This window comes from Micromonospora sp. NPDC049230 (genome assembly GCF_040647875.1).
Taxonomy (GTDB): Bacteria; Actinomycetota; Actinomycetes; order Mycobacteriales; family Micromonosporaceae; genus Micromonospora.
The window spans coordinates 1-55,976 of the sequence record NZ_JBEZCZ010000041.1; the positions used below are offsets into that span (position 1 = coordinate 1).

At 71.9% G+C, this 55,976-nt stretch carries 61 protein-coding genes (1 of these 61 running past the window's edge); 23 read left to right on the plus strand and 38 right to left on the minus strand.

Annotation, left to right across the window (positions count from 1 at the left end; translation table 11 throughout):
* Positions 1-106: 106 nt before the first annotated feature.
* The 9 genes from AB0A95_RS27520 to AB0A95_RS27560 all read right to left on the minus strand — a co-directional run bounded on the left by AB0A95_RS27520 (position 107) and on the right by AB0A95_RS27560 (position 9,029).
* Positions 107-964, minus strand: a complete 858-nt coding sequence (locus AB0A95_RS27520) for a lysophospholipid acyltransferase family protein (protein WP_357558694.1) — start codon at positions 962-964, stop codon at positions 107-109.
* A gap of 247 nt (positions 965-1,211) precedes the next feature.
* Complete coding sequence (locus AB0A95_RS27525) at positions 1,212-2,288, minus strand: NAD-dependent epimerase/dehydratase family protein (protein ID WP_357558637.1); 1,077 nt, start codon at positions 2,286-2,288, stop codon at positions 1,212-1,214.
* A gap of 115 nt (positions 2,289-2,403) precedes the next feature.
* Positions 2,404-2,505 (minus strand): AURKAIP1/COX24 domain-containing protein, encoded by a 102-nt coding sequence (locus AB0A95_RS27530; RefSeq protein WP_007465623.1) that lies wholly within the window; start codon positions 2,503-2,505, stop codon positions 2,404-2,406.
* Between the two features lie 215 nt (positions 2,506-2,720).
* Positions 2,721-2,930, minus strand: coding sequence for a helix-turn-helix domain-containing protein (locus tag AB0A95_RS27535; RefSeq protein ID WP_110563213.1), 210 nt, complete (start codon positions 2,928-2,930; stop codon positions 2,721-2,723).
* Positions 2,931-3,160: 230 nt separating this feature from the next.
* A complete protein-coding gene (locus tag AB0A95_RS27540) occupies positions 3,161-4,345 on the minus strand; it encodes an ABC transporter permease (protein WP_357558638.1) in 1,185 nt (394 codons plus the stop codon).
* Positions 4,342-5,283, minus strand: coding sequence for an ABC transporter ATP-binding protein (locus AB0A95_RS27545; protein WP_357558639.1), 942 nt, complete (start codon positions 5,281-5,283; stop codon positions 4,342-4,344). Before AB0A95_RS27545 ends, AB0A95_RS27540 begins: the two co-directional genes overlap by 4 nt.
* Positions 5,280-6,671 carry an efflux RND transporter periplasmic adaptor subunit gene (locus tag AB0A95_RS27550; protein ID WP_357558640.1) on the minus strand — a complete coding sequence of 464 codons (1,392 nt, stop codon included), beginning with the start codon at positions 6,669-6,671 and terminating at the stop codon, positions 5,280-5,282. The genes AB0A95_RS27545 and AB0A95_RS27550 overlap by 4 nt, the downstream gene beginning before the upstream one ends.
* Before the next feature lie 42 nt (positions 6,672-6,713).
* Complete coding sequence (locus AB0A95_RS27555; protein WP_357558641.1) at positions 6,714-8,006, minus strand: hypothetical protein; 1,293 nt, start codon at positions 8,004-8,006, stop codon at positions 6,714-6,716.
* A 102-nt stretch (positions 8,007-8,108) separates the two neighbouring features.
* Positions 8,109-9,029, minus strand: a complete 921-nt coding sequence (locus AB0A95_RS27560) for a proline dehydrogenase family protein (protein ID WP_357558642.1) — start codon at positions 9,027-9,029, stop codon at positions 8,109-8,111.
* A 107-nt stretch (positions 9,030-9,136) separates the two neighbouring features.
* On the opposite strand from AB0A95_RS27560, the gene AB0A95_RS27565 reads away from it, so the two are divergent.
* The 3 genes from AB0A95_RS27565 to AB0A95_RS27575 are packed head-to-tail and all read left to right on the plus strand — an operon-like array spanning position 9,137 to position 11,183.
* Positions 9,137-9,409, plus strand: a complete 273-nt coding sequence (locus AB0A95_RS27565; protein WP_357068307.1) for a hypothetical protein — start codon at positions 9,137-9,139, stop codon at positions 9,407-9,409.
* Between the two features lies 1 nt (position 9,410).
* Positions 9,411-10,577 carry a glutathionylspermidine synthase family protein gene (locus AB0A95_RS27570; RefSeq protein ID WP_357558643.1) on the plus strand — a complete coding sequence of 389 codons (1,167 nt, stop codon included), beginning with the start codon at positions 9,411-9,413 and terminating at the stop codon, positions 10,575-10,577.
* 18 nt (positions 10,578-10,595) lie between these two features.
* Positions 10,596-11,183, plus strand: coding sequence for a CGNR zinc finger domain-containing protein (locus tag AB0A95_RS27575; RefSeq protein ID WP_357558644.1), 588 nt, complete (start codon positions 10,596-10,598; stop codon positions 11,181-11,183).
* A gap of 33 nt (positions 11,184-11,216) precedes the next feature.
* On the opposite strand, the gene AB0A95_RS27580 is transcribed toward AB0A95_RS27575, so the two are convergent.
* Together AB0A95_RS27580 and AB0A95_RS27585 are read right to left on the minus strand one after the other, a co-directional pair.
* Positions 11,217-12,023 (minus strand): sugar phosphate isomerase/epimerase, encoded by an 807-nt coding sequence (locus tag AB0A95_RS27580; RefSeq protein WP_357558645.1) that lies wholly within the window; start codon positions 12,021-12,023, stop codon positions 11,217-11,219.
* Between the two features lie 75 nt (positions 12,024-12,098).
* Positions 12,099-13,043, minus strand: a complete 945-nt coding sequence (locus AB0A95_RS27585; RefSeq protein WP_357558646.1) for a Ppx/GppA phosphatase family protein — start codon at positions 13,041-13,043, stop codon at positions 12,099-12,101.
* Between the two features lie 80 nt (positions 13,044-13,123).
* Here AB0A95_RS27585 and AB0A95_RS27590 point away from each other — a divergent pair, with 80 nt between their 5' ends.
* Complete coding sequence (locus tag AB0A95_RS27590) at positions 13,124-13,921, plus strand: hypothetical protein (RefSeq protein WP_357558695.1); 798 nt, start codon at positions 13,124-13,126, stop codon at positions 13,919-13,921.
* A 199-nt stretch (positions 13,922-14,120) separates the two neighbouring features.
* On the opposite strand, the gene AB0A95_RS27595 is transcribed toward AB0A95_RS27590, so the two are convergent.
* Together AB0A95_RS27595 and AB0A95_RS27600 are read right to left on the minus strand one after the other, a co-directional pair.
* The gene (locus AB0A95_RS27595) at positions 14,121-14,804 is read right to left on the minus strand and encodes a response regulator transcription factor (RefSeq protein WP_039906992.1); all 684 of its coding nucleotides are present in this window, start codon (positions 14,802-14,804) and stop codon (positions 14,121-14,123) included.
* Positions 14,805-14,826: 22 nt separating this feature from the next.
* A complete protein-coding gene (locus AB0A95_RS27600; RefSeq protein WP_357558647.1) occupies positions 14,827-16,110 on the minus strand; it encodes an ATP-binding protein in 1,284 nt (427 codons plus the stop codon).
* Positions 16,111-16,314: 204 nt separating this feature from the next.
* Between AB0A95_RS27600 and phoU the strand changes: the two genes are divergently transcribed.
* Entirely contained in the window at positions 16,315-16,968 is a 654-nt protein-coding gene (gene phoU, locus AB0A95_RS27605; protein WP_357558648.1) for a phosphate signaling complex protein PhoU, read from the plus strand.
* Between the two features lie 52 nt (positions 16,969-17,020).
* Here the strand turns inward: phoU and AB0A95_RS27610 are convergent, their stop codons facing one another.
* Positions 17,021-17,788, minus strand: a complete 768-nt coding sequence (locus AB0A95_RS27610) for a phosphoglyceromutase (protein ID WP_357558649.1) — start codon at positions 17,786-17,788, stop codon at positions 17,021-17,023.
* 152 nt (positions 17,789-17,940) lie between these two features.
* On the opposite strand from AB0A95_RS27610, the gene AB0A95_RS27615 reads away from it, so the two are divergent.
* Positions 17,941-19,215: an MFS transporter gene (locus AB0A95_RS27615; protein WP_357558650.1), complete on the plus strand. Its 1,275-nt coding sequence runs from the start codon at positions 17,941-17,943 to the stop codon at positions 19,213-19,215.
* A 75-nt stretch (positions 19,216-19,290) separates the two neighbouring features.
* Complete coding sequence (locus AB0A95_RS27620) at positions 19,291-20,559, plus strand: MFS transporter (protein WP_357558651.1); 1,269 nt, start codon at positions 19,291-19,293, stop codon at positions 20,557-20,559.
* 372 nt (positions 20,560-20,931) lie between these two features.
* Here the strand turns inward: AB0A95_RS27620 and AB0A95_RS27625 are convergent, their stop codons facing one another.
* The 3 genes from AB0A95_RS27625 to mshA all read right to left on the minus strand — a co-directional run bounded on the left by AB0A95_RS27625 (position 20,932) and on the right by mshA (position 24,592).
* The gene (locus tag AB0A95_RS27625) at positions 20,932-21,888 is read right to left on the minus strand and encodes a hypothetical protein (RefSeq protein ID WP_357558696.1); all 957 of its coding nucleotides are present in this window, start codon (positions 21,886-21,888) and stop codon (positions 20,932-20,934) included.
* 626 nt (positions 21,889-22,514) lie between these two features.
* On the minus strand, positions 22,515-23,030 hold the full coding sequence (locus AB0A95_RS27630; protein ID WP_357558652.1) for a YbjN domain-containing protein: 516 nt from the start codon (positions 23,028-23,030) through the stop codon (positions 22,515-22,517).
* Positions 23,031-23,227: 197 nt separating this feature from the next.
* Positions 23,228-24,592, minus strand: a complete 1,365-nt coding sequence (gene mshA, locus AB0A95_RS27635) for a D-inositol-3-phosphate glycosyltransferase (protein ID WP_357558653.1) — start codon at positions 24,590-24,592, stop codon at positions 23,228-23,230.
* 203 nt (positions 24,593-24,795) lie between these two features.
* Here mshA and AB0A95_RS27640 point away from each other — a divergent pair, with 203 nt between their 5' ends.
* Complete coding sequence (locus AB0A95_RS27640) at positions 24,796-25,563, plus strand: SDR family oxidoreductase (protein WP_357558654.1); 768 nt, start codon at positions 24,796-24,798, stop codon at positions 25,561-25,563.
* Positions 25,564-25,692: 129 nt separating this feature from the next.
* The gene (locus AB0A95_RS27645) at positions 25,693-26,490 is read left to right on the plus strand and encodes a class I SAM-dependent methyltransferase (protein WP_357558655.1); all 798 of its coding nucleotides are present in this window, start codon (positions 25,693-25,695) and stop codon (positions 26,488-26,490) included.
* Between the two features lie 153 nt (positions 26,491-26,643).
* Here AB0A95_RS27645 and AB0A95_RS27650 read toward each other — a convergent pair whose 3' ends face one another.
* Entirely contained in the window at positions 26,644-27,726 is a 1,083-nt protein-coding gene (locus AB0A95_RS27650) for a UDP-N-acetylmuramate dehydrogenase (RefSeq protein ID WP_357558656.1), read from the minus strand.
* Between the two features lie 69 nt (positions 27,727-27,795).
* Between AB0A95_RS27650 and AB0A95_RS27655 the strand changes: the two genes are divergently transcribed.
* From AB0A95_RS27655 to AB0A95_RS27670, 4 genes are all read left to right on the plus strand, one after another.
* Complete coding sequence (locus tag AB0A95_RS27655; protein ID WP_357558657.1) at positions 27,796-28,554, plus strand: maleylpyruvate isomerase family mycothiol-dependent enzyme; 759 nt, start codon at positions 27,796-27,798, stop codon at positions 28,552-28,554.
* Positions 28,555-28,826: 272 nt separating this feature from the next.
* Positions 28,827-29,834 (plus strand): LacI family DNA-binding transcriptional regulator, encoded by a 1,008-nt coding sequence (locus AB0A95_RS27660; protein ID WP_357558658.1) that lies wholly within the window; start codon positions 28,827-28,829, stop codon positions 29,832-29,834.
* A gap of 204 nt (positions 29,835-30,038) precedes the next feature.
* Positions 30,039-30,452, plus strand: a complete 414-nt coding sequence (locus tag AB0A95_RS27665) for a RidA family protein (RefSeq protein WP_357558659.1) — start codon at positions 30,039-30,041, stop codon at positions 30,450-30,452.
* Position 30,453: 1 nt separating this feature from the next.
* Entirely contained in the window at positions 30,454-31,350 is an 897-nt protein-coding gene (locus AB0A95_RS27670; protein WP_357558660.1) for a GNAT family N-acetyltransferase, read from the plus strand.
* Positions 31,351-31,380: 30 nt separating this feature from the next.
* Here AB0A95_RS27670 and AB0A95_RS27675 read toward each other — a convergent pair whose 3' ends face one another.
* Both AB0A95_RS27675 and AB0A95_RS27680 read right to left on the minus strand, forming a co-directional pair.
* Entirely contained in the window at positions 31,381-31,896 is a 516-nt protein-coding gene (locus AB0A95_RS27675) for an O-acetyl-ADP-ribose deacetylase (RefSeq protein WP_357558661.1), read from the minus strand.
* A 1-nt stretch (position 31,897) separates the two neighbouring features.
* On the minus strand, positions 31,898-32,689 hold the full coding sequence (locus tag AB0A95_RS27680; protein ID WP_357558662.1) for an EI24 domain-containing protein: 792 nt from the start codon (positions 32,687-32,689) through the stop codon (positions 31,898-31,900).
* 63 nt (positions 32,690-32,752) lie between these two features.
* On the opposite strand from AB0A95_RS27680, the gene AB0A95_RS27685 reads away from it, so the two are divergent.
* Positions 32,753-33,721, plus strand: coding sequence for a WYL domain-containing protein (locus AB0A95_RS27685; RefSeq protein WP_357558663.1), 969 nt, complete (start codon positions 32,753-32,755; stop codon positions 33,719-33,721).
* On the opposite strand, the gene AB0A95_RS27690 is transcribed toward AB0A95_RS27685, so the two are convergent.
* The 6 genes from AB0A95_RS27690 to AB0A95_RS27715 all read right to left on the minus strand — a co-directional run bounded on the left by AB0A95_RS27690 (position 33,712) and on the right by AB0A95_RS27715 (position 38,076).
* Positions 33,712-34,626, minus strand: a complete 915-nt coding sequence (locus tag AB0A95_RS27690; protein WP_357558664.1) for an SDR family oxidoreductase — start codon at positions 34,624-34,626, stop codon at positions 33,712-33,714. The genes AB0A95_RS27685 and AB0A95_RS27690 overlap by 10 nt on opposite strands.
* A 46-nt stretch (positions 34,627-34,672) precedes the next feature.
* Positions 34,673-35,410: an alanyl-tRNA editing protein gene (locus tag AB0A95_RS27695; protein WP_357558665.1), complete on the minus strand. Its 738-nt coding sequence runs from the start codon at positions 35,408-35,410 to the stop codon at positions 34,673-34,675.
* Between the two features lie 11 nt (positions 35,411-35,421).
* Positions 35,422-36,309, minus strand: coding sequence for an alpha/beta hydrolase (locus tag AB0A95_RS27700; RefSeq protein ID WP_357558666.1), 888 nt, complete (start codon positions 36,307-36,309; stop codon positions 35,422-35,424).
* Positions 36,306-36,620 (minus strand): DUF2516 family protein, encoded by a 315-nt coding sequence (locus tag AB0A95_RS27705; protein ID WP_357068255.1) that lies wholly within the window; start codon positions 36,618-36,620, stop codon positions 36,306-36,308. The genes AB0A95_RS27700 and AB0A95_RS27705 overlap by 4 nt, the downstream gene beginning before the upstream one ends.
* Positions 36,621-36,691: 71 nt before the next feature.
* Positions 36,692-37,480 carry a hypothetical protein gene (locus AB0A95_RS27710; protein WP_357558667.1) on the minus strand — a complete coding sequence of 263 codons (789 nt, stop codon included), beginning with the start codon at positions 37,478-37,480 and terminating at the stop codon, positions 36,692-36,694.
* Entirely contained in the window at positions 37,477-38,076 is a 600-nt protein-coding gene (locus AB0A95_RS27715) for a helix-turn-helix transcriptional regulator (protein ID WP_357558668.1), read from the minus strand. Before AB0A95_RS27715 ends, AB0A95_RS27710 begins: the two co-directional genes overlap by 4 nt.
* Before the next feature lie 111 nt (positions 38,077-38,187).
* Between AB0A95_RS27715 and AB0A95_RS27720 the strand changes: the two genes are divergently transcribed.
* The gene (locus AB0A95_RS27720) at positions 38,188-38,985 is read left to right on the plus strand and encodes an alpha/beta hydrolase (protein ID WP_357558669.1); all 798 of its coding nucleotides are present in this window, start codon (positions 38,188-38,190) and stop codon (positions 38,983-38,985) included.
* 37 nt (positions 38,986-39,022) lie between these two features.
* On the opposite strand, the gene AB0A95_RS27725 is transcribed toward AB0A95_RS27720, so the two are convergent.
* The 4 genes from AB0A95_RS27725 to AB0A95_RS27740 all read right to left on the minus strand — a co-directional run bounded on the left by AB0A95_RS27725 (position 39,023) and on the right by AB0A95_RS27740 (position 42,465).
* Positions 39,023-39,982, minus strand: a complete 960-nt coding sequence (locus tag AB0A95_RS27725) for an asparaginase (protein WP_357558670.1) — start codon at positions 39,980-39,982, stop codon at positions 39,023-39,025.
* Between the two features lie 94 nt (positions 39,983-40,076).
* A complete protein-coding gene (locus tag AB0A95_RS27730; protein ID WP_357558671.1) occupies positions 40,077-40,904 on the minus strand; it encodes a 3-keto-5-aminohexanoate cleavage protein in 828 nt (275 codons plus the stop codon).
* Between the two features lie 23 nt (positions 40,905-40,927).
* Entirely contained in the window at positions 40,928-42,040 is a 1,113-nt protein-coding gene (locus AB0A95_RS27735; RefSeq protein ID WP_357558672.1) for a folate-binding protein, read from the minus strand.
* Positions 42,037-42,465 carry a Fur family transcriptional regulator gene (locus AB0A95_RS27740; protein WP_357558673.1) on the minus strand — a complete coding sequence of 143 codons (429 nt, stop codon included), beginning with the start codon at positions 42,463-42,465 and terminating at the stop codon, positions 42,037-42,039. Before AB0A95_RS27740 ends, AB0A95_RS27735 begins: the two co-directional genes overlap by 4 nt.
* Positions 42,466-42,534: 69 nt before the next feature.
* On the opposite strand from AB0A95_RS27740, the gene AB0A95_RS27745 reads away from it, so the two are divergent.
* Positions 42,535-43,413 (plus strand): aminotransferase class IV, encoded by an 879-nt coding sequence (locus tag AB0A95_RS27745; RefSeq protein WP_357558674.1) that lies wholly within the window; start codon positions 42,535-42,537, stop codon positions 43,411-43,413.
* 61 nt (positions 43,414-43,474) lie between these two features.
* On the opposite strand, the gene AB0A95_RS27750 is transcribed toward AB0A95_RS27745, so the two are convergent.
* Positions 43,475-44,065, minus strand: coding sequence for an FABP family protein (locus AB0A95_RS27750; protein ID WP_357558697.1), 591 nt, complete (start codon positions 44,063-44,065; stop codon positions 43,475-43,477).
* Positions 44,066-44,070: 5 nt separating this feature from the next.
* A complete protein-coding gene (gene mtfM, locus AB0A95_RS27755) occupies positions 44,071-44,175 on the minus strand; it encodes a small membrane protein MtfM (RefSeq protein ID WP_030327764.1) in 105 nt (34 codons plus the stop codon).
* A gap of 12 nt (positions 44,176-44,187) precedes the next feature.
* On the opposite strand from mtfM, the gene AB0A95_RS27760 reads away from it, so the two are divergent.
* The 3 genes from AB0A95_RS27760 to AB0A95_RS27770 all read left to right on the plus strand — a co-directional run bounded on the left by AB0A95_RS27760 (position 44,188) and on the right by AB0A95_RS27770 (position 47,072).
* Positions 44,188-44,562, plus strand: coding sequence for a DsrE family protein (locus tag AB0A95_RS27760; RefSeq protein WP_357558675.1), 375 nt, complete (start codon positions 44,188-44,190; stop codon positions 44,560-44,562).
* 78 nt (positions 44,563-44,640) lie between these two features.
* A complete protein-coding gene (locus AB0A95_RS27765; protein WP_357558676.1) occupies positions 44,641-45,021 on the plus strand; it encodes an SCP2 sterol-binding domain-containing protein in 381 nt (126 codons plus the stop codon).
* Positions 45,018-47,072 (plus strand): glycogen debranching N-terminal domain-containing protein, encoded by a 2,055-nt coding sequence (locus tag AB0A95_RS27770; RefSeq protein WP_357558677.1) that lies wholly within the window; start codon positions 45,018-45,020, stop codon positions 47,070-47,072. The genes AB0A95_RS27765 and AB0A95_RS27770 overlap by 4 nt, the downstream gene beginning before the upstream one ends.
* 19 nt (positions 47,073-47,091) lie before the next feature.
* Here the strand turns inward: AB0A95_RS27770 and AB0A95_RS27775 are convergent, their stop codons facing one another.
* From AB0A95_RS27775 to AB0A95_RS27800, 6 genes are all read right to left on the minus strand, one after another.
* Positions 47,092-47,955, minus strand: a complete 864-nt coding sequence (locus AB0A95_RS27775; RefSeq protein WP_357558678.1) for a hypothetical protein — start codon at positions 47,953-47,955, stop codon at positions 47,092-47,094.
* Positions 47,956-48,144: 189 nt separating this feature from the next.
* Positions 48,145-48,465 (minus strand): DUF1416 domain-containing protein, encoded by a 321-nt coding sequence (locus AB0A95_RS27780; RefSeq protein WP_355027592.1) that lies wholly within the window; start codon positions 48,463-48,465, stop codon positions 48,145-48,147.
* 2 nt (positions 48,466-48,467) lie between these two features.
* Entirely contained in the window at positions 48,468-49,316 is an 849-nt protein-coding gene (locus AB0A95_RS27785; protein ID WP_357558679.1) for a sulfurtransferase, read from the minus strand.
* 204 nt (positions 49,317-49,520) lie between these two features.
* On the minus strand, positions 49,521-49,598 hold the full coding sequence (locus tag AB0A95_RS27790; RefSeq protein ID WP_310503780.1) for an Ms5788A family Cys-rich leader peptide: 78 nt from the start codon (positions 49,596-49,598) through the stop codon (positions 49,521-49,523).
* A 92-nt stretch (positions 49,599-49,690) separates the two neighbouring features.
* Positions 49,691-50,479, minus strand: coding sequence for a DUF2993 domain-containing protein (locus AB0A95_RS27795; RefSeq protein WP_357558680.1), 789 nt, complete (start codon positions 50,477-50,479; stop codon positions 49,691-49,693).
* 104 nt (positions 50,480-50,583) lie between these two features.
* Positions 50,584-51,642 (minus strand): hypothetical protein, encoded by a 1,059-nt coding sequence (locus AB0A95_RS27800; RefSeq protein WP_357558681.1) that lies wholly within the window; start codon positions 51,640-51,642, stop codon positions 50,584-50,586.
* 242 nt (positions 51,643-51,884) lie between these two features.
* Between AB0A95_RS27800 and AB0A95_RS27805 the strand changes: the two genes are divergently transcribed.
* The 4 genes from AB0A95_RS27805 to pstS form a co-directional block, all read left to right on the plus strand.
* Positions 51,885-52,604, plus strand: a complete 720-nt coding sequence (locus AB0A95_RS27805; protein ID WP_179781168.1) for a response regulator transcription factor — start codon at positions 51,885-51,887, stop codon at positions 52,602-52,604.
* Positions 52,605-52,758: 154 nt separating this feature from the next.
* Positions 52,759-53,622 (plus strand): polysaccharide deacetylase family protein, encoded by an 864-nt coding sequence (locus AB0A95_RS27810; protein ID WP_357558682.1) that lies wholly within the window; start codon positions 52,759-52,761, stop codon positions 53,620-53,622.
* A 58-nt stretch (positions 53,623-53,680) separates the two neighbouring features.
* Positions 53,681-54,607 (plus strand): mycothiol synthase, encoded by a 927-nt coding sequence (gene mshD / locus AB0A95_RS27815; RefSeq protein ID WP_357558683.1) that lies wholly within the window; start codon positions 53,681-53,683, stop codon positions 54,605-54,607.
* A 289-nt stretch (positions 54,608-54,896) separates the two neighbouring features.
* Positions 54,897-55,976, plus strand: the 5' portion of a protein-coding gene (pstS, locus tag AB0A95_RS27820) for a phosphate ABC transporter substrate-binding protein PstS (RefSeq protein ID WP_357558684.1). Its footprint extends 21 nt past the window's final position; 1,080 of the gene's 1,101 nt are visible here — the first part of the coding sequence; it begins with the start codon at positions 54,897-54,899; its stop codon lies beyond the right edge, outside the window.

Consider the following 55,976-nt stretch of genomic DNA (forward strand, 5'->3'; position numbering starts at 1 on the left):
GGCCTTCCTACATCACTACAATCACCACCGACCCCACACCGCCACTGGCGGCCTACCACCGATCACCAGGTTGACCAACGTCCCTGGACAGCACACCTAGGACGCGTTATGGGCCGAACGGGTCGGGCCGCCGCTCCAGCAGCGTGTGCACTGTCTGCTGGATCGTCTCCCGCACCTGGTCGGCGAGGTTGAAGACCACGAGCGGGTCGTCCGCCGAGTCGGTCAGGTGCGTGGTGGGGATCGGCGGACAGAACTCGATGAGCCACTTGCTGGGCAGCGGCACCATCCCCAGCGGCCCGAGCCACGGGAAGGTCGGGGTGACCGGGAAGTAGGGCAACTTGAGCAGTCGCGCCAGCGGCTTGATGTCGGCGAGCATCGGGTAGATCTCCTCGCCGCCGACAATCGCGACCGGCACGATCGGGGTGCCGGTGCGCAGCGCCGCCGACACGAAGCCACCCCGCCCGAACCGTTGCAGCTTGTACCTGTCGGCGTAGAGCTTGCCGATGCCCTTGAACCCCTCGGGGAACACCCCGACCAGGTCGCCGCCGCCGAGCAGCCGCTCGGCGTCCGGGTTGCAGGCCACAGTGCCGCCGGTCTTACGGGCGATCTCGGACACCACAGGCATCCGGAAGACCAGGTCGGCGCCGAGCAACCGAAGATACCGGTGGGCGGGGTGCTTGTCGTGCAGCGCCGCCGAGAGGATCAACGCGTCCAGCGCCACAGTCCCCGAGTGGTTGCCGACCACCAGGGCCGGCCCGTCGACTGGCACATGTTCGAGGCCGCTGACCTCGGTGCGGAACCAGTCCCGGTAGAGCAGCCGCAGCAGGGGGTGGAAGACCGCGTCGGTCAACTCCGAGTCGAACCCGAACTCGTCGACCTCGTAGTCGCCGGAGAGACGCCGACGCAGAAAGGCCAGGCCGTTCGCGACCTTGCGGTCCCAGTGGTCCCCCGGTCGGTCCGGCACCGCCGGCCCGGTGCCACCCGGCGTGCCGACCCGGCCGCCCGGGGCCGCGTCGGCGGGCTCGTCGGTGGCCGCGGTGTCGACCTCGTCGGCCGGCGTCGGCGTCGGCGCGACCTGGGCAGCCGGTCGGTGTCCGTTACGCCGCGCCGGCTCCACGTCCACCACCGGCGGCTGCTGCGGTACGTCGAAACGCCCGACCCCCTGCGGGTCGCGCCCCTCCCCCGGCCCGGTCACAATTCCCCCGACCCGGTCATGACGACCGCTCCCGGACCACGGACCGGACCTGCCGGATGCCGTCCAGGACGAGTTGCTCGGCGGCGGCCAACTGCGCCCGCGTGACCACCACCCCACCGTGGTGGGCGCGAATGAAGTCGTCGAACGCCGCGGCGGTGGAGCGGGGCGTGAAACCGTACTCCTGCTCCAGCCGGCTGGTGTCGACCACCCGGCCGTGCACGAAGAGGTCGACCTGGTCCAGGCCGTAGCGGCCGAAGCCCATCGTGCGGGCCAACGCGGCGGCCCCGGAGAGACCAGGCTCCAACACCGGCACGGCGACCCGACCGGCCCTCCGGATCGCCTGGGACAGCGACAGCACCCCCGGACCGGCGACGTTGTAGGTGCCGGGGTGGTCCTCCACGATCGACAGGTGCAGCACCTCCAACGCGTCGTCGAAGTGCAGGAACTGTAGACGAGGGTCGCGGCCGAAGACGGTCGGCACGAACGGCTGCGCGAAGTAGCGGGTCAGCGTGGTGTCGGCGGTCGACCCGATGAACGGGGCGAAGCGCAGCACCGTCGCTGTGACGTCGGACCGGCGGCGGCGGAAGCCACGGACGTACCCCTCAAGGTCGAGGATGTCGCGGCCGAAACCGCCACGCGGCACCTCGCGGGGCTCGGTCTCCTCGGTGAAGACCGCCGGGTCCCGGAACGACACCCCGTACGCGGCGGTCGACGAGCGGACCACCAGCTTGCGCAGCCGGGGTGCCCGTTGGCAGGCAGCGAGCATCTGCATGCTGCCGATGACGTTCTGGTCCTTCATCGCGGACCGGCCGCCGTGCTGCGGATCGGGGGAACTGACCAGGGCGAGGTGCACTACGGCATCGACGTCCAGGTCGGCGAGGAGGTCACCGAGCGAACCGGTGTCGACGCGGAGGCGTTCGACCCGGTCCAGGAGATCGGTGAACTCGGTGCCGGAGTCCGGGGCGTCGACACCGATGACCCGTTCGATCCGCGGGTCGGCGGCCAGTCGGGCCGCCACGTGGGCACCCAGGTAACGACCCACTCCGGTGACGAGGACGACCCCCGGAGCACCTGAGGTGCCACCGGGGGTCATCTGACGCACCTACCCCGGCAGGAAGGACCGAGCCGGGACGACCACGGCCTGATCACCTGAGCCTCCGGGGGTCGACAGTTTGGCAAGTGACACCGGGCTCAGCGCCCGGCGGCGATCACTTGCCGAGACGGCGACGCTGGACGCGGGTCTTGCGCAGCAGCTTGCGGTGCTTCTTCTTAGCCATGCGCTTACGGCGCTTCTTGACCACCGAGCCCATACGACAGCCTTTCGATACAACGTGCGGGGCGGACCGGATGACACCACGCAGGTGGCGACGGCGACCGCTTGCGGACAACGGACCGGACCAGTCTGGGCGGCAGGACACCCCGGTGGGGTCTCGGTCGGGGTCCAGGGTAGCCGCAGGGCCTCAGCCGGACCAACGCGCCCCCGTCGATGCCGGTTAGGGCGGCACCGGGAGGGCGGAGCGGTGGCTCAGGCGGTCTCTTGGAAAGCGCCCCGGAGATATTCGTGCACCGCATGCTCGGGCACCCGGAATGACCGGCCGACCCGGACGGCGGTGAGCTCACCGCTGTGCACCAGGCGATAGACAGTCATCTTCGACACCCGCATCACCGTCGCCACCTCCGCGACGGTCAGGAACCTGACCTCCGACAGCCGCCCGTCGGACTGTGACCCGGCCATGGCTCACCAACCCATCCCATGCCCGGCGCGTGCCAACCCGACGGATGCTCCGGGTCGGGCGGCGACGCGCGTGTTACCAGTACGGTAGCGGGGCGGCTGTGACCGGCGCGATCCCTTCGTACAACTGATCATGTTTATCCTCGCCGTTCACCCGATTCACGCTCCCGAAATCGCCCCGCCCGTGCCCGCCGTCCGGATCGGCACCGACGCCCGGCTGCCCCCGACGCTGCTTACTCGGCGCGGAGCGCGACCACCGGGTCGAGTCGGCCGGCGCGCTGCGCGGGGACGACTCCGAAGACGATGCCCACCACCGCGGACACCCCGAAGGCGAGCGCCAACGACCACCAGGTGATCGCGGCGGGGATCGGCGACAGCGCGTCGATCAGCAGGGCGGTGCCCACGCCCAGCGCCATCCCGGCCAGCCCACCGATCGTGGTGAGCAGCACCGCCTCCAACAGGAACTGCACGCCGATGTCGCGCGGGCGGGCTCCGACGGCCTTGCGCAGCCCGATCTCCCGGGTCCTCTCGCGAACGCTGACCAGCATGATGTTGGAGACGCCGACCCCGCCGACGAGCAGGGAGATGCCGGCGATGGCCGCCAGCACACCGGTGAGGACGCCGAGGATGTCGCCGAGAACGCCGAGGATCTGCTGCTGGGTGACCGCGCTGAACTCGGTGTCCGGGTGCCGGCGGTTGAGCTCGGCGACGATCCGCTCGCCCAGCTCGTCGATCCGTTCCCGGTCCGGGGCCTTCACGGCGATGCCGTCCACCCGCTGGGTGCCCCAGAGCCGCTGCGCGGCGGTCACCGGTACGTGCACCTCGTCGTCCCGGTCGACGCCGAGGCTCTGCCCGAGGGGCGCGAAGATGCCGATCACCCGGAACCGCACCCCGGCCAGCGTCACCTGCTGGCCGAGCGGGTCCCGGTCGGGGAAGAGCGTGCTGGCCACCGAGTCACCGAGCACCGCCACCCGTCGGCTGGTGTCCACGTCGGTGCCGCTGAGGTAGCGGCCGCGGGCCAACGACCGTGTGAACACCGTCGGGGTGGTCTCCAGCACCCCCTGGACCGTGGTGAAGTCGGAGCGGGCGCCGGCTCGCGCCGTCGCTCCGGAGGCGACGGTGACCGCCACCAGGTCGGGGTCGCCGACCACCCGGCTGACGGCGTCGACGTCCTTGAGGGTCAGCGGCGACACCACCGGCGCGTTGCCCACCTCGATCCGGCCGGGGACGACAAGCAGCAGGTTGGAGCCGAGGCCCTCGACCTGCTGTTCGACCTTCTGCTTGGTGCCGGTGCCGATGGCCACCAGCAGGACCACCGAGGCGACCCCGATGATCACCCCGAGCATTGTCAGCGCGCTGCGCAGCCGGTTGGCCCGCAGGGCGTCCAGCGCGACCCGCCACGCCTCGGCGACCCTCACGCCGCGCCTCCCGGCCGCTCGACCTCGACCGCACCGGAAGCGGCATCGCGCGGAACAGCATCGCGCGGAACAGCCTCACCCGGGGCCACGTCGCGCGGAAGGCGCCCGGTGGCTCCGGCGGCGCCACCGGAGCCACCGGACGGGTGCCCCGGGCCGCTTCCGGACGCGGACCGGGGCTCCGCGCTGGGAGCGGAGACAAGTGTCGCAGGTCGACCGGGATCGACGGACAGCGGTCGATCATGAGGGGTGGCGCTGTCCGCGACGACCACCCCGTCGCGCATCGTGATCCGGCGTTGAGCTCGGGCCGCCACCTCCTGGTCGTGGGTGACCATCACCAGCGCCACCCCGGACTCCACGTTCAACTGCTCCAACAGCTCCAACACCGCCGCGCCGGTAACGCTGTCCAGGTTGCCGGTTGGTTCGTCGGCCAGCAGCACCGTCGGCTCGGTGACCAGCGCGCGGGCGATCGCCACCCGTTGCTGCTCACCGCCGGACATCTGGTTGGGCCGGTGGTCCAGGCGGTGCCCGAGGCCGACGCGGCCGAGCATCGCCGCCGCCCGCGCCCGACGCTGGCGTGCCGGCACACCCCGGTAGACAAGCGGCAGGGCCACGTTCTCCACTGCCGAGGTACGCGGCAACAGGTGGAACGCCTGGAAGACGAAGCCGATCGTCTCGTTGCGCAGGGCGGCCATGTCCGGCGGGGCGAGGGTGTTGACGTCCCGTCCGCCGATCACCAACCGGCCACCGGTCGGCCGGTCCAACCCACCGAGGAGGTGCATGAGTGTCGACTTGCCCGAGCCGGACGGGCCGACCAGGGCCACGTAGTCCCCCGGTTGCACGACAAGCGACACCCCGCGCAACGCCTCGACGGACACCCCGTCGAGTTGGTACGTCCGGGAGACCTCCACCGCCTCGATCGCCGGCGGGGCGCCGGTCACCGCACCTCCTGGCCGTCGCGCACCTGGTCGGTGCCGCGCACCACGATCCGGTCGCCGGGCTGCACGCCGTTGAGGATCTGCACCAGGTCCGACCCCTGGACGCCCACGGTGACCGCCGCCCGGTCGGCCCTGCCGTCGCGGACCACCCAGACCGCGTCGCGGCCGTCGGCGGAGAACACCGCCGAGGCGGGTACGGTCACCGCGTCGGCGGCCTCGCGTACCCGTAGGTGCACTATCGCGTTCATGCCCGGCCGGGGGCTCGGTGCCGGCTCGTCCTCGGCCAACTTCCCGGCGCCGAGCGCGAGGCGCACCCGGTAGCTCACCCCGCCCTGGGCGGAGTTGGTGGGCAGCACGTCCACCGAGCGGACCGTCGCCTCGTAGCTGGCGCCGCTGACGGCGTCCAACTCGACGGTGGCGGTCACGCCGGCCCGCACCAGCAGCACATCTGTCTCGTCCACCTCGGCGAGCAGGCCCAACTGCCCGGTGTCCACCACGGTCAGCACCGGTGTGCCGGCGGTGACCTGGGCGCCGACCGTGACCGCGTCGTCCACCCCGGCGGGCGGCCCGCCCTGGCCGGGCGTCAGCACTGACGGGTCGATGCCGGCCGCCTGGGCGCCACCGGCCTGCTCCAACAGCCCGGCGAGGCCGCCGGTCGAGCCGCCGCCGGCCCGGGTGCCACCCGGCTGCACGACACCGGCGATCGGGGCGCGCAGGGTCAGCGCGTCGACCGCCGCCTTCGCCAGGTCGTACGCCTGCTGGGCCTGGAGCCGTTGCGCCGCGGACAGCGCGCCGACGGCGGAGCTCAGCCCGTTGATCCCCCGCTGCACCGCGCGGACGGCCTGGTCGGCGCTGCGCGCGGCGGCGGAGTACTGCCGCTGCGCGGAGGTCACCTGGGTCAGCAGAGCGTCCCGCAACTGCGGGTCGGCGATCTTCTCGGCGGCCTTGCGGCCGGCGTCGAACGCCTCGTCGGCAGCCTTGTCGGTACCGCGTCGACTGCTGGTCAGGTCACCAGTGGAGACACCCCGACCGGCGCGCTTCGCGGCGGTCAGCGCCTCCTTCGCCTGACGCAGCCGCTGCTGGGCCGAGGGCGAGTCGACCACGGCGAGGATCTGACCACGTCTGACCCGCTGCCCAGGCTGGACACGCAGGCTGGCCAGAGTGCCGTCGGCGGGAGCGGTGAGCGTGGCGGCGGCCCGGGCGGTCACCGTCGCCGGGGCGTCGATCACCTCGCTGACCTGGTTGCGGGCAGCCGAGGCGAGCGCCAGGTCGGGGTCTTCGTCGCCGCAGGACGCGGCGGTGGTGGTGATCAGAACGGCGACGGCGGTCAGGGCGACGAGCAGGCGAGGCCGGATGGTGCGGCCCGGCCGAGGTGACTGAGGGCGGTGCACCCATCGATGGTACGGCGGGCCGCCACGCCGTCCGCGGACCCGTCAGGCGGCGGCGGCGCGCACGTACGCGACGCACTCGTCGTGCAGCGTCGACCACTTCTCGCCGAACGCCTCCTCGGCGGCCGCCTCAAGGGTCTTGCGCTCGTGCACCACGGCCTTGAAGAAGGTGAGTAGCCGCTGTGGCCCGTACCTGTCGACGAGGTGCCGGACGGCCAGGTAGCCGACGCCGTAGCTGCCGCCGACCTGCTCGGCGGAGGCGTCGTCGGCCGGGTTCACACCGGACAACTGACCGTCCCACTTGGCCTTGACCAGTTTGCGCACCTCGGCGAGCCCCTCGTACCTGTCGACCGCCTGGCCGCCGGTGCCGGCGAACTCGGCCAGCCCTTCCACCAGCCACCAGGTGGTCTTGCCCGGGTAGCCGCGCTCGGGCAGTGAGGCCGCGTGGGTCAGCTCGTGCCGGAGGAGATCGTCGGTGCCGCTGCTGGGAAGCCCGTCGGCGTTGAGCACCACCTCGTGGTGGCCGCCCCCCACTGTCACCGCGTAACCGCCGGTCCACTCCGGTCGGTCGCCGCCGTACCAGTGCTTCCACTCGGCGCGGCCGGCGTAGAAGATCCGGTAGCGGTCCGGTGGCGACGACCCGGCGACCACGTATCCGTCGGCGACCTTGGCCGCCGCCTCGGCCTGGGCGAGCAGGCCGGGCAGTTTGCCGCGCAGCGGCCGGGTGGTGGCGACGATGGTTCGCGCGCCGACGGACACGACCAGGTCACTGACCTCCCACGGTCGGGTGCCGGTCTCCACCGACTTGGACTCCTCCATGGCGATCAGCCGGGGCTGGTCGCCGTTCTCCCGCCAGCGGGTGCCGATCAGCACCGGGCTCGGGCGGCAGTTCGGTGCGACGAAGCAGTACTGGAAGCGCACCAGGAGCCGCCACTCCCCCGGCTTGCCGACGATCGGCGCGGGCAGGCCACTCGGCTCGGCCCGCCAGACTGTCACCTTGAGCCCGCGTAGCGCGGCGAAGCGTCGGCGCAGATCGGTGTGCGCGGCGGGCTCGGCGACGGCGAGGAAACCAGCACTGTCGCCGCCGAGCAGCGCCGTGGACTGCCGGTCGAGCTGGGCGGTCATCCGGTCGGCCAGCTCTCGGGCCATTGCGGTGGCCGGATCGTCGGCCGTCGAGGCACCGGCCCGACTGATGGTGGACCGGGCGCCGTTCTCCCGGATCACGCCGGCGACGAGCAACGCCGGCAGGCCGCAGCCCAGCAGCAGGAGGACCACCACGAGCACCGTCCACAGCGGCCAGAGCCGCCGTGGTGCCGGCTGCCGCACCCCGTCAGTCACCCGCCGAAGGGTACGACCATCCGGTGGATGGGACGAGGCCGCCCCCGGGCCGGCGGTGCCCCCGGAAAGGTCGCCGCCGGCCCGTCGGCCGAGCCGGAGAGGCTACTTCTTGGAGATCAGGGCGCGGCCGAAGAAGACCAGGTTGGCCGGGCGCTCGGCGAGCCGGCGCATCAGGTAGCCGTACCACTCGTCGCCGTACGGGACGTAGGTGCGCACTGTGTAACCCTCGGCGGCCAGGCGGGCCTGCTCCTCCGGGCGGATGCCGTAGAGCATCTGGAACTCGAAGCGCTCCGGCCCCCGGTCGAACCAGCGGGCCCGGTCCTCGCCGATCGCGATCATCCGGGGGTCGTGGGTGGCCAGCATCGGGTAGCCGTCGCCGGACATCAGGATGTTCATGCAGCGCACGTACGACTTGTCCACCTCGCGGGCCGACTGGTACGCCACCGACTCCGGCTCCTTGTACGCGCCCTTGCACAGCCGCACCCGCGACCCGGCCGAGGACAGCTCCCGGCAGTCCGACTCGGTCCGGCGCAGGTACGCCTGGAGCACCGCGCCGGTCGACGGGAAGTCCTTGCGCAGCTTGCCCAGCACCTCGAGCGTCGAGTCGGTGGTGGTGTGGTCCTCCATGTCCAGGGTGACAGTGGCGCCCGCCGCGTCGGCCGCCGTGCAGATCGCCCGCGCGTTGTCGTACGCCAACTGCTCGTCGAACATCTGCCCGAGGGCGGAGAGCTTCACGCTCACCTCGGCGGCCGGGGTGAGCCCGGCGGCACCGAGCATCTTCAGCAGCCTCAGGTATTCGTCGCGGGTGGCGACGGCCTGTTCGGGGGTGACGGTGTCCTCACCGAGGTGGTCGAGGGTGACCGCGAGACCGTCGTCGACGAGCCCGCGGGTCGCGCGCAACGCGTCGTCGGTGGTGGCGCCGGCGACGAACCGGCGAACGACGTCCCGGGTGTACGGGGCGGTCGCGACGAGCCGCTCGACCTGGGTTGACCGGGAGGCGGCGAGGATGACGGAACGGAGCATGAACCGAGCGTATCGCCCCTGCCAGGGGGCCCGCCGAGGGGCGGGGAGGCCCGCCTCCCGGCGGGGGCGGGGCGGCGGCGGTGGCGCCCATCGGCTACAACGATGCCGTGGACCCACGCCCCCGCCGCCGGCTACGGTCGGCCTCCGTGCAGCTCGGCGCGCTCACCGCTCTCGCGCTCGCCCTCTCCGGCTGCAACATGACCTCGGACGACGACGATGACGACGACTGTGCCCTCGGGCCGGTCGGCGGCGGCGACACCGTCGCGCTGGCGATGCGGGTCCCCGACCCGGCCGCCGGCCGCGCCGCCCCGGAGCCGACCACTGCCGCGCTGCCCGACCGCGGCGGGTTCGGCACCCACCTCGCCTCCTGCGGCGGCTGAGGTGCGCCGCGAGACGGTCGAGCCCCGACCCGACTGGGACACCACCATCCGGGAGCAGGGGCTCGTCTACGTCGACACCGAGCTGCCCGACGGCGAGATCATGTCGTACTGGGACGAGACCGGGGCGTACGCCTTCGACCTCGACGAGGTGTTGCGGCTGGAGGAGGCCACCGAGGAGCTGCACCGGATGTCGGTGGCCGCCGCCGAGCACGTGGTGGCACAGCGCCGCTACGCCGAGTTCGGCATCCCGGACTGGGCGGCCGAGGCGGTGGCCCGGTCGCTGCGGGAGACGCCACCCACCCTCTACGGGCGCTTCGACCTGGCGTACGACGGCTCGTGGCCGCCGAAGATGCTGGAGTACAACGCGGACACCCCGACCGCCCTGGTCGAGGCGAGCATCATCCAGTGGTACTGGCTGGAGCAGACCCGGCCCGAGCTGGACCAGTGGAACAGCCTGCACGAGCGGCTGGTCGGCGCCTGGGCCAAGATCGCGGCCGGGCTGCACGACCCACTTGTGCACGTGCTCTGGTCGAACGAGGAGGAGTCCGGCGAGGACCACATGACCGCCGGTTACCTGGCCGAGACCGCCCGACAGGCCGGCCTGGACGTCGCGTTGCAGCCCATCCAGAAGATCGGCTGGGACGGCCGGCGCTTCCTCGACGCCGTCGACCGCCCGGTGACCACCTGTTTCAAGCTTTACCCGTGGGAGTGGATGTTGGCCGAGCCGTACGGGCCGCCGGCCCTGGCCCCGGGCACCCCGACCACCTGGATCGAGCCGGCCTGGAAGCTGCTGCTGTCCAACAAGGCGCTGCTCGCCGTCCTGTGGGAGCTGTACCCCGACCACGAGTACCTGCTCCCGGCGTACCTCGACTCGCCCCGCGGCATGACGGAGTACGTGGCCAAGCCGCTGCTCGGCCGGGAGGGCGGTTCGGTACGCATCGTCACCGCCGAGCAGGAGATCACCAACCCGGGGATCTACGGCGACGAGGGCTGGTGCTACCAGGAGTTCCGGGCGTTGCCGCAGTTCGCCGGCAACCGGATGGTGCTGGGGAGCTGGATCGTCGACGGCGAGTCAGCCGGCGTGGGAGTGCGGGAGAGCGCCAGTCTGATCACCGACGGTTACGCGCGTTTCCTGCCGCACTACATCGACGCGCCGCGCACCCCGTGAGTCGTCTACCGTTGGGGTGTGAACTTCGACGCGTACGCCCGGACCGGCGTTGACCTGGTCAACGCCCGCCTGGACGACCTCGACGACCTGCGGGCCCTCTTCCCCGACGACAACGCCTGGATGCGCGACGAGGTCGCGGACCGGGACATCGCGATCTTCCGGCGGGCCCAGAAACGGTTGCGCGACGTCTTCGAGTACGGCACCTCCGGGCGCGACGGCCAGGCGGTCACCGAGCTGAACGCGCTGCTGGAGGCGTTTCCGGTGCAGCCGCGCATCTCCGGGCACGACTCCAGCGACTGGCACATGCACGTGACCAGCCGGGGTGCCTCGGTCAGCGCCGAATACCTGGCCGGCGCGGTCTGGGGGCTGTCGGTCTGGCTCTGCGAGTACGGCAGTGCCCGGTTCGGGGTCTGCGCCGACGAGCGGTGCGGCAACGTCTACCTGGACACGTCGTCCAACTGCTGCCGGCGGTTCTGCTCGGAGCGCTGTGCCACCCGCTCGCACGTGGCGGCACACCGGGCCCGCAAGCGGGCGGCCGTCGGTGAGCAGGTGACTGTCGCCGCGCAGCCGACCGCGGTTGCCGACTCGCTCTCGCCGGTGAGCTGACCCCGGCCACCGCCCCGTCGCGGGGCGGACGGGTCAGGCGTCGACCGGGGACGGCGCGGTCAGGTGCTGACGGGCAAACTCCAGCGCGGCGCGCAGGTCGGCCTCGCGCACCGCGCGGCTCTTCGCGCCCCGGGTGGCGACCTCCACCGCCACCGCCCCGGTGAAGCCACGCCCAGCCAGCGAGGAGAGCAGCTCCCCGCAGGGCTGGGTGCCGCGCCCGGGCACCAGGTGCTCGTCGCGGCCCTCGCCGGTGCCGTCACCGAGGTGCACGTGCGCCAGCCCGGCGCCCATCCGGTCGGCCATCTCCAGCGGGTCGCTGTGCGAGGCCGCGCAGTGCGACAGATCCAGGGTGTACGACGGGTAGCCGGTGTCGGTGGGATCCCACCCCGGCACGTACGGGACGAACTGTCGACCCGCCATCCGCACCGGGTACATGTTCTCCACGGCGAACCGCAGCCCGCTGAACCGGTCCGCGACAGTGGCCAGCCCCTCGGCGAAGTTGCGCGCGTAGTCGCGTTGCCAGCTGAACGGCGGGTGCACGACGACGGTCGGCGCCTCCAGCGTCTCGGCCAGCTCGGCGGCCCTGCGCAGCCGCTCCCACGGGTCCGGGCTCCACACCCGCTGGGTCACCAGCAGGCAGGGCGCGTGCACGGACAGCACCGGCACCCCGTAGTGCGCCGACAGCCCACGCAGCGCGCCCGCGTCCTGGCTGACCACGTCGGTCCAGACCATCACCTCGACCCCGTCGTAGCCGAGCGCCGCGGCCAGTTGGAACGCCGCCGCGGTCGGCTCGGGAAAGACCGACGAGCTGGACAGGAGCACGGGAACGCGGGAAGTCACGTCAGCCAGCGTAGCCCGGCAGCGCCGGCGCCATCGTGACGAGTGCCAGCAAACAGGCCGAAACCGGCCGCACGGTCAGATCGGTTCGAGTTGATCGAGTCGGCGGAGGATGACGCCCTCGCGCAGCGCCCACGGGCAGATGTCCAGTGAGCCCAGATCCAGCCGGCGCATCGCCGCCTCGGCGACCACGGCGCCGGCCAGCAACTGGTGTGCCCGGCCGGCGCTGACCCCCTCCAACTCCATCAACTGGGCCGGCGGGATGTGCCGGATGAACCCGATGACCTGCCGCAGACCCGCCCGAGTCAGGCTGCGCCGTGCCCAGAGCCCGGCACCGGAGGGCGCGGCGCCGGCCAGTCGGGCCAGGGTGCGGAACGTCTTCGAGGTGGCGACCGCCCGATCCCAACCCACCTCGGTCATCTGGTCGACGATCTTGTCCAGCCGCCCGTCCACGTACTCCCGGAGCTTCTCGATGGTTTCCGCCGACGGCGGGGCCGCGCTGCCCGGGTCGACCCGCAGCCTTTCCCGGGTCAGCCGACCGGCCCCGAGCGGCAGCGAGACCGCGACGTCCGGGTCCTCGTCGATGCCGGCGGCGATCTCCAGCGAGCCACCGCCGATGTCCAGCACCAGCAGCCGCCCCGCCGACCAGCCGAACCACCGCCGCACCGCCAGGAACGTCGACCGCGCCTCGTCCGCCCCGGAGAGCACCACCAGCTGTACGCCGGTCTCGTCCCGGACCCGGGCCAGCACCTCGGCCGCGTTTGTGGCATCACGCACCGCGGACGTGGCGAACGCGATCAGGTCGTCGGCCGCCAGGCCGGTGGCCGCCGCCTTGGCCATGCCCACGGCCTTGACCAGGCCGTCCGCACCTGCCTCGGTCAACGCGCCGTCGGGGCCGATCTGCTCGGCCAGCCGGAGCACCACCTTCTCGGAGTGCGCCGGCCACGGGTGCGCGCCGTGGTGCGCGTCCACCACCAGGAGGTGCACGGTGTTGGATCCGACGTCGAGGACACCCAGTCGCATGATGAGAACCATAGGTGCAACACGTTTGCGCGGCTCGCCGGCCTGCGGACGTCACCGCGCGTACGCTGGGCCGGGTGACGATGGAGCTCCGTGTGCTGGTGGACGACCCGGGCGATCCGCGCAGTCGCGAGGTGCCACTGGACTTTCCCCGGGAGTGGATCGAGTTCACCGATCCGGCCGACGAGACACACCTGATCCGCGCCGACCTGACCTGGCTGCTGTCCCGCTGGACCTGCATCTTCGGTAAGGGTTGCCACGGCATCATCGCCGGCCGCGCTGCCGACGGTTGTTGCTCGCACGGGGCGTTCTTCACCGACTCGGACGACGAGAAGCGGGTTCGCAACGCCGTCAAGCGGCTCACCCCATCGACGTGGCAGCACTTCCAGCGCGGCTTCAAGAACTGGACCGCCGAGGACACCATCGACGGCAAGAACCCGGCCCGCCGCACCGCCACCCAGGGCCCCGACGGTCCGTGCGTGTTCCTCAACGACGCCGACTTCGCCGGCGGGGGCGGCTGCGCTCTGCACGCCCAGGCATTGCGCGACGGGGTGCACCCGCTGGAATACAAGCCGGACGTCTGCTGGCAGTTGCCGATCCGCCGCGATCAGGACTGGGTCAAGCGTCCGGACAACTCCAAGGTGCTGGTCTCCACCCTGTCCGAGTTCGATCGGCGTGGTTGGGGTGCCGGCGGGCACGACCTCGACTGGTGGTGCACCTCCTCGACGGACGCGCACGTCGGCACCGAGCCGATGTACCTGTCGTACGCCCCGGAGCTGAGCGCGCTGATCGGCGCTGCCGCCTACGAGCGGCTGGCCGAGCTGTGCGCGGCCCGCACGAAGCAGGGCATGGTCGCCCCACACCCCGCCGACGAGCTGTGACGCTCCCACCCGGCGACGACCCGGCACGGCGGGACGCCACCGACTTCGGCGGCCTCGCGGACGAGATCATCGGACGCCACGCCGCACTACTCGCTCGCCTGAAGGGCGACGCCACGACTGTTGCGAACGAGACGCCGGGGGCCAGCGGGCAGCCCGAAGGGGGCCCACGTCGAACGCGGACCCCCTTCGGGTACGCCGATCACGGCTCGAACTTGTAGCCCAGGCCCCGGACGGTGACGATGAAGCGCGGCGCGGACGGCTCCGGCTCGATCTTGGAACGCAGCCGCTTGACGTGCACGTCCAACGTCTTGGTGTCACCGACGTAGTCGGCGCCCCAGACCCGGTCGATGAGCTGGCCGCGGGTGAGCACCCGGCCGGCGTTACGGAGCAGCAGTTCCAGCAGCTCGAACTCCTTCAGCGGCAGCTGCACGGCCCCGCCCTCGACGGTCACCACGTGCCGTTCGATGTCCATCCGCACCGGGCCGGCGGCCAGCGTCGGAGCGCCCGCCTCGGCCACCTCCGGGCTCTGCCGGCGCAGCACCGCCCGGATCCGGGCGACCAGCTCCCGCGGCGAGTACGGCTTGGTGACGTAGTCGTCGGCGCCGATCTCCAGCCCGACCACCTTGTCGATCTCGCTGTCCCGGGCGGTGACCATGATGATCGGTACGGCCGACCGCTGCCGCAGCTGGCGGCAGACCTCGGTCCCCGACATCTCGGGCAACATCAGGTCGAGCAGCACGATGTCGGCGCCGGTCCGGTCGAACTCGGTGAGGGCATCGGTGCCGGTCGCAGCGACCGAAACCTCGAAGCCCTCCTTACGGAGCATGTACGACAAGGCGTCGGAGAACGACTCCTCGTCCTCGACCACCAGAACGCGGCTCAACGGGGATTTCCTTTCATTGCTGTCAGACCTGCCGTAGCCCAGCCGGACCGGACTCGATCCCAACCGGCGGCAGTGTCGCCAGCAGGTCGTCCGGTGGGCTGGCGGGCAGCCGGAGGGTGAACGTCGATCCACCACCAAGAGTGCTCGACACCTCGACCCGTCCGCCATGGTTGCTCGCTATGTGTTTCACGATCGCCAGGCCGAGCCCGGTGCCGCCGGTGGCCCGTGAACGGGCCTGGTCGGCCCGGTAGAACCGCTCGAAGATCCGCTCCACGTCGGTGGGGGCGATGCCGATGCCCTGGTCGGCGACGGCGACCTCGACGTGCTCGTCGTCACCTCGCAGGGTGACCCGCACCGCGGTGTCCTCGCCCGAGTAGTTGATGGCGTTCTCCACCAGGTTCGCCACCGCCGTGGCGAGTTGGGAGTCGCTGCCGTACGCGGTGAGGCCCCGTTGGCCGTCCACTGTCACCTCGACACCCCGGGCGGAAGCAGTGGTGCGGGTCCGGTCGATCACCTCGGCGATCACCCAGTCCAGCGCGACGGGCTCGGGCGGTGGTTGTGGTTCGGCGCCCTGCAACCGGGTCAACTCCAGCAACTCCTGCACCAGCCGACCCAGCCGGGTCGACTCGTGCTGGATCCGCTCGGCGAACCGGCGCGCGGCCACCAGGTCCTCGGAGAGATCGGGCGCCGCCGCGTCGGCCGGCTCGGTCGCGTCCAGCAACGCCTCGGCGAGCAGTTGAAGCGCCCCGATCGGGGTCTTCAGCTCGTGGCTCACGTTGGCCACGAAGTCGCGTCGCACCCGGGTCAACCGGTGCGACTCGGTCACGTCGACCGCCTCCACCGCGATGAACCCGTTGCCCAGACCCATCGCCCGCAGGTGCACGCCGAGCGGGTTCTCCCCCGCGCTGTCGCGACCCCGGGGCAGGTCCAGCTCGATCTCGCGCCGCACCCCGGTGCGTCGCACCTGTCCGGCAAGGGTACGGATCAGCGGGTGCGCGGCGATCGAGCCGGGGGTGCTGCCGGTACGCAGAAGCCCCATCGCACGGGCGGCCGGGTTGATCAGCACCGGCACGTCGTCGTTGTCCAGTACCACGACACCGGCCCGGAGCGAGTCGATCGTCCGGCGGCCGAGCCCGGCCTGCTGCTCGTCGGCTATCGCGGGCCTCCCCCTGCTCCAGCGGGGGCTCGCGCCGCCCGTCGACGTGGAGCGACCGTCCCGCGCGGGCAGGAACCGGGGCAGCAGCAGACCGGCGGCCAACCCGGCCACCAACGCCACGGCCACCACGACCGCCACCGCCCACTCCACCCGGCGATCGTAGGGGCATTGTTAACCTGGCTACCACACAGAACGGGACGAACCACCCGCACTTCCAGAAGTGTTCACCCCCACGTCTGGCGTCGTTCACCGTGGTTCATCCGCGGTCCGCCCGCGCCCCATACCGTTGGCGTCGCACCTGCTCAACCCCCTGCGCCGGCACCCGTCGGCGGCGACCGACCACAGGACGTGATGATGCGCGACGAGTTCCGGGCCGACCTCCAGATCGTCAGCCAACTGCTGGTGGATATGGCGGAGGGCGTCCGCGCCGCTATGCGCCAGGCCACCCGGGCCCTGCTCACCGCCGACCGGCAGGCCGCCGAGACGGTCATCGAGCGGGACGCCGAGATCGACGACCTCTACCGACACGTCGAGGAGCGGGTCTGTGACCTGCTCGCCCGACAGGCGCCGGTCGCCTCCGACCTCCGGGCGATGATCACCGCGCTGCACGTGGCGGCCGATCTGGAGCGGATGGGCGACCTCGCCGAGCACGTGGCGAAGACCGCGTTGCGCCGGCACCCCTCCCCCGCCGTGCCAGCCGAGTTGCGGACGGTGTTCACCGAGATGTCCGAGATCGCCGACCGGATGGCCGTGAAGATCGGCTCGGTGCTGGCGAAGCCCGACGCCGACCTGGCCGGCGAGCTGGACCGTGACGACGACGCCATGGACGAGCTGCACAAGAACCTGTTCGCCGTGCTGCTCGGCGACGACTGGCCGTACGGGGTGGAGACGGCGATCGACGCCACCCTGCTGGGCCGCTTCTACGAGCGCTTCGCCGACCACGCGGTCAACGCCGGCGAGCACGTGATCTACCTGATCACCGGGCAGAGCACCACCTCGGCGACCTGATTCCCCGGCACGACGAAGGCCCCCGGGAATCCCGGGGGCCTTCGTCATCGGCTCAGCGGCCCTGGTTGGCGACCGCGGCGGCAGCTTCCTTCGCCGCCGTCGGGTCGAGGTAGGTGCCGCCCAGGGTGAGCGGGCGTAGCTGCGGGTCGAGGTCGTAGCGCAGCGGGATGCCGGTCGGGATGTTGAGCTTGGCGATCGCCTCGTCGGAGATCTGGTCGAGGTGCTTGACCAGGGCGCGCAGCGAGTTGCCGTGCGCGGCCACCAGCACCGTCCGGCCGGCCAGGATGTCCGGCACGATCGAGTCGTACCAGTAGGGCAGCATCCGCTCGACGACGTCCTTGAGGCATTCGGTACGCGGCATCAGCTCGGTCGGCAGCAGCGCGTAGCGGGGGTCGCCGACCTGCGACCACTCGTCGTTGTCGTCGATCGGCGGCGGCGGCGTGTCGTACGACCGGCGCCAGAGCATGAACTGCTCCTCGCCGTACTCGTCGAGGGTCTGCTTCTTGTTCTTGCCCTGCAGGGCGCCGTAGTGCCGCTCGTTGAGCCGCCACGACCGGCGCACGGCGATCCAGTGCCGGTCGGCGGCGTTGAGCGCCAGCTCGGCGGTGCGGATCGCGCGGCGCAGCACGCTGGTGTGCACGACGTCCGGCAGCAGGCCGTGCTCACGCAGCAGCTCGCCGCCACGTCGCGCCTCGCCCTCGCCCTTCTCGGTCAGGTCGACGTCGACCCAGCCGGTGAAGAGGTTCTTGGCATTCCAGTCGCTCTCACCGTGTCGAAGCAGGACCAGCGTCCCGACGGTGGGCCCTTCGCTCGCAGTCATGCGGATCATCCTGCCTCAACCGCCTCGGGGACACGCGGGCAGCCGTCGTGACGACCACCACGTGAAAAAGCGGGTGACCAGCGGATCACCCCGCCACTAGGGTTGTAAGGCACAACAGTCATAGCGGTCATTACTTGCAAGCGGGGCGCCGAATGCGGACGATGCGGAGTTGGTTCCGGGACACCACCGGCGGCCTGCCGACCACCTTCTGGTACCTGTGGTCCGGCACCCTGATCAACCGGCTCGGCTCGTTCGTCCTCGTCTTCCTCGCCATCTACCTCACCCAGGAACGCGGCTTCTCGGCCTCGCAGGCCGGGCTGGTGATCGGCCTGTGGGGTGTCGGCGGCGCGTTCGGCACCACCGCCGGCGGCACCCTCGCGGACCGGTGGGGCCGCCGACCGACGTTGCTCACCGCGCACGTCGGCGCGGCCGCCATGATGCTCGGCCTCGGGCTGGCCCGGGACCTCTGGGCGGTGGCGCTGGGCGCCCTGCTGCTCGGCATGTTCGCCGAGGCGGCCCGGCCCGCGTTCGGGGCCATGATGATCGACGTGGTGCCGGCGAAGGACCGACTGCGCGCCTTCTCGCTCAACTACTGGGCGATCAATCTGGGTTTCGCCTGCGCCGCGGTCCTCGCCGGCCTCGCCGCGCAGGCCGACTACCTGCTGCTCTTCGTTGTCGACGCCGGCACCATGCTGGTCACCGCGCTGATCATCTTCACCCGGGTGCCGGAGACCCGGCAGGCCCGTTCGGTCACCGCCACCGCCACCACCGCGGGTCCGCGCGGCGCACTGCGCACGATCCTCACCGACCGCGTCTACCTCGGTTTCGTGGCACTCAACCTCTTCACCGCGCTGGTCTTCCTCCAGCACATCTCGATGCTGCCGATCGCCATGGGCGACGACGGCCTGAGCCCGGCCACCTACGGCTCGGTGATCGCGCTGAACGGGATCCTCATCGTGGTCGGCCAACTCTTCGTGCCTCGACTGATCCGGGGTCGCAGCCGCTCCCACGTGCTCGCCCTGGCATCCGTGGTGATGGGCGTCGGTTTCGGGCTCACCGCGTTCGCCGGCACCCCCTGGTTCTACGGGCTGACGGTGCTGATCTGGACGGTCGGCGAGATGCTCAACTCGCCGTCCAACTCCACGCTGATCGCCGAGCTTTCCCCGGCCGAGCTGCGCGGTCGCTACCAGGGCGTGTTCTCCCTGTCCTGGCAGATCGCCGGGGCCAGCGCACCGATCCTCGGCGGCCTGGTGCGCGAGCACGCCGGCAACGACACGCTCTGGTACGGCTGCGCCGCGCTCGGCGTACTGACCGCCGTGGCCCACCTGGTGTCCGGCCCGGCCCGGGAGCGGCGGGCCGACGCGCTGCGCCGCTCCGGCGAGGCGCTGGCACCTGTCGACACCAGCCGGACGCCGCAACCCGCCTGACGACTGGCGCCGGGGCGGCCCGAGTTCCTACTCTGCACTCGAAACAGTTAAGAAAGCGAACTGTATGGAGGACGAGTGCACGGCCCGCGGCGCTTGTGGCACGACACCGCGGGCGGGCTTCCCGCCACCTTCTGGTATCTGTGGGCCGGCCTGCTGATCAACAGGGCCGGCGCGTTCGCCATGCTGTTCCTCTCGCTCTACCTCACCGACGTACGCGGCGCGAGCCTCGGGCTGGCCGGCACCGTGGTCGGCGCGTACGGGGCCGGCGGCGCGGCCGGAGTGCTCCTCGGCGGTGTTCTCGCCGACCGGTGGGGCCGCCGGGCGACACTGCTCGCCGCGCACCTGACCACGGCCGCCCTGATGGTGGCACTCGCCTTCAGCCAACCTCTGCTCCTGATCGCGGTGCTCTCCGCACTTGTCGGCGTGGTCCACTCGATGCCCAGCCCGGCGTTCGTCGCGGCGATCGTCGACGTGGTGCCCGCCGAACGCCGCTCCCGCGCGTTCAACCTCCAGTTCTGGGCGTTCAACCTGGGCATGGCGGTCGCCTCGCTGCTCGCCGGGGTGCTGGCCGAGGCGAGCTTCACCGCGCTGTTCCTTGTCGACGCCGGCGCCACAGTGACCGCCGCCGCGGTGATCGGCTGGAAGGTGCCGGAGACCCTACGGCTGGCCGCCCCACCCGCCGACAGCTCGACACCCCCGGCGACCCGGCCCCGTCGACCGGGGCTGCACACCGCGCTCACCGACCGCACCTTCCTGGTCTTCGTCGGGCTCACCTTCGTGCTGGCCGTCCTCACCATGCAGACGTCGACGATCATGCCGCTGGCCATGCGCGCGGACGGCCTGGGCCCGTCGGCGTACGGGCTCGTGGTGGCGCTCGGTGGCGCGCTGATCGTGATCGGGCAGCTGTTCGTGCCCCGACTGATCGACAGGCACCGCAAGGACGTCGTGCTGGCCGTCTCCACCGCGCTGCTCGCGCTCGGCTTCGGGGCGCTCGCCATCGCCGACGAACTGGCCGTCTACCTGATCGCCGCCGTGGTCTGGACGATCGGCTCGATGCTCGCCGCCCCGCCCAACGCGCAGATCAACGCCGACCTGGCCCCGCCACGGCTACGCGCGCGCTACCAGGCGGTCTTCTACCTGACGTTCCCGGCTGCGGCATTCGTCGCGCCCACCCTCGGCGGGGTGAGCCTGCAACACCTCGGTGAGGGGCACTGGCTGCTGGTGGGTGTGCTCGGTCTGGCGGCCGCGGTTGGGCATCTGCTCGCCGGACCACCCCGAGAGCGGCACGTCGCCACGCTGTGCCAGGAGCAGACGCCGTCGGCCGACCCGGTGCCGAGCGCCTGATCGGCGAAACACGGCAAAGCGCCCACCACGGCCCTGAGGTCGTGGTGGGCGCCCGCCGGTGGGGCCGGCGGCGGCGGGCAACACTCACCCCCGTAAGCGTCGCCCGCTCAGCCGCCGGTCCAAACAGGTGGGCACCGTCCCCCAACGGTAAGTCCACCCGTCCCCTCGCGCCTCGCCTGGTGCGCGGATCTGATCGATCCGCCGCTCCCCCGAACGTTTCCAAGCGTGGCGCGGTGCAATAAAGCTAGTTCGCCCAGATTCTGGATTCAACCCAGAACGGCTGTCTCGCCGGTCACAACTGACGAGTATCCGCTGCTCGGGCCTCAGTCTCTGGCAACAGCCGCGTACCCGTCAGCCATTCCCGCAAACACCTCAGCCGTCCTCCCGATCGGGCGACTCGGTCCGGAAAAAGCTGCTCTGCCGGCCGTCACGCAACTGTTCCTGATAAATCAGGTTCAGCCGGCGAAGGTCAAAGGTGTAGAACCACTCATCCCAGGTGATCTCGCGAATTCGGCTACTTTCCCGATAACCGGGGATGTTGAACGTCAAAACGCCCGCGCGGCCGTCCCGCTCGGTCCCCGCGATGGTAGCCGGCTTGGCCCCACGCTCCCGGGCCCAACGCTGGATCACCTCGTGGTTCGTGGTGATCAGGCTCCGCCCCGGCCGCTCCGGCCGATCCTGGACCGACGAGATGACCTGCGAGCTGCGGACCGACCGTCCGGTACCCCGCCCGGTCCGGATCCCACCTGTCGTCGTGCCACTGCTGACCGACGGGGTCGCCGCGCGCTTGGCGGGTGCCGCCCGCTTCGCCGTGGTGCGCTTCGCGGGTGCCGCCCGCTTCGCGGTGGTGCGCGTGGCGGGCGCCGCACGCTTCGCCGCCGGCCGCGCCGGTGCCTTCTTCGCCAGCGCCTTACGCGCGGGCGCGGTACGGGCCGTCGTCGTCTTACGCGCCGGCGACGTCTTACGGGCCGCCGCAGTCGTACGCGCCGGCGTCGTCTTACGGGCCGGCGTCGTCCTGCCGGCCGCCGTGGTCTTGCGTGCGGCTGCCGTCTTACGGGCGGCCGTCGACGTCGCCGCTGTCGTCCTCCTCGCCGCGGTCGCCTTCTTCGCCGGCGCTCTCTTCGCCGCCGCCGACTTCCGCGCGGCGGTCGCCTTCGTCGCGGCGGCCCGCTTCGCGGGCGCGCTCTTGTTCGCTGGCGCGGCCTTCGCGCGGCTCGACGCCGGTCTGGCCGCCGACTTCCTGGTGGCGGCGGCACGACCCGCCGACGCCCGGGTGCCGGTGGCCCGGCCCGTCGGGCCGGTGCTGCTGCGACCCGCGCCGGCCCGCATCGAGCGGACCAACTGTTTCACCAGGTCGGGCTTACGCAGCGCGGAGATCCCGGAGACCCCGCGTTTACGCAGTTGCCCGCGGATGTCGTCCACCCGCATGCGGGAGATCTCCGACTCGGAGACTCCCGGGGTACCCGGCGTCTGGTTGCCGGCCTGTCGCTTCGTCCTGGTCGCAGTCGCGCCGCGACCTGAGCTGTTCCGCTGAGCCATGGGACGCTCCGCTCCTTGACACTCCGTCCTCGGCGCGCGGGGGTCCCTCGCCGCACCGCGCGGTGCGGCATACCCGTCAGGAGCAGTCCGAACCTCCGACGACTCCCCATGATCGTGCTCGATCCAGGATCGAGTGGCATCGGCGCGGAGCGGGTTGGGCCCGGCCCGTCGATCATGGAGTTGTGGTGCCGACTTTGGGGGTTTTACGGTCGTTCTGCTACCCACCACAACTCCATGATCGGCGAGGCAGCACTGGTCGCGAACAGCCGCTCCACCTCACGCAACGGCGTTGTCGTCAAGATCCGCACAAGATCAGGGATGTTGCTGCCTCTCGGCTGCCGGAGGCAGCAACATCGTTGAAGTTGCGTAGATCTTGGCGCGGGGCGCCGGGTGCGGGGGGTGCGGGGCGCGGGGGGTCAGGCTGGGTCGGGACCGGAGCCGGAGGGCTCGAAGAGATGGGCGAACGCGGCCAGGTTCGCTGTCGACTCGCCACGCTTGACCCGCCACTCGTACTCGCGGCGGATCGAACTGCCGAAGCCGATCTCCAGCATCGTGTCGAACGACTCGTCGGCGTACGTGAGCACGGAACCGAGCAGCCGGTCCAACTCGTCGGCGTCCACGCCGGCCGGGTTGACCCGCCCGGTCAGGTAGACGTCGCCGACAGCGTCGGTGGAGAAGGAGACGCCGTACATCCGGGCGTTGCGCTGCAACAACCAGGCCCACAGCTCCTCGCGGCGCTCGTCCGGCTGCCGCATCACGAACGCCTCGATTCGCAGCGCGTGCTCGCCGACGATCAGGTTGCAGACCGTCTTGAGTTTGTGTGTGCCCGGCAGGGTCACCGCGTACGAGCCGGGGCCTGTCGACTCCCAGGCCAGCTCCCGCTCGGCACAGACCGACTCGATCAGGGTCTCAAGATCGCTCTTCGGGCTCACCGGACCCACTCTACGACCGACCCGGCCCGCGCACCGGTTGGCGGCGACGCCCCCGGTCACGCGACGCCCCCGGTCAGGCAACGCCCGACCCAAGCGACGCCCGCTCGGGCGACGCCGGCTCAGGCGACACCCACGCAGGCGACACCCGCTCAAGCGACGCCCACTCAGGCGACACCCGAGTCACGCGACGCCCCCGGTCACCAGGAGCAGGAGAGTGCCGGGTTGCCCGCCAGATCGGCCGCGAGCCGGGCCCGGTGCGTGGCGATCGCCTCGCCGTAGACGCCGAGCAGGCCGGCGACCGTGCGGTCCCAGGAGAAGTGCCGGGCGTGCTGCTCGGCCCCGCGGCCCAGCACCGCCCGAAACGCCTGGTTCGGCAACAGGCGGCCCAGCGCACGGGCCCAGTCGACAGGGTCGTGGCCGTCGATCAGTACGCCGCTGACCTCATCCCGCACGGCGGTGACCAGCCCTCCGACGGCGGCGGCAAGCACCGGCGTACCGCAGGCCTGCGCCTCCAGGGCGACCAGCCCGAACGATTCGTTGTGCGAGGGGACGGCGACGACGTCGGCCGCCCGGTACAGGGCCGGCAGGTCGTCCCCGGTGAGCGGTGGCAGGAACCGCACCCCGTCGGCGACACCGAGCGTGGCAGCCAGCTCGATCAGCGCGGTCGGACGGTCAAGCCCGCTGCCGCTGGGCCCGCCGCAGATCACCACCGTCACCTGGTCGGCCAGCGCCGGGTCGCGTTGGCGTAGGGCGGCAACCGCGCGGATCAGCACGTCGGGGGCCTTGAGGGGCTGGATCCGACCGACGAAGGCAACCACGTACCCATCGGCGGGAAGCCCCAGCCGGCGGCGGGCCTCGCGGGCGGCCGCGGACCGGTCGCCCGGTGCGGGCCGGAACCGGCCCAGGTCGACACCCGGCTGTACGACGGACACCCGTGCCGGGTCGGCGTCGTACCTGTCGACGAGGTCGCTGGCCTCGACCCGGGTGTTGGCGACCAGGCGGTCCGCCTCGGCGACCACCTGCTCCTCGCCGATCACCCGGGCCTTGGGCTCTGGCCGGTCGCCGGCCGCGAGCTGGGCGTTCTTGACCTTCGCCAGGGTGTGTGCGGTGTGCACCAGCGGCACCCCCCAACGCTCCTTGGCCAGCCAGCCGACCTGGCCGGAGAGCCAGTAGTGGGAGTGGATCAGGTCGTAGTGCCCGGGCGGGCGGGACGCCTCGGCGCGCAGCACCCCGGCACTGAAGGCGCACAGCTGGCCGGGCAGCTCTTCCTTGGTGAGGCCCTCCAGCGGGCCGGAGGTGATGTGTCGGACCTGCACCCCGGGTGCCATCTCGACGACCGGGGGCAGGTCGCCGGAGGTGGCCCGGGTGAAGATCTCCACCTCGACGTTCGCTTCGGCGAGCCGCCGGGCGACCTCGAGGATGTAGACGTTCATGCCACCAGCGTCGCCTGTGCCGGGCTGGTGCAGGGGGGAGGTGTGCACCGAGAGGGTGGCGATTCGGCGAGGCCGGGGCCACGGTCGGGCACCTCGCTGACGCCCGACACCGGTGTGCAGTTCCGCCACATCCGCTCCTTTGTCACGGTAGATGCCGTCTCGCACGACCGGCGCTCCTCGGTCAACCTGTACGCCAGGTGTCATCTTCCCCATCGGGCTTCGGAAATTCCCCGGCGCGGGTCCCGGGGGTGACGGACCTCATCACCGCACGCCCATCGATGACCGCCCCGCCCGGTCCGCTGGGGTCCGACGGGCGGGGGGACAATGTCGCAATGACCCCTGTCGCCATCGTCACCGGAGCGTCCAGCGGGATCGGCGCGGCCACCGCCCGCCGACTCGCCGCCGAGGGCTTCCACGTGCTCGCCGCCGCCCGTCGCGCCGAGCGGCTCGCCGACCTGGTCGCCGACATCACCGCCGCTGGCGGGCAGGCCACTGCCGTGACCTGCGACATCACGTCGGACGAGTCGGTGGCCGGGCTGGCCGAGGCCGCCGCCCAGGCGCCCGGGCCGCTCACCCTGCTTGTCAACAACGCCGGCGGGGCGCGCGGGCTGGACCCGGTGGAGTCCGGCTCGGTCGCCGACTGGCAGTGGATGTACGACGTGAACGTGCTCGGCACGCTGCGGGTCACCCAGGCGCTGCTGCCGGCGCTCGAGGCGTCCGGCTCCGGCACCATCGTGGTGGTCTCCTCCACCGCCGGCCTGACGGTGTACGAGGGCGGGGGCGGCTACACCGCCGCGAAGCACGCGCAGACCGCCATCGCCGGCACGCTCCGTCTGGAGTTGTGCGGCCGGCCCCTGCGGGTGATCGAGATCGACCCGGGCATGGTGCGGACCGAGGAGTTCGGGCTGGTCCGCTTCGAGGGGGACGCGCAACGGGCGGCCGCCGTCTACGCCGGGGTGCCGGGGCCGTTGGTCGCCGAGGACGTCGCCGACTGCATCGCCTGGTGCGCCACCCGCCCCGAGCACGTCAACATCGACCGGCTGGTGGTCCGCCCGCGGGCGCAGGCCGCACAGCACAAGGTGCACCGGGTCGGCCAGTGAAGCGCGAGGAGTGAGCCGGGTTTGCGAGCCCCGCGGTCGCGAACAGAGACAACGCAGTGAAGCCCGAGGAGTGAGCCGGGTTCGCGAGCCCCGCGGTCGCGGACGAACGCCGACCGGGCGGCGTGCGAAGTGAGCGGCGCGGCACGGCGTCGGCCGCTCGGTGTGGTCACACGCGGGACGACCAACCCGAACCGGCTCCGTCGGGTGGACAACTGGATCGTCGCCACCTGCGCCGACCGGCTGTTGGCGGCGACCGACCCGCTGGTGGTCGATCTCGGCTACGGTGCCAACCCGGTGACCGCTGTGGAGCTGCGCGCTCGGCTGGCGGCGGGGGTTCGTCCCGACGTACGGCTGGTGGGGTTGGAGATCGACCCGGCCCGGGTGGCCGCCGCGGCCCCGGCCGCCGACCCGCCCGGCCTGACGTTCGCCCGGGGTGGGTTCGAGTTGGCCGGGCTCCGGCCGGTGCTGGTCCGCGCGTTCAATGTGCTTCGACAGTACGACGAGAGCGAGGTCCCGGACGCCTGGCGGACGATGACCGCCGCGCTCGCCCCGGGCGGGGTGCTCGTGGAGGGTACGTGTGACGAGTTGGGGCGGCTCGCGAGCTGGCTGCTGATCGACGCCGACGGCCCTCGGACGCTGACCCTGGCCGCGAAGCTCACCACGCTGGGCAGCCCCGCCGAGTTGGCCGAGCGGCTGCCCAAGGCGCTGATCCATCGCAACGTCCCCGGTGAGCCGGTGCACGACCTGATTCGCGCCCTGGACGACGCCTGGCAGGCCGCCGCCCCGTACGCCACCTTCGGCCCCCGCCAACGCTGGCTGCGAGCGGTAACGCGTCTTCGCGAGTCAGGTTGGCCCGTCCTGAACAACCCCACCCGCTGGCGCCAGGGCGAACTAACCCTCCCCTGGCCCCTCCCCACCCTCCCGTAACCCACCCACCCCACCCCGCCCCACCCCACCCCGACCGCGTCGATCATGGAGTTGTGGTGGGCGCTTTAACCCCGACAGGGGCAAACATCCCCCACCACAACTCCTTGATCGACAAGAGCGGGTGTTGTGGGTGTTGCGTGGTTTGGGTTTGGGTTAGAGGGTGCAGTTGATGAGGACTGGTTCGGGGTGGAGGGTCACGCCGAAACGGGCCTGCACCGTGTCGCGGATGTCTCGGGCCAGGGTGAGCAGGTCACCGGTGCTGGCCGTGCCGCTGTGGTTGGTCAGGGCCAGGGTGTGCTTGCTGGAGATCGAGACTCCGCCCTCGCCGGGGTGGCCCTTGGTGAAGCCGGCCTTGTCGATCAGCCAGGCCGCGCTCACCTTGACCAGGCCGTCAGCTCCCGGCCAGGCGGGCGGGTCGCCCAGCTCGGCGGAGCGCTCCAGCAGCAGCTCGTACGTCGCCTGGTCCAGCACCGGGTTGGTGAAGAAGGAACCGACCGAACGAGTGTCCGGGTCGGTGGCATCGAGCACCATGCCCTTGCCCGCGCGCAGCCGCAGCACCGCCGCTCGGGCGTCCGCCAACGGCACCTGGTCGCCCACCTCGACACCGAGCGCACGAGCCAGCTCGGCGTAGCGCACCGGGCCGGAGAGCGAGGATCGGGTGAGTCGGAAGTCGACGGACAGCACCACCCAGCGGTCCCGGTACTTGAAGATGCTGCCCCGGTAGGCGAACCCGCAGTCGGCGGCGGGGATGGTGTGGCGGGTGCTCTCGACCCGGTCGTACACCTCGACGCCGGTGATCGTCTCGGCGACCTCCTGGCCGTACGCGCCGACGTTCTGGATCGGGGTGGCGCCGGTCGAGCCGGGGATGCCGGAGAGGCATTCCAGCCCGGCCCAGCCGTTGGCAACGGTGGCGGCGACCAGGTCGTCCCACGGCTCGCCGGCGTCAACCCGTACCGTGACCGACCCGGCGTCCTCGGCGACGACGCCGAGGCCACGGGAGCGCACCAGCACGACGGTGCCGGGAAAGCCGGGCTCGCCGACCACGACGTTGCTGCCACCAGCCAGGATCAGGACCGGCTCGTTCGCGGCCCGGACGGCCCGGACGATCTCGTCGGCACTGGTGGCGGTCACGATCCGCTCGGCCGGCCCACCCATCCGTAGAGTGGTGTAGCTGGCCAGTGGACCAGGGATGGCACGATCGGCTTCGGTCGTCGGCTGGGCGGAGGCGTCTGGCACGCCCTTCACCTTAGGCTGACTGATAGCCGCGGCACCCACTGGTCGCCCGGCACCCCCGGGAGGATGGCGATGAGCAGACTGCAGGGCAGCAAGGATTTCTGGATCGGGGCGCTCCGAGCGGAGGGCCCGGCGTTCGCGGCGGCGGTGGCCGAGGCTCCGCCGGAGACACCGGTTCTGTCTTGTCCGGGCTGGACGGTCAACGACCTCACACTGCACCTCGCTGGCATCTACCACTGGGTCTCGTCGTTCGCCGGGTCCGGCCAGACCGCTCAGCCGGCCCGCCGGGACCAGCTTGCGGCGGACCCGGGCGTGAGCCCGCTCCAGCTGTGGCAGCAGGGGTACGACAAGCTGATGACCGTCTTCGACGGGCTCGACCCGGAGGCACCGGCGTGGAACTGGGCCCCGCAGCCGAAGAAGGCCGGCTTCTGGCCGCGTCGGATGGCGCACGAGACGGCTGTGCACAGGTGGGACGCCCAGCTCGCCATCGCCGCCGGTGATCCGGTGGAGGCGAAGCTCGCGGCCGACGGGGTGAGCGAGGTGCTGGACACCTGGCTGCCGGCGGGTCGGCGGCGGACGCCTGGCGACTGGCGCGGGGTGGTGCAGCTCACCGCGACCGACGCGGCTCAGGAGTGGTATTTGCGGCTGCGCGGTGAGGGGGTGGCGCTGCTCGACACGGCGACCATCTTCGACCACGACGATCATCACGCGCGGGCGCAGGTCAGCGGCACGGCGAGCGACCTGCTGCTGGCGCTCTGGGGTCGGGTGAGCTTCGACACGCTTGTCGTTGCCGGCGATCGTGCCCTGTTGGACGGCCTGCGGGCCAAGTGATCGATTCGCTCTGACCGAGGGCGTCACCCCGGCGGGTGACGCCCTCGTGCGGTCGGGTGCCGGGACGCGAGAGAGCGCTCTCTTGACAGGGCGTGCCGTATCGGCCACCCTCGGCGGGGCGATCTGCCGTGGCGGTCTTCTCGTATGGTCGTTCCTGGACACCTCTACCGAACCGAGGGCCACCGCAAACAATCAGGACGCGGCGCGTCGACCCGGCGCAGCGGCACGGGGTGTTTCCCGGAACGGGCTGTGACGAGCGGGGGGAAGGCACGATGACGACGGCGCAACGGCCGACGCTCGAAGCGGTGGCGGCGCGGGCCGGGGTGTCCCGGGCGACCGTGTCCCGGGTGGTCAACGGGTCCACCACCGTCGCCGAGCCGATCCGGGAGGCGGTCACCCGGGCCGTCGCCGAGTTGGGATACGTGCCCAACCTCGCCGCCCGCAGCCTGGTCACCCAACGCACCGACTCGGTCGCCCTGGTCATGCCGGAGGCGGCCACCCGGGTCTTCTCCGACGACCAGGTCTTCCCCGGCATCATCCGAGGCGTCAGCCAGGAGCTGGAGGCGGCCGACAAGCAACTGGTGCTGATGCTCGCCGGCTCACCGGCCGGGCACCACCGGGTCGAGCGGTACACCACCGGCCGGCACGTCGACGGGGTGCTCTTCGCCTCGCTGCACGGTGCCGACCCGCTGCCCGGCACGCTCGCCCGGCTCGGCATTCCGGTGGTGGTCAGCGGCCGGCCGCTCGGCGACGTGCCCGTGCCGTACGTCGACGTCGACCACGTGGCCGGCGTGACCGCGGCCATCCGACACCTGATCGACAGCGGTCGTCGGCGGATCGCCACCATCGCCGGCCCACAGGACATGGTCGCCGGCATCGAACGGCTCAGCGGCTACCGCAGCGCGGTCGCCGACGCGGGGTTGCCCGAGCTGATCGCCGTCGGTGACTTCACCCGGGAGTCCGGCTCGGCGGCGATGCGTCAACTGCTCACCGAGCACCCCGACCTGGATGCCGTCTTCGCCGCCTCCGACCTGATGGCGCACGCCGCCCTGCGGACGCTGCGCGAAGCCGGCCGGCGGGTGCCGGAGGACGTCGCGGTGGTCGGCTTCGACGACATCGAAACCGCCGCGTACACCGAGCCACCGCTGACCACCGTCCGGCAGCCGATAGTGGAACTCGGCCGGCGGATGACCCGTCAACTGCTCAGGCTGGCCGCCGGGGAGACGATCGAGCAGGCGGTCATGCTCCCCACCGAGCTGATCCGCCGCGCCTCCGCCTGACCGGTCGCGCCCGCCCGCGCACCTGCCCGCGTCCCGCGGACCCGCGCGCCTGCGCGCCTGCGCCAAGATCCGCACAACTTCGCCGTTGTTGGGGCCCCACGACACCCGGAGGCACCAACACCCCTGAAGTTGCTGCCTCCTCGACGTGCCGGGCACGGGCTTAACTCCTCGCTGCGGCGGGCGATTATCGTTAGCCTCGCCGGCATGCCTGAACATGTCGCGTTGCTGCGCGTCCCCGCACTCTCCGACGTCGCCGAATACGCGTACGCGGCCACCGTCGAGTCACCCGCCCGACTGGTCTTCACCGCCGGCGCCTGCCCCCTGGACGCCGAGGGTCGCACCGTCGCGCCGGGTGACCACGCCGCACAGGCTCGGCAGGTGGTGGCGAACCTCCAGACCGCCCTCGCCGCGGCCGGTGCGTCACGCACCGACGTCGTCAAGACCACCGTGTACGTGGCGTCCTCCCGGCAGGCCGACCTGGTGACCGTCTGGGAGGTGGTACGCGACTTCTTCGGCGACCACGACCCGCCCAGCACCCTGCTCGGCGTCACAGTGCTCGGCTACCCCGACCAGCTCGTCGAGGTCGAGGCCGTCGCCGCCGTACGGACGGGGGCCTGACATGCGGATCCGCGTGGCGCAGCCGGACGACGCGCCGGGTGTGGTGGCCCTGCGGGCGATGGTCTTCCCGTACCTGGTGCGCGGGGTCGAGTCGACCCGGAAGATGATCGCCGAGCCGCCACCCGAGGAGGCCTGGACCGCGTTCGTCGCCGAGGCCGACGACCGCGTTGTCGGTTGGGTGTCCGCCGAACGCATCGGGACGACCTCGACGGCGGACGTCGGTGGCATCAACCTGCTGCACGTGCACCCGGAGCACCGGCGGCGGGGCATCGGGACGGCGCTGCTGACCGCCGCGACCGACTACCTCCGCCCGTTGGGAGTCCGCCGGGTACGTGCCATGGCACTGCCGGATGCGCTGCCGTTCGCCAGTCGACACGGCTACGAGCCCAGCCGGGAGGTTCGCTACTCGGCGCTCGACCTGAATCCGGCGCCGGCACTGCCCGAGCCACCCCCGGGGGTACGGCTGCGTCCGATCGCCGAGGTGGACCCGCACCTGCTGTACGCGGCGGATGTGGCCTCGGCCGTCGACGAACCGAACGACGTGCCTGTCGACGCGAAGAGCTACCAGAGCTGGCAGTACGACGTGTGGGACAACCTCGGGCTGGACAAGACGGCCAGCGTCGCCGCCGAGGTCGACGGTGTGGTGGTCGCCTTCAGCCTCGTGAAGCGGGACGGTGACCGGATGTGGTCGGACTACACGGGCAGCGTTCCGGCGTACCGGGGGCGCGGGCTGGCCCGGCTGGCCAAGACGGCGGCGCTGCACCGAGCGGCCGCCAACGGCGTACGCGTCGCGTACACCTCGAACGACGAGGCGAACGCGCCGATGCTGGCGATCAACGCCCGACTGGGCTACCGACCGGTGACGTCCCAGTGGTCCTGCCTGGCCGAGCTGGCCTGATCGAGGCGAGGGCGGTGGCTGGGATCGGCGTCAGGCGGCGTCGAAGACCTGGCGAGCTGTCGCGTGGGTGTCGGCGCCGAAGAGCACCAGGCGTGCCTCGGTGACGGCGACCGGCGTGGCCGAGCGCAGCACCGACAGCGCCTGCCGGACCGCGTCGTCGAGCGGCCAGCCGTAGATGCCGGCCGAGATCAGCGGGAACGCCACAGTGGACGCGCCCAACTCGTCGGCCACCCGCAGGCTGTTGGCGTAGCAGTCGCGCAGCAACGCCGACCGGTCCTCGCTGGCCGACCAGACCGGCCCGACGGTGTGGATCACCCAGCGGGCCGGCAGTTCCCCGGCCGTGGTCGCCACCGCCTGGCCGGTGGGCAGGCCCCTGCCGTAGTGGGAGGCCCGCAGCGCCCGGCACTCGGCCAGGATGGCCGGTCCACCGCGCCGGTGGATCGCGCCGTCGACCCCACCGCCGCCGAGCAGGGACGAGTTGGCGGCGTTCACGACGGCGTCCACGCGCTGGGTGGTGATGTCCCCCTCGACCAGGGTGATCTCCATGTCAGTCCTTCTCGATCGACTGGCCCAACGATCGACGGGCCAGCAGGGTGGCGCCGGCGACCGCCGCCGGCATGATCAGCACCGCGCCGAGCGGGATGAGGAAGCAGAGGAAGACCGCCACCCCGAAACCGAGCGAGGTGGCTCGGTCGGCCTTCAGGATCGTCCGGCGCTGCGGCAGCCGCATCCCCCGCCGGTAGAACGGCGCACCGACCAGCTCCACGGCAAGGAACCACCCGCCCACCGCCGCCCCGATGACCGGAACGACAGTTTGCCCGACCACCGGGATGAAGCCGGCGAGGAACAGCGGAATCCCGACCAGCGCCGTGAGCGCCACCAGCCGTACCGAGTCGGCGAGGCTGCGGCGCAGTGACGACCAGAAGGGCACGTCCACAGCGCCGGGTGTGCCGCCGTACCGCTGCTCGACCTGCTCGGAGATCTTCTCGTAGAACGGGTCGCCGATGACAAGGGTCACCGCGGTGAAGGTGAGCACCCCGAGCAGGCCGCCAACCCCCAGGAAGGCCAGCCCGGCGATCACCCGGACCAGGCTGCGGGAGGTGCTCGACCAGTCGTCGGCGAACGGGGTGACGAGCGCGGCGAGGTCGTCCACGAAGTACACGAGTGTGGCGAGCGCGGCCAGGAACAGCGCACCGGAGATCAGCGCCGGCACGATGCCGAGCAGCATCAACCCCGGGCTGCGGACGTAGAGGCCCAGGCCGCGCAGGAGCAGCCCCGCCCCGGCGAGGAAGCGTCCGACGACCCCGGTCACCGGGCTGGCGATTCTGCTGGCATCCACGATCGAGCAGCCTAGCGAGCGGTGATCGGATCCGCCCGACGATGCGCGGGGCAGGATGGGCGGGTGCGCGCGTCCCGGCTGATCTCGTTGCTGCTGCTGTTGCAGTCACGCGGCTCGATGACCGCCGGCGAGCTGGCACGGGAGTTGGAGGTCTCCGAGCGGACCGTCTACCGGGACGTGCTGGCGCTCTCCGCGGCGGGCGTGCCGGTCTACGCCGACCGGGGTCGGGCCGGCGGTTATCGCCTGCTCGGCGGTTACCGCACCCGACTGACCGGGCTGACCAGGGACGAGGCGGAAGCGCTCTTCCTCAGCGGGCTGCCCGGGCCGGCCGGCGAGATGGGGCTCGCCGACGCCGTCGCGTCCGCCGAGCTGAAGGTGCTGGCCGCGCTGCCACCCGCCCTGCGCGACGCGCCGGCCCGGGCCGGGCAGCGGTTCCACCTGGACGTGCCGGGTTGGTTCCGGGAGACCGCGCCACCGCCCTGGCTTCCCGAGCTGGCCCGGGCGGTCTGGACGGACCGGGTGGTGGAGTTGCGCTACCGGCGCGGCGACCGGGAGGTGACCCGCCGGGTCCAGCCGTACGGCCTGGTGCTCAAGAGCGGGGTCTGGTATTTGGTTGGTCGCGTCGATGACGACGCCCGCACCTACCGGGTGGACCGGGTCACCGGGGTCGAGGTGGGCGAGGAGCACTTCGACCGCGACGAGGGCTTCGACCTGGCCGGGCACTGGCGCGAGCAGGCCGGGTCGTTCCTGCGGACCATGCTGCGGGCCGAGGTCGCCGTCCGGCTCAGCCCCGCCGGCCTGCGCCAGCTCCGGCACCTGGTCGATGCCCCCACCGTGTACGACGAGGTGCTCGCCGCCGCCAGCCCGCCCGACGGGCAGGGCCGGGTGGTGGCGCGGCTGCCCGTCGAGTCGGTCCAGGTGGCGTACCACCAACTGCTGGGGCTCGGCCCCGAGGTGGAGGTGCTCGATCCACCCGAGCTGCGGAAACTGTTCGCCGAGGCGGCCGACCGCCTGGGCGCGCTCTACCGGTAGCCGGTGACGTCCGCCGGCTTACCCGCGTCGACCACCTCGGTGATGTAGCGGAAACCCTCCGGTTGGCTGCCGTCGAGGTCGGTGAACCCGTACACCTTGGACAGCGTGCCGGCGTCGACGGACCTGCCGCTCCAGCGGGCCTTCTCCTCGTCGGCGGCGAGCGCGGCCACCGCACGGCCGACGAAGGCCGGGGTCTCCGAGATGAGGAAGTTGGGGTCGGTGGCGGCGCCGTCGCGCCAGTTCTCCTCGGTGACGCCGAAGTGCTCCAGCATCGCCTCGGAGCGGATCCACCCCGGGGTGAGCGCCACCGCAGTGCAGCCGTGCGGCTTCAGCTCGTGCGACTGGGAGAAGGCGAGCCGGTTGACCGACACCTTGGCCAGGTCGTAGAAGACCGACAGCCGGTAGTTCTCGTCGTTGTACGCCTTGGTCCCGTCGCCCATCTCCACCACCAGCCCGCCGGGCCTGCGGATCAGCAGGGGCAGGGCGAAGTGGCTGGTGATGATGTGCGTGTCGATGGCCAGTCGCAGGGTGCGGAAGCCGGCGTCGAGCGGCTGCTCCCAGACCGGCTTGTCCCAGGTGACCAGCGGGTCGCCACCCCAGATGTCGTTGACCAGCACGTCGAGCTGGCCCTGCTCGGCGTCGATCCGGGCGACCAGGTCGCGGACCTGCTCCGGCACCAGGTGGTCGACCCGTACGGCGATGCCGGTGCCGCCGGCGGCGGTGACCAGTTCGGCGGTCTCCTCGATGGTCTCCGGCCGGTCCATCTCCGAGCGGCCGGCGCTGCTGCTGCGGCCGGTGGCGTAGACGGTGGCCCCGGCCGCGCCGAGCTGCACCGCGATCTGCCGTCCGGCACCCCGGGTGGCGCCGGCGACGAGCGCGATCTTTCCTGTGAGCGGTTGCGTCATGCCTGCGACGTTGTCAGGAATACCTGACAACCGACGTCCGAATTTGTCAATCCACAAGTCTGACCCGGACCCGGCGGTTGGCCCGCCCCTTGCTCTCCACCTTGACCACCTGCACCTTGCCGATCTGGGCGGTGGACGCCACGTGGGTGCCGCCGTCGGCCTGCACGTCCAGCCCGACGATGTCGACGATGCGGACCTCCTGCTCGTCCGGCGGGATGAGGTTGGACTGGGTCCGGATGATGTCCGGCAGGGCCAGCGCCTCGGTGCGCGGCAGCACCCGCGTGGCGACCGCCCGGTCGGCGGCCACCTCGGCGTTGACCAACTCCTCGATGCGGCTCTTGAAGCCCGGTGGCACCTCGGGGAGGTTGAAGTCCATCCGGGCCTCCCCCGGTTCCATGTTCCCGCCGGTCACCAGCGCGCCGAAGTCGCGGAACACCACACCGCAGAGCACGTGCAGCCCGGAGTGGGTACGCATCAGCCGGCTGCGGCGCTCGTCCTCCAGCGCGCCGACGACCTCGGTGCCGGCCGGCGGCAGCGGGTCACCCTCGGCGGGGATCAGGTAGGGGTCGTCGCCCTTGCGGGTGCCGACGATCCGGGTCTGCACGCCCTGCCACAGCAGCACGCCGTGGTCTGGTGGTTGGCCGCCGCCGCCCGGATAGAACGCCGAGCGGTCCAGCACGATGCCCTGCTCCGGGTCGGCGTGCAGGACCGTACAGGTCCACTCGCGCAGGGTCGGGTCGGCGAGGTCGAGTCGGTGCGTGCGGCCATGTTGTGTGACGCCCATGACAGGGCACGTTACTCGTTGAGGAAGCCGGCGATGCGCTCCCGCAGGTCGGCGCGCTCCGTCCAGAGGACGCCGGGCCTGTCGTACACGTGCAGGGTGGCTTGCGGCAGCGCGGCGGCGAGTCGCTCGGCGACCTCGACCGGATGCAGGTCGTCGCCCGCACAGCCGATGACGAGCGCCGGCGCGGTCACCGCCGCCAGATCACCGATCTGGCGCAGCGACGTCTGCGCCCCGAGCGTGGCCAGCCCCTCGGCCAAACCGTCGCGCAGCAGTTGGTCGAGCCGCTGCCGCAGGTACGCCCAGCCGGCCGGAGTGTTGCGCACCACCGCGGGCATCTCCAGGGAGACGACGTCGGCGACCGCCGACGCGTCCCCGCTCTCCACCGCCTCCAGCAGACCCGTGATCCGTTCGTGGGCGACCGGCCCGCGCGGCTCGTCGAGCACCGCCGGCAGGAAGAAGACAAGCTTCTCGAATCGCTCCGGGCTCTCCGCGAGCAGGCGACAGAGGGCACCCGCGCCGAGGCTCGCGCCGAACGCCCGACTGGCCCCGCCGAGGTCCGCGATCGCGCGCAGATCCCGGGCCAGGTCCAGGTAGTCCCACGGCCCGTCCGGGGCATCGGAACGGCCGTGCCCGCGGAACTGGAAGAACACCTTGCGGCCGGTCACTCCACTGCCGAACGGGCGGGTGGTGGCGATGCCGTTGCCCAGCCCGTGCGCGAAGACGGTGACCGGGTCACCGGTGCCGGTGACCAACCGCTCCAGCCGTACGCCGTGCGGGGTGGTGACAAGCTCGGTCTCCGGCTCCGGCAGCGCCGGTCGGCCGGTCCGCGGCCCACCCGGGCCGGGACCCCAGGTGCGGGGGCCGCTGTCCGGTGGGGGTGGCCAGCGGAAACCTCTCACCAGGACCCTTTGCCGTCACCGAGTTCGCGGAGGCCGACTCGGACGTCGAGGAGGTAGATCAGACCGGCGGCGATGCCGACAAGTCCGAAGAGGCTGATCGGGCCGAAGCCGAGCAGGGTGAGCACGAGGCAGACCGCCAGGATGGCGATCCAGCCACCCTTGGGTAGCGTGCCGATGGCCGGGAAGGCGTCGGAGCGCTGCGTGATCGCGTGCACCAGGGCGACACCCTGGACGATCAGCGCGAAGACGAGCAGGATCAGCTGGATCACTTCACGGACGGCGAAGGCGAAGATCGGCGCGGCGTTGGCCATGCCGGCAAGTTTATGTCCACGACCCCGGCTACGTCCGACAAGGACGCCGCCGGGGTCGTCGACCGCACGAACTACTCGGCCGCCGGGCGGGTCCGCTTGGTGGCCCCGGGCAGCTTCGCCGACGGGGTCGCGGTCGGCTTGGGGGCCTTCGGGGCACGGGCTGCCTTCTTGACGGCGGCCGGCTTGGCCTCGGCGATCTCGGCCACGTCGGCCGGGGTCGGCACCTCGGCCGGAGGCGGCACCTCGGCGGGCGCGGCAGCCGGGGCGGCCGGGGTCGTGGTGACGGGCGTCACGGCCTGGGTGGCCTCGATGTCGGCGTTGACCGTCTCGGCGGCCTCCAGCACACCGGCGCCGACGACCCGCTCGCCACGGGCGACGAGCGCACCGTACGCGGCGAAGGCCCGCTCCTGGGCGGCCTGCGCGCCCGCGAACACCATGATGGCGTTGCGGGTCGCGGCGGCACGCAGCTTGTCGAGGTCGGTGACCTCGCGCAGCTTGGCCAGGTCGGCAACCTCGCGCAGCTTGGCCAGGTCGGCAACCTCGCGCAGCTTGGCCAGGTCGGCAACCTCGCGCAGCTTGGCCAGGTCGGCCGACTCGCGGAGCTTGGCCAGGTCCAGCTCGGCCTGCGCCCGGTCGCGCAGCGTCCCGGCCGTCTCATTCGCGGTACGCAGCGTCTCGGTGGCCTTCTGCCGCAACTCGAAGCCGGTCAGCACGGCCCGACCGCCCAGGTCGGCGACGACCCGGGTGCCGAGGACGCCGACCACCGCCGGCAGCTTGCGCAGGTGCTCGATGGCCAACTCACCGGCACCGGCGGCGGCGTAGATCGGGGCGGGGATGCGGTTGGTCTTCGGCTCGCTCATGACGTCTCCTCTTCGGCCGCCTCGGCGGCCTTCTTCTCGGGGGTGCTGGTGCTGCGTGGGGCGGGGGCGGCGCCCGCCTCGGTGACGGCAACCGACTCAAGTGCGGCCTCGGTCGGGGTGCCGCCAGCGGTGGTGGGGCCGGTGGCGGCCAGGTTGGCCACGTCGGCGGGCGGGTCGGCGACATCGGTCGGGGTGGTCGCGCCGGTCGGGGTGGTCGCGCCGGTGCCTTCGGTGTCGGCCCGGGCCTCGGCCAGCCGGGCGTTCTCCCGGCGGAACGTCTCGTAGATCTGGCTGAGCGACTGCTTCTGGGCCATGGTCAGGTCGGCGTCCACGGCGATGGCGGCCAGCACACCGTGGCCTTCCTTGTCGTCGAGCAGACCCGCGCGCAGATACATCGCGGGGGTGGACACCCGCAGCGCGCTCGCCAGTTGCTGAAGCACCTCGGCGCTCGGCTTGCGCAGGCCGCGCTCGATCTGGCTGAGGTACGGATTGCTGACCCCCGCCTGCTCGGCGAGCTGCCTCAGCGAGATCTTGGCGTTGCGCCGCAGATCACGGATGAACCCGCCGACGTCGGGAAGGTCCTTGGGTGTGGCCATGACAGCGACGCTAACCGGCCGCGCTAGCTCTTGCAAGCAAAATGCTAGCCACAGTTAGCAACGTCTCAGCGCCCGTTTGCGCACCGCTTCGCCGATCCGTACGGTCCGTTCGTGCACAAGATCACAGTCAATGGAGCAAGCATCGCGTACGACGAGGCCGGCACGGGTTCGCCCGTCGTGCTGCTGCACGCCGGCATCGCCGACCGACGGATGTGGCGGGGGCAGCTGCCCGCGCTCGCCGCCCGGCACCGGGTGATCGTTCCGGACCTGCGCGGCTACGGAGACTCGGAGCTGCCCCCGACCCCGTTCGCACACCACGACGACGTGGCCGGACTGCTGGACGCGCTCGACCTGCCCCGGGCCGCCCTGGTCGGCTGCTCCTTCGGTGGGTCGGTCGCCATCGACACCGCACTGGCCCACCCCGACCGGGTGAGCGCGCTCGCGCTGTTCGACACCGCGGTCTCCGGCAACGAGTGGTCCGAGGAGGCCAACGACCTCTGGGACAGCCTGGTCGGGGAGGTCGATCCCGACGACTTCGTCGCCGGGGCGGCCGGCGAGGTGCGGTTCTGGGTGGTGGGCCCGGCCCGCCGACCGGAGGACGTCGACCCGGAACTGCTCGCGTTCGCGCAGGAGATGGACCAGCGCGCCCTCGCCGCCGAGCTGGCGCTCGGCGCGGTCGAGGTGGGCGAGCTGACGCCACCGGCGATCGGCCGCCTCGGTGAGCTGAGGATCCCCGTCCTGGTCACCGCCGGTGCCGCGGACGTGCCGGACATCAGTCGACTCGCCGACCGGATCGCCGCCGAGGTCCCCGGCGCGGTACGAATGCCCGACGTGCCGGACGCCGCGCACCTGCTGCCGCTGGAGCGGCCGGAGCCGGTCAACGCCGCACTGCTCGACTTCCTGAGCTAGCGGCACGCGCCGCGAAAGGCGGCCCCGACCGGTGGTGTCACCAGAGCGGGCGGACCGCGCCGACCGGGACCCCGCCACCAAAGAGCGGCACCTGGGCGTACTCGGTCAGCACCGGCGCGTCCACGCCGAGCCGGCGCAGCGCGGAGACCAACACCGGCATCCGGGCGCGGTCGGCGCCGTCGTCGATCTTCAGTGCGACGGCGCCGACGCCCGGTAGCGCCACCGCGAACACGCCCTCGGCGCCGACCTTGGCCAGCAGGCCCGGGACGCCACGCATGAGCCGGGTGTCGTCGGCCTGGGTGCCACCGACGATCTCCGGGTACGCGCGCATGGCGTCGGCCACCGCGCGCGGCGCCGAGCCGGGCTCGGCGCCGACAAGCCGGAGGTACGCCCCGGCGAGGCCGGTCAGCGACACGGCGAGCACCGGGGCGCCGCAACCGTCCACGCCCACCGCCGCTGCCTGCTCGCCGGTGAACTCCTCGATGGCCGCCCGCAACCGCTGCTGCAACGGGTGCTCCGGCCGCCAGTAGCCCTCCTGCGGCCAACCGGCGGCCGCGCAGGTCAGCAGCATCCCGCTGTGCTTGCCGGAGCAGTTCATCTGCACCCGGCTCGGGCCGCCACCGGCGCGCAGCACCGCCTCCCGGGCGGCAGTGCCCGCCGGCAGGTCGGGCGGACAGTGCAACGCTTCCGCGTCCAGCCCGGCGCGCTCCAGCAGCGCAGCGACCCGGGCCAGGTGGAAGTCCTCACCCGCGTGGCTCGCCGACACCAGGGCCAGGTCGGCCGGGTCGGTGAACGTCAGACCGGCCCGAAGCATCCCGATCGCCTGCATCGGCTTGCTGGCCGACCGGGGAAAGACCGGCGAGTGCACGTCCCCGGCGGTCGCCACCGGCACACCGGCGGCGTCCAGCACCACCACCGAGCCGCGGTGCGCGCCCTCCACGAACCCGGACCGGACCACCTCGGCGAGCGGCGCGCCGCCCTCGTACGTCTTCGTCACGCGCTGGACGGTACCGACGGTCCCGGGGTGCCCGTCGGCGGGGTGACCAGGTCGTCCATCGCCCGGGTGACAGGGGTGTGGGACGCGCCCGTCCTTACAGGCCGAGCAGCTCGCGGGCCTCGGTGGTGGTCAACGGCGGACGCTGGGCCAGCTGGGCGAAACCCACGGCGCGGGCGACCAACTGCATGTTGGACTCCACCGGGCGGCCCTTCGCGTACGTCACAGTGTCCTCCATGCCGACGCGCAGGTGCCCGCCCGTCGACAGCGCGGCCAGCAGCACCGGCAGGGTGCTGCGGCCGATGCCGGTGGCCGAGAAGGTGGTGCCCTCGGGCAGGTCACGCAGCATCCGATGGGCGGCGACGAGCGTCTCGGTGGTGCCCGGCATGCCGCCCGGCACGCCCATCACGAAGTCGACGTGCACGTGCCCGCCGGCCGGCAGCCCGTACTTGCCGAGCAGGCGCTGCAACGCGGACAGGTGGCCGAGGTCGAAGATCTCGTACTCCGGAACGATCCCGCGCTCCTGCATCCGGGTGTGCAGGTCGACGATGAACTCCCAGCGGTTGAGGAAGACGTCGTCGCCGAAGTTGACGGTGCCCATGGTGCAGGAGGCCATGTCCGGCCGGGCGTCGAGCACGGCCAGCCGGGCGGCCTCCGGGTCGGTCACCGCACCGCCGGAGGACAGCTGCACGATCAGGTCGGTGCTGTCCCGCAGCGCCGCCACCGTGTCGGCCAGACGCACCGGGTCCAGCGACGGTCGGGCCTCGTCGTCGCGGATGTGGACGTGGATCACGGCGGCGCCGAGCGCCTCGCACTCCTTGGCGGTGAGCAGCAGCTCGTCGAGGGTCACCGGCAGTGCCGGCACCTCCGCCTTCGCCGACTCCGCGCCGGTCGGGGCCACCGTGATCAACGTCCCTGTCGTCATGCCGGCGATCCTAGACGGCCCGTTCAGGAGGGGTCGATCGCCGCCGCGGTCTCCCCGATCATCAGCGCGGCGTCGTCCGCGACGTTGCGCTTCAGCACGGCGAGGGCGACCTGGCCCAGCTCGTGGTGCAACACGGCGGTGCCGACGAAGCCCACCGCCCGGCCGTCGAGGGTCACCGGGGTTCCGGCCACCGGCGGTTGGTCGGTGGTCACGCCGTCCAGGTGCAGCAGCACGAGGCGACGCGGCGGCCGGCCCATGTTGTGCACCCGGGCCACCGTCTCCTGCCCCCGGTAACAACCCTTGTCCAGGTGCACCGCCGGGCCGATCAGATCCACCTCGGCCGGAATGGTCCGGTGGTCGGTGTCCACCCCGACCCGGGGCTGCCGGGCGGCCACCCGGATCGCCTCGTACGCCCACAGGCCCGCGACCGGCACGCCCGCGCCACGCAGCTCGGCCACCACCTGGTCCATCGCCGGGCGCGGCACCAGCAGGTCCACCCCGAGCAGGCCCCGTCGGGCCCAGCCGCCGATCGGCAGCGGTTTGACGTCGTACCGGACGCTCGCCCGTGCTGGGACGGCGCCGGCGGCGAACTTCGGACCGGGCACCGCGACCAGGTCCGGTCCGGCAAGCCCGGTCACGCCGAGCGTGGCCAGCGCCTCCGTGGCCGCCGGCCCGACAAGCGACAGCAACGCCCGTTCGGCTGTCGCGTCGCGCGGGTCGACCCGGCTGAAGAACCGCATCTTCTCCAGGTAGGTCAGCAGGCCCTCGGTCGCACCCGGCTCGGTGTCCAGCCAGGCGGTCTCGCCGTCCTCCGCGACGAGGGCGTGCTGCTCGACGTGCCCGTGCGGGGAGAGCACCAGCAGCTCGGTGCCCTCACCGGCGGCCAGCGTCGTCAGGTGCTGCGAGGTGATCGTGTGCAACCATCCGGCGCGTTCCTCCCCGGGCACCGCGATGACCCCCCGGTGCGACCTGTCGACGAGGCCGACCTCGGTGTCGAGGGTGCGCTGCTCGCGCAGCGGATCGCCGTAGTGCGCGGCCACCCCCCGCACCCCGGCCGCGACGTGCGCCGGATCCGGCTGGTCGCGGCTGGCCTCGTCGATGCTCTCGACGGCCACCGCACCCGCGATGTCGATCATTTGTTGTCCCCGTTCTCGCAGCGTGCGCAGACGCCGAAGAGTGACACGTGCCCGATGTCCACCCGGAACCCGCGCTGCGCGGCCAACTCGTCGGCGAGCGGGCGGAGCAACACCGGATCGATCTCGTCGATCGCCCCACACTCCCGGCAGACCAGGTGGACGTGCTGGTGCTCACCCGCCGCGTGATAGGTCGGTGAGCCGTGCGACAGGTGGGTGTGGATGACCAGGCCGAGCCGTTCCAGCAGCTCCAGCGTGCGGTAGATGGTGGTGATGTTGACGCCGGCGGCGACCTCCCGCACGGCGGTGTGCACCTGCTCCGGTGTGGCATGGCCCAGGTCGAGCACCGCCTGGAGGACAAGCTGCCGCTGGGCCGTCAGCCGCAGCCCACGGGCCCGCAGCATTTCCGCGAGGGAGGATTCGGACACCGTCCGATCATAGTTCGGTCACCGTGCCGAGCGGCGCACCGCGATCGACCGCCGCTACGCTCGGCAGCCATGGTGACGTCGCCCACCGGCAAGGCCGCAGCCCAGCCGACCGCGCGGATCGCCGTCCTCGGGCGCGGCCCGGTGGCGGCCGGCGATCCGGTGCTGCGCGGCGACGATCTCGGCGTCCTGCGTGGCGACGGCCTCTTCGAGACCATGCACCTGCGTCAGGGCCGGCCGTGGCTGCGCGACGAACACCTGGCCCGCCTGGTCGCGGCGGCCGACGCCGTCGAACTGGCCGTGCCGCCCACCACGGCGCTGATCGACCTGCTCGACGGGGTACGCGCAGGCTGGCCAGCGGCTGTGGAAGGGGCACTTCGGCTGGTCTGCACGCGAGGCCCGGAGAGCGGCGGACCGCCGACGGTCTACGCCACGCTGGCCGGGGTGCCGGCGGCCTCCCGGGCAGCCCGCCGGGACGGGATCGGGGTGGCCACCCTGCCGCTCGGGGTGCCCGCCGACGCCCGCAACGGGCTGAGCTGGCTGCCCGCCGGGATCAAATCCACGTCGTACGCGGTCAACAGCGCCGCCCGCCGCTGGGCCAACCGGGCCGGGGTGGACGACGTGCTGTGGGTCTCCTCCGACGGGTACGCCCTGGAGGGCCCCTGGGCCAACGTGGTGTGGCTCACCGACGACACGCTCTGCACGGTGCCGGCCGCCACCACCGGCATCCTCGCCGGCACGACAGTCGCCTGGCTGCTCGCCCACGCCGGCGAGCTGGGCCTGAGCGCCGCCGAGCGGATGGTCACCACCGCCGAGCTGCACGCGGCGGACGGCGTGTGGTTCACCTCGTCCGTGCGCGGGGCCGTCGAGGTCCACACGCTGGACGGGGTGCGTCGGGACCGCTGCCCGCGCACCCCCGCCCTACAGGCCCTGCTGGGTTACCCCGTCTAGCGCTGTGTCAAAGCCCCTGGCCGGCCCGCGGCGGGCCCAGGGCGTTTGACACCAACCCTGGTCAGCCGCCGACCCGGACGAGCCGGGCGGAGAGGTGCGGGCTGAGCCCGTGCCCCACCGCGGCCATCTCCTGGGCGTAGAGCAGCGCGCCCTCGACGATGCCGAAGAGCCGCTTACCGCCGGTGACCTCCTTGGCGGTCGGAGTGCGGACCACAGCGTCGGTGGCGAACTCCACCTGCGTGCCGGTGCGCTTGCCCAGGTGCAGCTCCATCACCCCGGTCGGCGTGGTCAGCAGCACCTCCAGCTCATCGGTCGCCCGACCGTCCACCAGCACCGGTCGCCACCAGCCGATCTCACGACCGGCGGGACGGACCGGCCTGCTCTGCTCGTCCAGGATCCAGGCACGGGACTCGTAGTGCAGGAACGGCCGGCCGTCATGGCTGATCCGGATCTCCTGCGCGTAGTCGAAATCCTCGATGGTGGGGAAACCACCCTTGCCCCGGCCGCGCCACAGACCGACGTAGGGCAGCAGGCCGTCCAGCGCGGGATGCAGCTTCGGCCCGACCCGCAGGTCGTGACTCTCCTCGAACGGGTACTCCTCGACCGGCGGCGCGTTCAGCCACGGCGGCTGTAGCGGGTTCTCGTCGCTCACCAGCGTCACCAGCGTCCTCTCGAAATGCGTACGGCAAGGTAGACCAGGCCACCGGCGAGCCCGCCCAGGCCAGCGACCAACAGGCTGACAAACCCGATCTCGGTAACCATCCCGACCATCCTATGCTGGGCCACATGGCCCGCACTCTCGTCGTCAAGGTCACCGCCGGGGCGGACGCCCCGGAGCGGTGCGCACAGGCATTCACTGTCGCCGCGACGGCCGTCGCGGCCGGGGTGGACGTGTCGCTCTGGCTGACCGGTGAGTCGACCTGGTTCGCCCTGCCCGGTCGTGCGCAACAGTTCGAGCTGCCGCACTCGGCGCCGCTTGCCGAGTTGTTGCACGTCATCCTGACCAGCGGCCGGGTGACCGCCTGCACCCAGTGCGCGGCCCGACGGGAGATCGGCCCGGACGACGTCCTGCCCGGCGTCCGGATCGCGGGCGCCGCGGTCTTCGTCGAGGAGGCGATGGCCGACGGCGCGCAGGCACTCGTCTACTGACCAGCCGACACGGTCTGTCGATTCGAGCGGAGTGCCGATACCGACCCGACAACTCGGGCGGCTGCCTACGATTCGGATGTGACCGAGGCGACGGAGAGGTTCTTCGCGGCACTGCCGTCCCGCGCCCCCGACGTCCTGGGCGGCCTGGCCGACGGGACCCTGCAGATCGACCTCGGCGACGACCACCGGACCGAGCACTGGTTGGTCCGGATGCGGCCCGGGTCGGTGCAGGTCAGCCGGGGGCGTGGGCCAGCCGACGCGATCTGGTACAGCAGCGCCGCGCTCTTCGACCGGCTGATCGCCGGTGAGGCCCAGGGTGTCGCCGCGGTGCTACGCAACGAGAGCACGTTCAGCGGCAACGTGGTGCTCTTCCTCGCCTTCCGGCGATTCTTCCCGAACCCGCCCGGCACCCGCGACCCACGCGAAACGGCACGCCGCGCAGCCGGACGGCCGGCGTGAAGGAACTCGTCAGCATCCTGGACGGCAACACCTTCCTGGTCAGTGACCGGCGGGGAGACATCGAACCGTCCTACGACTTCCCCACCGGGCTGTTCTCCTTCGACACCCGGTTCCTGTCCACCTGGGTGCTCACCCTGGACGGCGAACGGCTGCACGCCCTCTCCGTCGACGACACCGAGTCGTACCGCACCAAGTTCTTCCTCGCCCCCGGCGAGCCCACGCACTATCTGGACGCGAAGGCGTCGGTGATCCGCAGCCGGGCGATAGTGGGCAGCTTCGAGGAGGAGCTGACAGTGCTGAACCACCTCGGCACGGAGTCCGAGTGCACCATCCGCATCGAGGTCGGGGCCGACTTCGCCGACCTGTTCGAGATAAAGAACTCTCGGCAGAAGCGGGGCCGGACCACCGTCTCGGTCGCCGAGAACGAGCTGCGGCTGACGTACCGGCGGGAGGCGTTCCACCGCGAGATGGTGGTCACCACAAGTACGCCCGCGCAGGTCGACGCCACCGGCCTGACCTTTCAGGTCCGGATCGCCCGCAACGGCACGTGGACCACCCGGCTGCACGTGTCAAGCGTCGTCTACGGGGCACGTGGCGAGGACATCCGGGCCACCCTGCCGTACGGGGGCAGCCGCAACGCGGACGCCATCCGGGCCGAGCAGCAGGAGCTGATCGACCGGGCGCCGAAACTCGGGTGCGACTGTGAGCCGCTGGCCGGGGCGTACCGGCGCAGCCTCAACGACCTGGCCGCCCTGCGCTACGAGTCGATCGCCCTGGGCGTGCGGCTGATCGCCGCGGGACTGCCCTGGTTCATGACCCTGTTCGGCCGGGACAGCATCATCACCTCACTACAGGTGTTGCCGTTCCTGCCGGAGCTGGTCCCGCCGACAATCCTGATGCTGGCCGGGCTACAGGGGCACCGGGTGGACGACTTCCGGGACGAGGAGCCCGGCAAGATCATGCACGAGCTGCGGTACGGGGAGACCGCCGGCTTCGAGGAGCAGCCACACTCGCCGTACTACGGGTCGGCCGACTCGACACCGCTGTTCATCATCCTGGTCGACGAGTACGAGCGTTGGACGGGTGACTCCACGCTGGTGCGCCGGCTGGAGCCGCACATCCGCGCGGCGTTGCAGTGGATCGACACGTACGGGGACCTGCTCGGCACCGGCTACCTCTGGTATCAGACCCGAAACCCGGAAACCGGCCTCCAGAACCAGTGCTGGAAGGACTCCTGGGACGCCATCTCGTACGCCGACGGCCAACTGCCCGGTTTCCCCCGGGCCACCTGCGAGTTGCAGGGGTACGCGTACGACGCGAAGATCCGGGCCGCCCGCCTGGCCCGGACCTTCTGGAACGATCCGGAGTACGCCGACGAGTTGGAGCGGCAGGCCGCCGATCTCAAACGGCGGTTCGATCGTGACTTCTGGATCGCCGACCGCGAGTACTACGCGCTCGCGCTGGACGCCGACGGTCGGCAGGTGGACGCGCTGACCTCGAACATCGGGCACCTGCTGTGGAGCGGCATCGTGGACGAGTCACGTGCCGGCAAGGTGGTCGAGCACCTGCTCGGACCACGCCTGTTCTCCGGCTGGGGGGTGCGGACACTCGCCGCGGACGCGGGGCGGTACAACCCGATCGGCTACCACGTGGGCACCGTGTGGCCGTTCGACAACTCGATCATCGCCTGGGGGTTGTGGCGGTACGGCTTCCGGGAGGAGGCCGGCAAGCTCTGCGACACGATGCTTGCCGCGTCCCGGTACTTCGAGGGGCGGCTGCCGGAGGCGTTCGCCGGCTACGCCCGGGACCTCACCGACTACCCGGTGGAGTACCCGACCGCGTGCAGCCCACAGGCCTGGTCGACAGGCACCCCGCTGCTGCTGCTGCGGGTGATGTTGGGGTTGGAGCCGCAGGGCGAGCACCTGATCATCGACCCGGCCGTGCCACCGGGGATGGGTCGGGTCGAGCTGCTGGACATCCCCGGCCGGTGGGGCATGGTGGACGCGTTGGGCCGCAGCCGTGACCCGGAGGACCAGCCGGGCGGCGGCTGACCCGGGCGGGTTGCTCGGCTCAGCTCGGGCAGCCGACGGTGGCGGCCAGCCGGGGGGCGTCCGGCGCGAGGTCGGCGAGCACTGTGACCGGGCCGGCGCGGTACGCGTACACCGGGGGTTGGTCCAGCAGTGGGGCGTTGCCGGCCAGCGGGGCGAGGGCGTCCTTCGACTCGGCCGGACCGGGACCGGCCGCCGATCGTGCGGTGCGGGCCAACCCACCGCCCGGGCAGGGCGCGACGACCAACTCCGGCGCGGCGTCACCGGGCCGGCCGAGCGCCGTCAGCGCGGCGGTCAGGGCTGCGGCTTCCGGGCCGGCAGCGGGCGACAGGGCCGGCCGGTAGCCGGAGCCGACCGGCCGGCAACCGGTCTCGACGAGCAACAGCACCCTTCCGTCCGCGGTCGGGCGTCCCTCGACGGCCACGAACTCGCCGGCGTCGGCGTGCAGCTCGGGGCCGTCCAGCCCGGGGCCGACCCCGGCCCGCCAACTCGCCGGCAGCCGATCGGCGATGCCGGTCAGGACGGCCTGCTCGCTGCCGGCGGGCGCAAGCACGCCGACCTCGCGTCGCAGCCTCGCCCCGTCGTCGAACGGGGTGACCCGGCAGCCCGACACGACCCGCGGCGGGCTCAGCTCTAGCAACCCACCCACACCGGCCGCCCGGGAAAGCTCGCCGACCGCCCGGTCGACCACCGGACCGGCCTGGTCCAGGGAACGCTGCTCGCGCACCGTCGGCGGATCCTCGCGGACCGAAACCCAGGTGAGCAGGGCCAACAGCACGGCCCAGACCACTGTCACGGCCAGCAGCCATCGCCGCCACGACCGGGCGGGTGCCGGCGCGGCGGGGCCGGCCGAAGAGACCCAACCCGTCTGAACAGCACCGCTCACCAGGCCATGGTGCCACGCCTCCCCCGCGGCGGCGGAGGCGGTGGTTCGACTTCTCGCTTGGTGGTTACGCCGGATTCGGCCCCCGCCGACAACCAGAGCAGGATGCGCGCCTACTGACGCCGAGGGGAAACGACGACCGGGGCCGGTCACCCGTGTGGGTGACCGGCCCCGGTCGATCAGAGCGGTGGGTCAGGCGACGGTGACGGCAACCTCGTTGACGCCCCGACCGGCGGTGACGGCGGTGTCGCCGTTGCCGTGCCGGGACAGTGCGCGCAGCGTCCAGGAGCCCGGCGCGGCGAAGAACCGGAACTGACCGGCGGCCGAGGTCACCACCTCGGCGGTGAACTCGCCGGTCGAGTCGAGCAGCCGGACGTACGCGCCCGGCACCGGCTCGTCCTCGGCGGAGCGGACGATGCCGGTGATGACGGTTTCCTTCTCCAGGTCCAGGCTGGCGGGCAGCGGCGCGGCCTGGTCAGGTGCGGCGCACCCGGCGGCGGTGGGCAGAGTCATGATCAGGCCTCCCCGGGTTCGTCGCCGAGCGCGACCGGCACGCCGACGAGCGAGCCGTACTCGGTCCAGGAGCCGTCGTAGTTCTTGACGTTGCGGTGCCCCAGCAACTCCTGGAGCACGAACCAGGTGTGCGAGGAGCGCTCACCGATGCGGCAGTAGGCGATGGTCTCCTTGCCGTCGTCGAGGCCCGCGTCGCCGTAGATCCGGCGCAACTCGTCGTCGGACCGGAAGGTGCCGTCCTCGTTGGCCGCCTTGGACCACGGGACGCTGATCGCGGTGGGGATGTGGCCGGCCCGCTGCGCCTGCTCCTGGGGCAGGTGGGCGGGGGCGAGCAGGCGACCGGCGAACTCGTCGGGGCTGCGCACGTCGACCAGGTTCTTGGTGCCGATCGCGTCGACGACCTCGTCGCGGAACGCCCGGATGGAGGTGTCCGGCTCCTGCGCGACGTACTGCGTCGCCGGGCGGGCCGCCGTCTCGGTGACCAGCGGGCGGGCATCCAGCTCCCACTTCTTGCGACCACCGTCGAGCAGCTTCACGTCGCGGTGGCCGTAGAGCTTGAAGTACCAGTACGCGTACGCGGCGAACCAGTTGTTGTTACCGCCGTAGAGGATGACGGTGTCGTCGTTGCTGATGCCCCGCTCGGAGAGCAGCGCCTCGAACTGGGTCTTGTTGACGAAGTCGCGGCGGACCTGGTCCTGGAGGTCGGTCTTCCAGTCAATCTTGATGGCGCCGGCGATGTGGCCGGTGTCGTAGGCCGAGGTGTCCTCGTCGACCTCGACGAAGACGACGCCCGGGGCGTCGAGGTTCTTCTCGGCCCACTCGGCCGAAACGAGTGCGGTGTCGCGACTCATCGAATCACTCCCTGGTGAGGATGGATGGTGAGCCAACGCGCGAGATCGATGTGTGTAACTGTCGCACCGCGCGCGGGACCCAGCGGAAGGATGGATCACGGGTTCGTGCGACGGCGCCGCTGCCGGGCGTTCGGTGGGATTACCGGAGGGTGCGAGAACCCTTTGCCGGTGGCCGCCGTGAGGCGGCCGGAGACAGCCCCGCCGTCAGATGACGGGGCGACACAGGCAGGTGGCCACGCGGCACAGGTCGACCGCGCGCCGTTTGGTGAGGTGGGTCCCCATGAGCAGGGAGCCTACCAGCCGGTGACCATGCTGCCACTGAGCCGACCACCATCCGGGAACGCCCCGGGCCGGCGCTCGGCCCGGGGCGCGACTCAGCTGACCGAATTGATCGGCACGTTCTTCGCGTCGGCGGTGACCGCCAACCCCTCCGGCAGCGGGCTGACCTCCCGGACGGCGAGCTGGAACGGCAGGTCGGGCAGTGGCACATCGATGGAGATGCTCTTGGCGTAGTTGCTCACGAGAGCCCGCGCCAGCGGCAGGTTCGGCAGCCCCGCGGCGTCCAACTCGTTGAAACGCAGGGCGACCGCGCCGTTGTCGGCGACAGTGACGTCGGCGGTGCCGCTGACCGTGAGCTTCTGACCGAGGATGTCGACCGGGGCCGTGACGGCGAGCTTGCCGTTCTGCTCGCCGAGGGTGAGGCCGGGCCGCTTCAGCAGCGCGGCAAGACTCTCGTAGCTGATCGTGCCCGTGCCCTTGACGGTGTCCGCGACGACGTCCCCCTGGCCGGAGCGCAGAGTGTCCAGCGAGGCCCGCACGTTGCGAGCGTCCACGTTGAGCACCGGCAACAGCACGGTGTCGCCCTCGACCGGGGCCTGCACGTCCCGCAGCTTGATCGAGATCCGCTCATAGCGGCCGTCGAGCACCTGGGTCAGGAACGGGACGCCGGCGACCTCCACATCCGGCTTCGTGGACTGCGCGCCCTGCTTGGCTACCTCCTGCTGGACGCGGTCACCGATCATCCGCTCGGCGACCCCGACCGCCACCCGGTCGGCGACCACCAGCAACCCGGCCAGCAGCAGGAGCAGCACGAACAGCCCGATGAGCAGCTTGCGGCCACGGCGTCGGGGTCGTGCCTCGTCCACCGGATAGTCCTGCGCCACGCCGCCTCCTGTCTCCGCCCGCCGAGATGTGACGGGTCGTCCGTGCCGGTGCCGCAGCGCGGCGCACCAATAGGTACCCGACCGACTCCGGGCTCAACCGTGCCTCAGAGGAACAGCATGCACATCGCGTACGCGGCCGGCGCCGCGAGGGCGAACCCGCCGAGCGGACCCTGCATGTGCCGAGCCACCCACATCGTGGGCGTCTCGCCGGCCATCAGCCGGCCCGCCTCCGCGTACCCCACGGCGAGATCGGAGAGGACGGCGGTGACCGCCGCGACCAGGCCGATCACGGCAGCCCGGGTCGGCGTGAAGGGAGCCACCAGGTAGCCGCCCAGCAGCGCGCTGGTGAGCGTGCCGACCATCGCGCCGGCGACCACGCCGGCGGCGCCCCGCGGCACCTGGGGAGCCAGCCGGGGCCAGGGCAGCACGGCGTCGGTCAACCGGGCGACGGTCAGCGCGACGCCGCTCGCGGACAGGCAGACGGTGATCGCCTGGGTGCCGGCCGGAATCCGACTGAGCACGATCAGGGTGCCGAAGGCCACCACCCCGACCACGATGAGCAGCGTGGCGCCGAGTGAGTCGGTGACCCGGACCCGGTCGACCCGGCGGACCAACTGGCCGAGCACCGCGGCCAGGAACCCGCCGGCGGCCAGGTAGCCAAGCGGGGCCAGGCCGGCGACGTCGGTCTGCACCGCGGCGATGTCGACGAGCGCCGCGACCGCGGCGCTGATCCCGGCGACCACCAGCAGCGCCGGCGGTCGCATCGCCATGGTCCAGGCGAGCACGAACAGCAACTGGACGCCGAAGATGATGAAGGCGAACGGCAGGCGGTGACCGGGACCCGACGTCTGCGCGCCGAGCACCAGACCGACACCGAGCAACGCGGCGAAGCCGGCGATGGTCACCGCCAACTGGCGGCGCACGTCGACCGGGGGTACGACCTCCTCCTCCGGCTCGTCGACCTCGTCCTCGGAGCGGCGAGCCGGCTCGCCGGCGCGACGGGCACGACGAGGCTTACCCCGCTCGCGGCGTTCGCCGTCGGTGGTGGCCGGACCGGTGCGCGGCGCGGGCGGGTGGCCGCGGGGCGGTGTGGCGGCCGGACCCGGGTGGGGCCCGGCGGGCCACGATTCGCGGCCGGCCTCGGGCGAGGTGGAGGGAAACACGACCCGATCGTGCCAGACCGACCGCCCGACGCGGTGGTCACGGGTTTCGGCAACGTTAAAACCTGGGCCACGATCAGGGGCAAGGTAGACAAACAGGAAATGGCCTGACGGCGCGGCCGAGGCGATCGGTTACGCTCAACCCGTTACCCCGCCCGTCAGCGACGCCGGGACCACGCAATTTCTCAGCGCGCTCCCTCGTGAGTGTGTCTGGTCGCGTGCGGCCGTGCGCCGCCGGGACGGAGGTGATCGTGGAGATCCTGCTGTTGGTGACCGCACGCGCAGGTGAGCCGTCGGCTGTGCTGCCGGCACTCGACCTGTTGCCGCACTCGGTCCGCACCGCGCCGCGCGACGTTCGCACCCTGGTCGCGGGCCCCAGCCCGGACGCGGTGCTGGTGGACGCCCGATCGGAGCTGAGCGAGGCCCGCGCGACCTGCCGAATGCTGCACGCCACAGGGCTCGGCGTGCCGCTTGTCGCGGTGGTGACCGAGGCCGGCCTGATCGCACTGAACGCCGACTGGGGCGTGGATGACGTCATCCTCGCCTCGGCTGGCCCCGCCGAGGTCGAGGCACGGCTGCGGCTGGCGGTGGGCCGGCTGAGCAACGCGACAGCCGGCGCGGGCGGCTCGATCCGGGCCGGTGAGCTGACCATCGACCCGGACACGTACGCGGCCAAGCTCAAGGGACGCCCGCTCGACCTCACCTACAAGGAGTTCGAGCTGTTGAAGTTCCTGGCCCAGCACCCGGGTCGGGTGTTCACCCGCGACCAGCTCCTGCGCGAGGTCTGGGGCTACGACTACTTCGGCGGCACCCGCACCGTGGACGTGCACGTCCGGCGGTTGCGCGCCAAGCTCGGCTCGGAGTACGAGTCGATGATCGGCACCGTGCGCCAGGTCGGCTACAAGTTCGTCGTCCCGCCGTCGCGTTCGCTGCCCGAGGCGGAGCACGCGCCACTGCCCGTCTGATCAGCGAGTCGCCCCGGGCAATTTCCCATATGCCCTTTTTGCGCAGCTTGGCAGTCCTATTCTGACTGCCGGGTTTGTCGGAGAAAGGGGCGACCGTGCGCGCAGTGACCACGGGGGCGACGGGCCGGCCTGACCGGCCAGCCGGGCGGAAGCCGTGACGCGGGGCACCTCGACCGTGCGGGCGGCGGGGATCGTGACGGTGGTGGTGGCCGCCCTGCTCGGCTCGGCGTACGCGCTGGGCCGCAGCCTCGTCCCCGACCAGGTCCCTGGGCATTCCACAGGGGCCACGACGAACGCCGACGGGCCGCACTACGCCGACCAGCCCAGCGGCGGCGAGCCGAGCGGCACCCCGAGTGCCAGCTCCGGCCCCGCCGAGACCGGTCAGGACGGTTCGGGGCAGGACGCCGGCGGCGACAACCTGTTCGGCGCGCACGCCACCACCGGCTCCCGACGGCTCGCGCTGACCTTCGACGACGGGCCGGACCCGCGGTACACGCCGCAGGTCCTCGCCCTGCTGCGCGAGTTCGACGTACGGGCCACGTTCTGCGTGGTCGGCGAGAACGCGCAGAACCACCCCAACCTGATCCAGGCGATCGTCGCCGAGGGGCACACGCTGTGCAACCACTCGTGGCACCACGACGTCGGCCTGGGCGCCCGATCGGCCGACGCCATCCGCTCCGACCTCCTGCGCACCAACGAGGCCATCCGGACAGCGGTGCCGAACGCGCCGATCGTCTGGTACCGCCAGCCGGGCGGCGCCTGGACGTACCCCGTGGTGACGGTGGCCCAGCAACTCGGCATGACCCCGCTGCACTGGTCGGTGGACCCGTCGGATTGGGAACTCCCCGGCGCCAGCAAGATCACCGCGACCGTGTTGACCCAGGCCGCACCGGGCTCGGTGGTGCTGCTGCACGACGCCGGTGGGAACCGACAGGGCACGGTGGACGCGCTGCGCCGGATCCTGCCCGACCTGACCGCGCGGTTCGAGCTGGAGGCACTGCCCACCGACCCGACGTGAGACGCGGCTTTACGGCGACGGTCCGGGCGTTCCGAGACGCAGCGGATACGGTGACGGGATGAGCAGCGCGGAGCCGACCAGCGACCAGGTGACCCGGACCGACCGACTGGCACCGGCGGAGATCGCCGACGTGTTGGCCCTCGCCGGTTCCGCGGGCGACACCGACGGCGCGGACCCGCTCGACGAGCACGTCCTGCTCCGCCTCCGCGACCCGGACGCCCCCGCCCTGCACCTGATCGCCCGCGCCGACGACGGCACCCTCACCGGGTACGCGCACCTGGACACCACCGATCCGGTCGGCGGGATCGGGGTCGAGCTGGTGGTGCACCCCGCGTACCGGCGGCGGGGCACCGGTCGCGCGCTGGCCCGGGGCGTACTCGCCTCGGCCACCGGGCCGCTGCGGGCCTGGGCGCACGGCGACCACCCGTCCGCCGCGGCGCTCGGCGTCGACCTCGGGTTCACCCGGGCCCGGGTGCTCTGGCAGTTGCGCCGGCCGCTGGCCGCCCCGCTGGGCGAGCCGCGCCTGCCCGACGGGGTGGTGCTGCGTGCGTTCCGACCAGGGGTGGACGACGCGGCCTGGCTGATCCTCAACTCACGCGCCTTCGCCGAGCACCCCGAGCAGGGGCGGTGGACCTCGGACGACCTGCGGGTCCGCCTTGCCGAGCCGTGGTTCGACCCGGCCGGCTTCCTGCTCGCCGAGGAGACCGGGACCGGTCGACTGCTCGGCTTCCACTGGACCAAGGTGCACGAGCGTCCGGGGTCGGCCCGGATCGGCGAGGTGTACGTGCTGGGCGTGGAGCCGACCGCGCACGGTGGCGGGCTCGGCCGGGCCCTGACCACAGCCGGGCTGGCGTACCTGCGGGACAGGCGGGGCCTGGACCGGGTGATGCTCTACGTGGACGAGTCGAACGCCGGGGCTGTCGCGCTCTACGAGCGGTTGGGCTTCGCCCGCTGGTCCGCGCACATCAACTATCACCTGGGCTGACCGTCGACCCGTTCCCGGCCGATCACCGCGCGGTAACGGCCGGGCTTCGGCGGCATAACGCTGAACCGGAAATATACCCATACTTCCGACAGGTGCCTCTGGGTTCACTTAACGGACAACTCACCCTCAGCAAGCGGTCATCTGGGCGGCCGTACGTGTTCACCCTGCGTTCACTTGCGACCGGCGAACCGGCTACCTGGCACTTCTAACTTTCGTGTCAGCCGGTCAGTGCCGGTCCTCGGGCCCCGGCATCGGGGTGCCAAGTCAGACGCGAAGGGAAACCCCTCAGGTGAAGCTCCAGCGGTACGGCACTCTTGCCTGCCTCGCTCTTACTGCGACGCTCGGTCTCAGTGCTTGCGGCTCGGACAACAACGAGCCCAGCACCAGCGCTTCGGGCTCGGCCGCCGCGGCCGACTGCGCCACCGGCACGGTGAACGCCCAGGGTTCGTCGGCACAGAAGAACGCCATGGACGAGTGGATCAAGGCGTACCAGCAGAAGTGCCAGGGCGTCACGATCAACTACGAGCCCTCCGGCTCCGGCGCCGGCATCACGGCGTTCATCAACGGCACCGCCGACTTCGCCGGCTCCGACTCCGCGCTCAAGCCGGAGGAGCAGCCGAAGGCCGACGCCAAGTGCGCCGGTGGCGCCGCGATCAACCTGCCGATGGTGATCGGCCCGGTGGCCATCGCCTACAACCTCAACGGCGTGGACAACCTCCAGGTCAAGCCGGCCACCCTGGCGAAGATCTTCGCCGGCAAGGTGACCAAGTGGGACGACCCGGCGATCAAGGCCGACAACCCGGACGCCAAGCTGCCGTCGACCGCCATCCAGGCGGTGCACCGCTCGGACGAGTCGGGCACCACCGACAACTTCACCAAGTTCCTCTCCAAGACCGCCGAGGCGGACTGGACCCTGGGCAACGCGAAGGCCTGGAAGGCCCCGGGTGGCGTCGGCGCCGCCAAGTCGGACGGCGTTGCCAGCAAGATCAAGGGCACCGACGGCACCATCGGCTACGTCGAGTGGTCGTACGCCGAGAACGCCAGCCTGAAGATGGCCAAGGTCGGCAACGGCGCGGGCGAGTTCGCCGCGCTGACCGCCGAGTCGGCCGGCAAGACGATCGCCGGGGCCAAGATCGAGGGCCAGGGCGACGACCTCAAGATGTCGATCGACTACAACACCAAGGAGGCCGGGGCGTACCCGATCGTCCTGGCGACGTACGAGATCGTCTGCGGCAAGGGCCTCTCGGCCGACAAGCTGAAGCTGGTCAAGGGCCTGCTCGGTCACGCCGCCAGCGCCGAGGGCCAGGCCTCTCTCACCGAGCTGGGCTACGCCCCGCTGCCGGAGACGGTCCGCACCAAGGTCGAGACC

Bases quoted from the DNA above. Each gene is read 5' to 3' on its own strand.
- AB0A95_RS27665 (WP_357558659.1), top strand. From the start codon at position 30,039: ATGCCTGAACATGTCGCGTTGCTGCGCGTCCCCGCACTCTCCGACGTC.
- AB0A95_RS27640 (WP_357558654.1), top strand. From the start codon at position 24,796: ATGACCCCTGTCGCCATCGTCACCGGAGCGTCCAGCGGGATCGGCGCG.
- phoU (WP_357558648.1), top strand. From the start codon at position 16,315: ATGCGCGACGAGTTCCGGGCCGACCTCCAGATCGTCAGCCAACTGCTG.
- AB0A95_RS27525 (WP_357558637.1), bottom strand. From the start codon at position 2,288: ATGACCCCCGGTGGCACCTCAGGTGCTCCGGGGGTCGTCCTCGTCACC.
- AB0A95_RS27760 (WP_357558675.1), top strand. From the start codon at position 44,188: ATGCTGGGCCACATGGCCCGCACTCTCGTCGTCAAGGTCACCGCCGGG.
- AB0A95_RS27535 (WP_110563213.1), bottom strand. From the start codon at position 2,930: ATGGCCGGGTCACAGTCCGACGGGCGGCTGTCGGAGGTCAGGTTCCTG.
- AB0A95_RS27675 (WP_357558661.1), bottom strand. From the start codon at position 31,896: ATGGAGATCACCCTGGTCGAGGGGGACATCACCACCCAGCGCGTGGAC.
- AB0A95_RS27715 (WP_357558668.1), bottom strand. From the start codon at position 38,076: ATGGCCACACCCAAGGACCTTCCCGACGTCGGCGGGTTCATCCGTGAT.
- AB0A95_RS27690 (WP_357558664.1), bottom strand. From the start codon at position 34,626: ATGACGCAACCGCTCACAGGAAAGATCGCGCTCGTCGCCGGCGCCACC.
- AB0A95_RS27780 (WP_355027592.1), bottom strand. From the start codon at position 48,465: ATGACTCTGCCCACCGCCGCCGGGTGCGCCGCACCTGACCAGGCCGCG.
- AB0A95_RS27590 (WP_357558695.1), top strand. From the start codon at position 13,124: ATGGAGCTCCGTGTGCTGGTGGACGACCCGGGCGATCCGCGCAGTCGC.
- mshD (WP_357558683.1), top strand. From the start codon at position 53,681: ATGAGCAGCGCGGAGCCGACCAGCGACCAGGTGACCCGGACCGACCGA.
- AB0A95_RS27610 (WP_357558649.1), bottom strand. From the start codon at position 17,788: ATGACTGCGAGCGAAGGGCCCACCGTCGGGACGCTGGTCCTGCTTCGA.
- AB0A95_RS27710 (WP_357558667.1), bottom strand. From the start codon at position 37,480: ATGAGCGAGCCGAAGACCAACCGCATCCCCGCCCCGATCTACGCCGCC.
- AB0A95_RS27560 (WP_357558642.1), bottom strand. From the start codon at position 9,029: ATGCTCCGTTCCGTCATCCTCGCCGCCTCCCGGTCAACCCAGGTCGAG.
- AB0A95_RS27785 (WP_357558679.1), bottom strand. From the start codon at position 49,316: ATGAGTCGCGACACCGCACTCGTTTCGGCCGAGTGGGCCGAGAAGAAC.
- AB0A95_RS27615 (WP_357558650.1), top strand. From the start codon at position 17,941: ATGCGGACGATGCGGAGTTGGTTCCGGGACACCACCGGCGGCCTGCCG.
- AB0A95_RS27655 (WP_357558657.1), top strand. From the start codon at position 27,796: ATGAGCAGACTGCAGGGCAGCAAGGATTTCTGGATCGGGGCGCTCCGA.
- AB0A95_RS27670 (WP_357558660.1), top strand. From the start codon at position 30,454: ATGCGGATCCGCGTGGCGCAGCCGGACGACGCGCCGGGTGTGGTGGCC.
- mtfM (WP_030327764.1), bottom strand. From the start codon at position 44,175: ATGGTTACCGAGATCGGGTTTGTCAGCCTGTTGGTCGCTGGCCTGGGC.
- AB0A95_RS27745 (WP_357558674.1), top strand. From the start codon at position 42,535: ATGGTGACGTCGCCCACCGGCAAGGCCGCAGCCCAGCCGACCGCGCGG.
- AB0A95_RS27790 (WP_310503780.1), bottom strand. From the start codon at position 49,598: ATGGGGACCCACCTCACCAAACGGCGCGCGGTCGACCTGTGCCGCGTG.
- AB0A95_RS27735 (WP_357558672.1), bottom strand. From the start codon at position 42,040: ATGATCGACATCGCGGGTGCGGTGGCCGTCGAGAGCATCGACGAGGCC.
- AB0A95_RS27625 (WP_357558696.1), bottom strand. From the start codon at position 21,888: ATGCGGGCCGGCGCGGGTCGCAGCAGCACCGGCCCGACGGGCCGGGCC.
- AB0A95_RS27695 (WP_357558665.1), bottom strand. From the start codon at position 35,410: ATGGGCGTCACACAACATGGCCGCACGCACCGACTCGACCTCGCCGAC.
- AB0A95_RS27705 (WP_357068255.1), bottom strand. From the start codon at position 36,620: ATGGCCAACGCCGCGCCGATCTTCGCCTTCGCCGTCCGTGAAGTGATC.
- AB0A95_RS27530 (WP_007465623.1), bottom strand. From the start codon at position 2,505: ATGGGCTCGGTGGTCAAGAAGCGCCGTAAGCGCATGGCTAAGAAGAAG.
- AB0A95_RS27585 (WP_357558646.1), bottom strand. From the start codon at position 13,043: ATGCGACTGGGTGTCCTCGACGTCGGATCCAACACCGTGCACCTCCTG.
- AB0A95_RS27660 (WP_357558658.1), top strand. From the start codon at position 28,827: ATGACGACGGCGCAACGGCCGACGCTCGAAGCGGTGGCGGCGCGGGCC.
- AB0A95_RS27730 (WP_357558671.1), bottom strand. From the start codon at position 40,904: ATGACGACAGGGACGTTGATCACGGTGGCCCCGACCGGCGCGGAGTCG.